Annotated in this window: 39 protein-coding genes, 1 tRNA gene and 1 pseudogene (1 of these 41 running past the window's edge); 21 read left to right on the top strand and 20 right to left on the bottom strand. The window is 41.5% G+C overall.

Annotation, left to right across the window (positions count from 1 at the left end; all coding sequences use genetic code 11):
- The 3 genes from KDU71_RS15530 to KDU71_RS15520 form a co-directional block, all read right to left on the bottom strand.
- Positions 1-431 carry the beginning of a RagB/SusD family nutrient uptake outer membrane protein gene (locus KDU71_RS15530; RefSeq protein ID WP_212192011.1) on the bottom strand. The gene continues 1,066 nt to the left of window position 1, outside the view, so 431 of the gene's 1,497 nt are visible here — the first part of the coding sequence; the start codon lies at positions 429-431; its stop codon lies beyond the left edge, outside the window.
- Between the two features lie 18 nt (positions 432-449).
- Positions 450-3,416, bottom strand: a complete 2,967-nt coding sequence (locus KDU71_RS15525) for a SusC/RagA family TonB-linked outer membrane protein (protein ID WP_212192010.1) — start codon at positions 3,414-3,416, stop codon at positions 450-452.
- A 256-nt stretch (positions 3,417-3,672) separates the two neighbouring features.
- Positions 3,673-5,322, bottom strand: coding sequence for a DUF6377 domain-containing protein (locus KDU71_RS15520; protein WP_212192009.1), 1,650 nt, complete (start codon positions 5,320-5,322; stop codon positions 3,673-3,675).
- Positions 5,323-5,501: 179 nt separating this feature from the next.
- On the opposite strand from KDU71_RS15520, the gene KDU71_RS15515 reads away from it, so the two are divergent.
- The 15 genes from KDU71_RS15515 (at position 5,502) to KDU71_RS15445 (ending at position 32,125) form a co-directional block, all read left to right on the top strand.
- Positions 5,502-6,500: a GRP family sugar transporter gene (locus KDU71_RS15515; protein WP_212192008.1), complete on the top strand. Its 999-nt coding sequence runs from the start codon at positions 5,502-5,504 to the stop codon at positions 6,498-6,500.
- 5 nt (positions 6,501-6,505) lie between these two features.
- Positions 6,506-7,420: a ribokinase gene (rbsK, locus tag KDU71_RS15510; RefSeq protein ID WP_212192007.1), complete on the top strand. Its 915-nt coding sequence runs from the start codon at positions 6,506-6,508 to the stop codon at positions 7,418-7,420.
- Positions 7,417-9,345, top strand: a complete 1,929-nt coding sequence (locus tag KDU71_RS15505; protein WP_212192006.1) for an ADP-ribosylglycohydrolase family protein — start codon at positions 7,417-7,419, stop codon at positions 9,343-9,345. Before rbsK ends, KDU71_RS15505 begins: the two co-directional genes overlap by 4 nt.
- Positions 9,346-9,390: 45 nt before the next feature.
- The gene (locus tag KDU71_RS15500) at positions 9,391-12,279 is read left to right on the top strand and encodes a helix-turn-helix and ligand-binding sensor domain-containing protein (RefSeq protein WP_212192005.1); all 2,889 of its coding nucleotides are present in this window, start codon (positions 9,391-9,393) and stop codon (positions 12,277-12,279) included.
- A gap of 501 nt (positions 12,280-12,780) precedes the next feature.
- A complete protein-coding gene (locus KDU71_RS15495) occupies positions 12,781-16,008 on the top strand; it encodes a SusC/RagA family TonB-linked outer membrane protein (protein ID WP_212192004.1) in 3,228 nt (1,075 codons plus the stop codon).
- Between the two features lie 122 nt (positions 16,009-16,130).
- Positions 16,131-17,867 (top strand): RagB/SusD family nutrient uptake outer membrane protein, encoded by a 1,737-nt coding sequence (locus KDU71_RS15490; RefSeq protein ID WP_212192003.1) that lies wholly within the window; start codon positions 16,131-16,133, stop codon positions 17,865-17,867.
- A 29-nt stretch (positions 17,868-17,896) separates the two neighbouring features.
- Positions 17,897-18,718, top strand: a complete 822-nt coding sequence (locus KDU71_RS15485) for a hypothetical protein (RefSeq protein ID WP_212192002.1) — start codon at positions 17,897-17,899, stop codon at positions 18,716-18,718.
- A 66-nt stretch (positions 18,719-18,784) separates the two neighbouring features.
- Positions 18,785-20,605 (top strand): cellulase family glycosylhydrolase, encoded by a 1,821-nt coding sequence (locus KDU71_RS15480; RefSeq protein ID WP_212192001.1) that lies wholly within the window; start codon positions 18,785-18,787, stop codon positions 20,603-20,605.
- Between the two features lie 44 nt (positions 20,606-20,649).
- Complete coding sequence (locus KDU71_RS15475) at positions 20,650-21,993, top strand: family 16 glycosylhydrolase (RefSeq protein ID WP_212192000.1); 1,344 nt, start codon at positions 20,650-20,652, stop codon at positions 21,991-21,993.
- A 216-nt stretch (positions 21,994-22,209) separates the two neighbouring features.
- Positions 22,210-23,004 carry a glycoside hydrolase family 16 protein gene (locus tag KDU71_RS15470; protein WP_212191999.1) on the top strand — a complete coding sequence of 265 codons (795 nt, stop codon included), beginning with the start codon at positions 22,210-22,212 and terminating at the stop codon, positions 23,002-23,004.
- Positions 23,005-23,008: 4 nt separating this feature from the next.
- Positions 23,009-25,279, top strand: a complete 2,271-nt coding sequence (bglX, locus tag KDU71_RS15465) for a beta-glucosidase BglX (RefSeq protein ID WP_212191998.1) — start codon at positions 23,009-23,011, stop codon at positions 25,277-25,279.
- 144 nt (positions 25,280-25,423) lie between these two features.
- Complete coding sequence (locus KDU71_RS15460; protein ID WP_212191997.1) at positions 25,424-26,680, top strand: cellulase family glycosylhydrolase; 1,257 nt, start codon at positions 25,424-25,426, stop codon at positions 26,678-26,680.
- Positions 26,681-26,727: 47 nt separating this feature from the next.
- Complete coding sequence (locus KDU71_RS15455; RefSeq protein ID WP_212191996.1) at positions 26,728-28,911, top strand: beta-glucosidase; 2,184 nt, start codon at positions 26,728-26,730, stop codon at positions 28,909-28,911.
- Positions 28,912-28,993: 82 nt separating this feature from the next.
- A complete protein-coding gene (locus KDU71_RS15450; RefSeq protein WP_212191995.1) occupies positions 28,994-29,839 on the top strand; it encodes an endonuclease/exonuclease/phosphatase family protein in 846 nt (281 codons plus the stop codon).
- Between the two features lie 15 nt (positions 29,840-29,854).
- The gene (locus tag KDU71_RS15445; protein ID WP_212191994.1) at positions 29,855-32,125 is read left to right on the top strand and encodes a glycoside hydrolase family 31 protein; all 2,271 of its coding nucleotides are present in this window, start codon (positions 29,855-29,857) and stop codon (positions 32,123-32,125) included.
- Positions 32,126-32,769: 644 nt separating this feature from the next.
- Here the strand turns inward: KDU71_RS15445 and KDU71_RS15440 are convergent.
- Positions 32,770-32,853, bottom strand: a tRNA-Leu gene (locus KDU71_RS15440).
- A gap of 249 nt (positions 32,854-33,102) precedes the next feature.
- On the opposite strand from KDU71_RS15440, the gene KDU71_RS15435 reads away from it, so the two are divergent.
- Together KDU71_RS15435 and KDU71_RS15430 are read left to right on the top strand one after the other, a co-directional pair.
- The gene (locus KDU71_RS15435; RefSeq protein WP_317195171.1) at positions 33,103-33,687 is read left to right on the top strand and encodes an FKBP-type peptidyl-prolyl cis-trans isomerase; all 585 of its coding nucleotides are present in this window, start codon (positions 33,103-33,105) and stop codon (positions 33,685-33,687) included.
- A 118-nt stretch (positions 33,688-33,805) separates the two neighbouring features.
- On the top strand, positions 33,806-34,630 hold the full coding sequence (locus KDU71_RS15430; protein ID WP_212191992.1) for an FKBP-type peptidyl-prolyl cis-trans isomerase: 825 nt from the start codon (positions 33,806-33,808) through the stop codon (positions 34,628-34,630).
- A 99-nt stretch (positions 34,631-34,729) separates the two neighbouring features.
- Here KDU71_RS15430 and KDU71_RS15425 read toward each other — a convergent pair whose 3' ends face one another.
- From KDU71_RS15425 to rho, 16 genes are all read right to left on the bottom strand, one after another.
- Positions 34,730-36,364 carry a dipeptidase gene (locus KDU71_RS15425; protein WP_212191991.1) on the bottom strand — a complete coding sequence of 545 codons (1,635 nt, stop codon included), beginning with the start codon at positions 36,362-36,364 and terminating at the stop codon, positions 34,730-34,732.
- Positions 36,365-36,393: 29 nt separating this feature from the next.
- Entirely contained in the window at positions 36,394-37,434 is a 1,041-nt protein-coding gene (locus tag KDU71_RS15420) for a proline racemase family protein (RefSeq protein ID WP_212191990.1), read from the bottom strand.
- Between the two features lie 190 nt (positions 37,435-37,624).
- Positions 37,625-38,587 carry an ornithine cyclodeaminase family protein gene (locus tag KDU71_RS15415; RefSeq protein WP_212191989.1) on the bottom strand — a complete coding sequence of 321 codons (963 nt, stop codon included), beginning with the start codon at positions 38,585-38,587 and terminating at the stop codon, positions 37,625-37,627.
- A gap of 9 nt (positions 38,588-38,596) precedes the next feature.
- A complete protein-coding gene (locus KDU71_RS15410; protein ID WP_212191988.1) occupies positions 38,597-39,988 on the bottom strand; it encodes an aminopeptidase P family protein in 1,392 nt (463 codons plus the stop codon).
- 12 nt (positions 39,989-40,000) lie between these two features.
- On the bottom strand, positions 40,001-42,265 hold the full coding sequence (locus KDU71_RS15405; RefSeq protein WP_212191987.1) for a S9 family peptidase: 2,265 nt from the start codon (positions 42,263-42,265) through the stop codon (positions 40,001-40,003).
- 124 nt (positions 42,266-42,389) lie between these two features.
- Entirely contained in the window at positions 42,390-42,539 is a 150-nt protein-coding gene (locus KDU71_RS15400; RefSeq protein ID WP_212191986.1) for a hypothetical protein, read from the bottom strand.
- Between the two features lie 105 nt (positions 42,540-42,644).
- Positions 42,645-43,208 carry a TlpA family protein disulfide reductase gene (locus KDU71_RS15395; protein ID WP_212191985.1) on the bottom strand — a complete coding sequence of 188 codons (564 nt, stop codon included), beginning with the start codon at positions 43,206-43,208 and terminating at the stop codon, positions 42,645-42,647.
- 13 nt (positions 43,209-43,221) lie between these two features.
- Positions 43,222-43,947 (bottom strand): hypothetical protein, encoded by a 726-nt coding sequence (locus KDU71_RS15390; RefSeq protein WP_212191984.1) that lies wholly within the window; start codon positions 43,945-43,947, stop codon positions 43,222-43,224.
- A 1-nt stretch (position 43,948) separates the two neighbouring features.
- Positions 43,949-44,653 carry an ATP-binding cassette domain-containing protein gene (locus KDU71_RS15385; protein WP_212191983.1) on the bottom strand — a complete coding sequence of 235 codons (705 nt, stop codon included), beginning with the start codon at positions 44,651-44,653 and terminating at the stop codon, positions 43,949-43,951.
- Entirely contained in the window at positions 44,640-46,211 is a 1,572-nt protein-coding gene (locus tag KDU71_RS15380) for a carboxypeptidase-like regulatory domain-containing protein (RefSeq protein WP_212191982.1), read from the bottom strand. Before KDU71_RS15380 ends, KDU71_RS15385 begins: the two co-directional genes overlap by 14 nt.
- The gene (locus tag KDU71_RS15375) at positions 46,208-47,152 is read right to left on the bottom strand and encodes a FecR family protein (RefSeq protein WP_212191981.1); all 945 of its coding nucleotides are present in this window, start codon (positions 47,150-47,152) and stop codon (positions 46,208-46,210) included. The genes KDU71_RS15380 and KDU71_RS15375 overlap by 4 nt, the downstream gene beginning before the upstream one ends.
- Positions 47,153-47,191: 39 nt before the next feature.
- Positions 47,192-47,794 (bottom strand): RNA polymerase sigma factor, encoded by a 603-nt coding sequence (locus KDU71_RS15370; RefSeq protein WP_212191980.1) that lies wholly within the window; start codon positions 47,792-47,794, stop codon positions 47,192-47,194.
- Between the two features lie 96 nt (positions 47,795-47,890).
- Positions 47,891-48,376: a hypothetical protein gene (locus tag KDU71_RS15365; protein WP_212191979.1), complete on the bottom strand. Its 486-nt coding sequence runs from the start codon at positions 48,374-48,376 to the stop codon at positions 47,891-47,893.
- Between the two features lie 31 nt (positions 48,377-48,407).
- Positions 48,408-51,623 carry a sensor histidine kinase gene (locus KDU71_RS15360; RefSeq protein WP_212191978.1) on the bottom strand — a complete coding sequence of 1,072 codons (3,216 nt, stop codon included), beginning with the start codon at positions 51,621-51,623 and terminating at the stop codon, positions 48,408-48,410.
- A gap of 193 nt (positions 51,624-51,816) precedes the next feature.
- Positions 51,817-52,365 (bottom strand): DJ-1 family glyoxalase III, encoded by a 549-nt coding sequence (locus tag KDU71_RS15355; protein WP_212191977.1) that lies wholly within the window; start codon positions 52,363-52,365, stop codon positions 51,817-51,819.
- A gap of 150 nt (positions 52,366-52,515) precedes the next feature.
- Complete coding sequence (gene rho / locus KDU71_RS15350) at positions 52,516-54,252, bottom strand: transcription termination factor Rho (RefSeq protein ID WP_212191976.1); 1,737 nt, start codon at positions 54,250-54,252, stop codon at positions 52,516-52,518.
- A gap of 293 nt (positions 54,253-54,545) precedes the next feature.
- Between rho and KDU71_RS15345 the strand changes: the two genes are divergently transcribed.
- From KDU71_RS15345 to KDU71_RS15330, 4 genes and pseudogenes are all read left to right on the top strand, one after another.
- Positions 54,546-55,412, top strand: coding sequence for a sigma-70 family RNA polymerase sigma factor (locus tag KDU71_RS15345; protein ID WP_212191975.1), 867 nt, complete (start codon positions 54,546-54,548; stop codon positions 55,410-55,412).
- Positions 55,413-55,497: 85 nt separating this feature from the next.
- A complete protein-coding gene (gene rpe, locus KDU71_RS15340) occupies positions 55,498-56,154 on the top strand; it encodes a ribulose-phosphate 3-epimerase (protein ID WP_212191974.1) in 657 nt (218 codons plus the stop codon).
- Between the two features lie 94 nt (positions 56,155-56,248).
- Positions 56,249-56,983, top strand: a complete 735-nt coding sequence (locus KDU71_RS15335) for a class I SAM-dependent methyltransferase (protein WP_212191973.1) — start codon at positions 56,249-56,251, stop codon at positions 56,981-56,983.
- Positions 56,984-57,119: 136 nt separating this feature from the next.
- A pseudogene (locus KDU71_RS15330) lies at positions 57,120-57,671 on the top strand (hypothetical protein); the annotation flags it as partial.

Genomic DNA, 57,671 nt, shown 5'->3' with positions numbered 1-57,671 from the left:
GCTCTTAAGAACAAGGCTTCGCCAATGATTTCCTTTTTGCGCTTCTCCGTTAATAATGGATCCGTAACATCATCAACTCGTTCCAGAACAATATTCGCTTTTAATATGGCATTATAGATATTGCCCCAGCTTTGATTGACTTTGTCATTGGTAGCAGAAATATCCAGATAATCTATTTCGTAAAAGGATGGATTATCTCCACCTGCATAATGGTTATCAGAGCGTACATCCTGAAATTGTACATTGTTCCATACATAGGCATCTGACTGGAAAGATTCATAGGCACCTGTTAAGGCGGCTTCAATTTGGCTCAGTTTTGTATATGCAGTCGCTGTGGTCTCTTCTGACAAGGGCTTAAGTTCCAGGAAATCATCGCACGACCAGGCAGATAATACGATTAGGCCCCCTATTATATATGTTTTAAAATTCATGATGTTTCGGTTTAAGAATTAAAAAGTAACGTTCAATCCGAAAATGATATTTCGTGTTTGCGGATAGGTGCCATAATCAATGCCCTGCATGGTGTTGGAACCGCCAAATGCATTGACTTCCGGATCAAAGCCCGAATAATCGGTAAAAGTTAGCAGGTTTTCTCCGGTTGCATACAAACGTACATTGGACAAGTTGACTTTAGACAAAATACTTTGGGGTATGTCGTAACTTAGGGTAACAGTTTTAAGACGCAGATACGAACCATCTTCGATAAAGCGTGTTGATATGAGCGAGTTGTCGGTATTGGCCCAGCTTGCTCTTGGGGTATCCGTTACATCACCAGGCTGCCTCCAACGGTTATTAACGGTTAACAGCTGATTCTTTGGATCAGTCATGCCTTCTGAGTCAATGCGAGTAGCATTCAGCATATCATTGCCATAAGCACCTTCTAAAAATACAGTTAAGCCAATGCCTTTATAGCTAACTGTGTTATTCAATCCATAGAAAAAATCAGGACTAGCATTACCAATAATTTGGCGGTCATCAGCCGTTGGGGTAAAAGTACTTTCTCCGTTGGCATCGATGTAATAGGCATTACCCGTAGCCGGATCAACACCACCCCAAACATATCCATATAAAGTCCCCAGCGACTGGCCTTCCTCTAAAAGAATGGCTTCGCCACGTCCGGCAATATTACCCATTGGCAAACTTTCAACAACCAGGTTGGTTACTTCATTTTGGTTAAATGAGATATTGAAAGTACTGCTCCACTTCACTTCTTTATCGATATTAACTGTATTAAGGCTAAATTCCAGACCTTTATTTTCGAGATTACCAATATTTTGTAACGCAGCCTGGTAGCCTGTACTTATTGGAAGTGGGGCATCCAGCAACAAATCACGTGTTTTGCGATGATAAGCATCTGCCGTTAACTGAATCCGTCCATTTAATACACTAATATCTAATCCAATATTGGTTTGTTCTGATTCTTCCCATTTCAGACTATTGTTATCCATTGCATTGGGATAAGTGCCAGGCATTAGAGTGCCGCCAATTGGGTAATTATTTGAACCAACGGTTCCATAATAGGCATAGTTTCGAATCTGATCATTACCTACAATACCCCATCCAGCGCGTACTTTCAAATCATTAAGGAAGTCAAAATCGTTCATAAAACCTTCGTGCGAGATACGCCAGCCGGCAGAAAATGATGGGAAATATCCCCAACGATTATCGGCTCCAAAGACACTTGATGCATCGGCCCGGAAGTTGGCGGTTAATAAGTACTTATCATCAAATACATAGTTTAAACGACTAATGTATGAGACATTCGATTTCTCGGCCTTTGTATTACCAGCCGATGCAATGATAGAGCCTCCATTAGTTGTTTTTACTCCATCACTGGCAAAATTCTCTGTAGTTATATAAGCATTCTCCCACAAATACTTTTGTACCACGTTACCTGCCAGAGCTTCAATGGAATGCTTGCCTGTTTTTTTATTGTATGAAAGGATATTTTCTGCCATCCAGTAGCTTGAGCGATCAGTGTTATTTGTACCAATGCCTTTTTTTGCCTGACCATAACTGGTTCTGTAAGGATCGAGAAAGTAATCATAGATACCATTGCTGTAATCAACACCAAAATTTGATTTAATGCTAAAATCCTTCAGAAATTTGATTTTCAGATACAAATTGCCAAGGAAACGCTCCTGGCGATATTCGCGATCGGAACCATCGGTGCTAGCAACCGGGTTTTCCCAGTTTTGAAATGGATTGCTAGTGAAGGTTCCATCTTCATTGTAAATCCCTATGACCGATGGTGTGTTGATAACACCTGTGATAACACCGCCTTGGTTAATCGCATTATTGTCATTGACATCAACATCGCGGTACCTGGTATAGGCAATGCGTGTACCAATGCTTAACCAGTCATTAACTTCCTGATCCAGATTAATTTTAAAGTTGGCACGATCCATTTCTGAACTGCGCACTGCACCTACCTGTTGCACCCAACCGCCAGAAACATAGTAGGTAGTTTGCTCGCTCTTACCTGATAATGACAACTGGTAGTTTTGAGAGATGCCCCTCTGAAAGATCTCTTTTTGCCAGTCAGTATTTTTGTTGTAGCGGTTCCAATCAGTTGATTGCCCCATCTCTGTCATCAAGTCTCTGTATTGTTCGCCATTCAGTACACTCAGGGTATTCCAAACTTCAGAAAAACCTGTATAAGCATCCAGGGTTACTTTAGGCTTACCCGACGTTCCCTGTTTAGTGGTGATAAGCACTACCCCATTTGCTCCTTGCGCCCCATAAATAGCAGCGGATGAAGCATCCTTCAATACAGTCATTGTTTCAACATCTGCAGGATTGATTGAACGGGTGTCACTTGTAGGTATGCCATCAACCACATATAGAGGTTCGCTGCCTGCAGTAATTGAATTGGTGCCACGCACACGTATACTTAAACCTTGCGAAGGCTTACCAGAACTGGATGCTACCCGCACACCCGCAGCACGTCCCTGGATTAATGACCCCAACTGAGTATTAGGTCGAGACTCCAGTTCATCCGCTCCGACCAAAGCAACAGAACCAGTAATATCCTTCTTCTCCTGTGTACCATACCCTACAACGACTACTTCTGTCAGACCATGCACATCATCTTGCATGGTTACATCAATAGTTGCTTGATTACCAACTAAAACCTCTTGTGTCTTCATTCCAACAAAACTATAGACTAAGATACTTTCAGGAGAAAGCTCTCCGGTTAAACTATAGTTTCCATCTATGTCACTGATTGTCCCAATAGTGGTTGTTTTAATCACAATGGATGCACCCGGAATTGGTTGGCCTGATGAATCTGTTACCTTCCCGGTAATGGTGAGGTTTTGAGCATGAATTGTTAGTATAGAAAATATGCATAACAGTATAAGCATCGGTATTCTATACAAAGCTCTTTGGATAGATTTGTAAAGATGTTTCTTCATTAAACTTGAATTTGTGTTATTACTCGATTTACAAATCCGATTTATTTGATATTCAAACGCCGGATTTTAACTGAGAGTAAAAAGACAAGTTTGAGAAATGAATAACGAAAGTGGGTAGTAAAAAAGTAGATGTATTAAAATATCAATAGCCTGATTATGTGTGCTATGATAATTTACGTCATCCTTAAAAAAGTGGATGTTCTTTGGTGATAAATGAAGCTATTTTTCCACTTTTGAGTTATAAGAATAGTAAGAATTATGATTTGACAGCATCAATTCTCATAATGTTCTGTTCAAATTCATCCCGATTGCCTTTGGCCTTATTTTTAATTTTTACCCTGTAATTGTAAATCGTGTTGACCGAGTAACGTAATAATTTAGCAATGCGAGAACTGTCATTAATACCTAATCGAATAAGTGCAAATACGCGAAGTTCAGTATTGAGTGTTTCGTTCTTTTTAAGCATGATCTCTTCACCTTCTTGTAATAAGTTATTTACTTCCTCTACAAAGTGCGGATAGATATGTAGGAAGATATCATCAAAATTCTGATAGAACTCTTTCAATTCCTGGTCCATCAACTTTCGCGATTTACTTTGTTTGAATAAGTCCTCAACCTTGCCAGCATTAATTTGCTTACCAATGCCTTTATTCAACCTATCTAGTTTATCGATGTAGTTAGAACAGATACTAAGGAAATTGGCAATATAATGTTCCTTCACAAGGTTTGATTCGGACAACTCCTCATTTAGAACATTAAGCGTTTGGTTTTTCTCTTTGAGGCTGTTATTCAATCTCTTCAGCTGCTCATTAGCATTAACCAATTCGGACTGTGCCCGGTTAAGTGTTTTCAGTTGTCTGTAAATGAAATATATTGCAATAAGTAAAAAACCTGACAGGCAACTAATAATAAATAGAAAAGAGCGTAACTTCTTCTTCTGTTTTTCAACCCTTATTTGGTAAGCCTCATTGATAACCGGCAGAATATTTGAGATAAGAGTAAAGCGTAGCCTCGAGTTATAAAAAGACGCATCTTCGTATGCAAATTTAATAAAGCGATAGGCTCTATTGATATCTCCTTCTTTATGCAGTATTAAGGCCAAGGTTGTTAAAGATGCATTATCTTTTACTGCTGATTGAATGTCGGAAATGGCTGATAAAATCAGATATTTTTTTCGCTCACTAACATTTCCTTTTAATTCATATATTAACGAACGCTCGAAAGTAACTAGAGAGTATTGTCTGCTTCCTGGAGTTGTCAATGCTAATCGTTGATCGTTAATTCGTTTACTTTCGTTGAATAATCGTTTATCTCTGAATCTTTTCTCTTCAATTGCAAGATACTCTTCTGTGCCCTCTTTTAATAGGACAGATAAGCTATCAGTATATGATTGTGCTATGCCTGAATATTTTCTGTATGTTTCGTGAATTGGACTGTAAATGGCCAGATCGGTATATATTTTAATTAAATTACTATAATAGTTCTTTAAATCTGATTGTGATAATGAGTTGTATTCTAACTCATTTAAATATTCTATTGCTTCAAAATAGCGTCCTGAACTAGCTAATATCTTGGCCATTTTTAAGGAGATAGAGTTTGTTAGGGCTAAGCTTTTTAGCTCATGAGTAAGCTGCTTGTTGAGATTTAAATAATGTTGAGTGGAATCGAAGTTGAAAGGCTCATATTCTTCAATAAGTAATTGCTGAAGATAGAACTTGCGTTCTGCTGTCATATTCCCTTTACTCAGATTTCTTTTAAGATCTTCTATTCTTGTTAAGCGCACTTTATCGTAACTGCTTCTTTGGGTAATCGTAGTTTCAAGTATAGATAATAAGGAATCTATTTGCTGGCAGTACCCTTGTAAAGGCAGAATTAAGAAAACAAGAAGAAATATAAAATGGCGCATGATTGAGATTTATTTGATTCAAATATAAAATAAATCGTCTGAATAGTCATTGAACCTAAAGGTGATAAAAAAACTCTAAAAGTGAGGTAAAAATGAGGTGCAATAGAGCCACATGTACTGGTTCAAACCATCTATTTATAGTATTCTTGCAATAGTTCGCTAACAGAAATTCAGTAATTATGTATGTGGTAGAAAATTACCTGACAGCAGTGCTTTTTTGCATTCTAACAATGGTGTGCTGGGGCTCATGGGCCAACACGCAAAAGCTTGCATCCAAATCCTGGAGTTTTACACTTTTTTATTGGGACTATTCTTTGGGGATAATAATCCTGAGTTTACTCTTTGGTCTGTCCTTTGGTTCATCAGGCGCAACAGGGCAAAGCTTTATAGAAAACTTATCACAGAGTACTCCCAGGATACTCGCGCTGGCTTTATTGGGAGGTGTCCTTTTTAATCTCGCTAATTTACTACTGGTCGTAGCCATAGATTTGGCTGGGATGGCTGTAGCGTTCCCCATAGGCATTGGTCTTGCCCTGGTTTTAGGGGTGTTTGTCAATTTTATTCCCCATCCCGAGGCTTATAACTCCTTTGTGTTATTTGCTGGTGTAGGCCTGGTTGTGATGGCTATAATCATTAATGCTTTGGCATATAAAAAGATGCGTCAGGATGTAAGGTCCAATAAAGGGATATTTATTTCATTGGTCGCAGGCCTTTTAATGTCGTTTTTCTATCGGTTTGTGGCCGAATCAATGTCGCCTTCTTTTAAAAATATTGAATCAGGTACATTAACGCCCTATACGGCAGTTTTTGTTTTTTCAATAGGGGTGTTTATATCTAGCTTTTTATTTAATACTATTTTAATGAAACGACCAGTGAGTGGACCTGTTATTACTTTTTCCAATTACTTCAAAAATGGCTCAATCAAACTGCATGCTATTGGCATACTTGGTGGGGTTATTTGGTGTATGGGGATGTTGCTAAGTATCATGTCGGGCGAGAAAGCGGGCTATGCCATTTCCTATGGTTTAGGTCAAGGAGCCACTTTGGTGGCGGCTATCTGGGGAGTATTTGTTTGGAAGGAATTTAAGAATAGCCCCAAAGGCACCAATGGATTATTGACGGTAATGTTTTTATCCTTTTTACTTGGTCTTTCGCTAATTATCATTGCAAAACAGTAGTTGCCATGGAAAAAGTTGTAGTTATAGGAAGTAGCAATACAGATATGGTAGTGACAACTGCCACAATGCCTAAGCCGGGCGAAACAGTCTTTGGAACAGTCTTTATTGTTCATCAGGGTGGAAAAGGTGCTAACCAGGCTGTAGCCGCTGCCAGAGCAGGAGCTCAGGTTACATTTATTGCCAAGGTGGGCAACGATGAATTTGGACAAAATGCCATCAGTGCCTATCAGGAGGATGGCATAGATACGAGTCATGTCTTGGTTGATGACCAATTATCAACTGGTGTGGCAATGATCACCGTGGATCAGACTACTGGCGAAAATTCAATTATAGTAGTGAGTGGCGCAAACGCGGCTCTGCTGCCTGATGAGGTAAAAGGCCTGGAAGATGTCATTCGATCAGCAGATGTATTGTTAGTCCAATTGGAAATTCAATTAGAAACAGTAAAAACGGCTCTGGCTCTGGCTAAAAAATACGGTGTAAAAACCATTCTTAATCCAGCACCGGCTGGCATATTAAGTCATGATTTACTTAAGCTGGTTGATATTCTAATACCCAATGAAACTGAAGCAGAGCAGTTGTCTGGTCGTCAGCTTCTCGATATGGAGAGTAAAAAACGTGTTGTTTCAGAGTTACTGGTTCATGTGGATGAGGCAGTTATATTGACAATGGGAGCACAAGGGGTACTGCAAAAAATGAAAAATGAGAATGAACAAATTATAACAGCTCAAAAGGTTAAGGCCATAGATACAACAGCTGCCGGAGATGTTTTCTGTGGCTACCTGGCGAGTTGTTTATCCGATAATGTTGCAATCACTGAAGCGATTGAAGTGGCGAAGAATGCTGCGGCCATCGCAGTTACCCGGAGAGGCGCACAACCTTCGATTCCATTTATTAATGAATTATCAAAATCAAAATGAAGAAGCTAATACCAATACTCTGTTTTATAGTCGTTTGCTTTTCGTGTCACGATAGAAGTGAAGGGACATATTACCAATACCTTTTAGTAGAGGATTATAACGATGCCGTTTATGCATCCTGGATTGGGCAGATAATCGGCAATACTTACGGACTGGGTTATGAGTTTAAGTACATTGATGAGGCAGGGCCCGATAGTTTTCCTTATGGATATGATTTTACTTTAGAAGATTTGCGCAGGCACGATGGCGCTTTCTCCGATGATGATACGGATATTGAATACATGTACCTGACACAGATGGAGAAACATGGTATTGAACCTTCCTATTATCAGTTGACTGAAGCCTGGAAAGGACATGTTAAGGAACGTATATGGTTTGCCAATCGCATGGCTGTTACTTTGATGCATGCGGGCCATTATCCGCCAGTGACGGGAGATAAGAGTTTTAATAGTGAATGGTTTCAGATTGATCCACAGCTGGTGAATGAAATTTGGGCTATTACGGCACCCGGAATGATTGATTATGCAGTTGCTAAATCGGAATATGCCGCCCGCATAACCAGCGATGATTTTGGTTTGGAGCCAACCCTTCATTATGCGGCCATGTTCAGTGCAGCCTTCTTTGAAAAAAACATTAATGAACTCATTAAAATTGGAAACAAGGCCTTGACACCTGACAGCCGTTTTGCCCATGCTGTTGAGTATGTCAGGCAGCAGCATGCGTTGTATCCCGACAATTGGCAGCTGGCCAGACAAAATGTGTGTGATAAGTATTACGTGGTTGAAGATTATAATCGTCACTCTTGGGCGGCAGTAGATGCTACGCTCAATGGTGCCCTGGGAATTATGGCTTTATTATATGGCCAGGGCGATTTTCAGCAAACATTGGATTATGCTTGTGCTTTTGGAATGGATGCAGACAACCAGGCTGCTACTATGTGTGGGTTGTTGGGGGTGGTAAATGGATTTGAAAGTATTCCCAAGGAGCTAATGTACCCATTGAATGAAGTTAATTGGGAACAACCATTCAATGATTCTTATAAAATGATAACCCGTGAGGGCCTGACAGATGCGAAAATATCAGAGCTGGCTGCGCGCACAGTCCGACAAGGAGAAAGGATTATATTGGCGCAGGGAGGTGAGAAAGTTGAAATCGGGGGTAAATTATACTATAAAATTCCATTGGAAGCCAATTTTGTAGCGCCATTTGAGCTTAATCCAATTCCTCAGATGAGTGCAAGGATTGGACAACCATTTGCGTACCCTATTCATACAGGCCGGGGAGAAGAGGTAGCTTTATCGGTAGAAGGCGAACTGCCATTGGGCATCAGTCTAACGAAAGGACAATTGTCAGGTACACCTGAAATAGAGGGACTTTATCACTTTAAGATTGTAGCTAGGCATCCCGAAGAAGAAAAAAGTATTGATGTAACTATTCGCGTGTTCAGTAATAATAAAGCACATACTGCTAATGAAATCATCTCAAATTCTATCTTCAATGTTGATGATATGGAACAAATGCGTGATGGTAATCCTAAAACTTCACTAATGGGTAGGAGACAGTCAGAGCAGAAATCCCCTGATTACTATGGGTATAAATGGGATGAACTACAGACCGTTTCATCGTTGATATATAATAATGGTAAGCCCAGCGAGTTTTATGGATGGTTTACTTCATTTGATGTGCAGTTCTGGGCGGTTGATCATTGGGAAAATGTTAATGGTTTATCCATTGCCCCAAAGATGAATTTAGATAATACTCAATGGCTAAAGCCCGTTTATCAATCTTATACAATTGATTTTAATCCGATTGAAACGACTGCTATTAGAGTTATAGGTATACCTGGAGGAATTGAGAAAGATGCTAATAATGCACATTTAGGCCTTGAGTTTGCAACGAGTATAGGGGAGTTGGAAGTTTATTAATAGTCGAAAATTTATATCTTAGGCTTAGCCAAAGAAACCAAGTACATGAATCGAGCTTTATTTCTTGTTTTAACATTATTAGTGAGTGTCACTATTCAGGGGCAAACGTTTGGTATACCTGAAGTTGAGTATTTTAACAGGCGGCAGTATGATGGTGCCACTCAAAACTGGCAGGTGTCGCAAAGTGATAATGACCTGATATATGTCGCCAATAATAAAGGATTGTTAGAGTTTGATGGAAATCGCTGGCAACGTTATGGAAAGTTTATAACAGGTGCTGTTCGGAGTGTTAAGTGTATTGGCAAAAGGGTTTATGCAGGTGCTCATAACGATTTTGGTTACTTCGAATATGATTCTTTGCAACAGTTTCGCTTTGTTTCGCTGGCTACCAATGATAGCCTTCGTAGTCTTGGTGATGTGTGGAATATATATCTATGGAATGAGCGAATAGTGTTACACACCGAAAAGGCTTTAGTAATTATAAAGGATGATTACGTTGTTAGTGTCGTTCCTAACTTGTCGCGCTTTGTGTCCTGTTTTCTTGCAAATGAGATGTTACTTGTATATGATGAGCAAAATGGCTTGATGGAATTGCGTGGTAACGAAGTTTTTCCTTTGGTAAATGGGGATTTCTTTGCAGATAAGTACATTACTTCTATCATCCCCTTATCAAAGAGTAAACTACTAATTACGACTATGAATAATGGGGCCTTTACCTGGGATATGACTGCCATAGAGAAATGGAAAGGTTCGGTGAATTCATTATTGGCAGAGGCGAATGTGTTTTGTGCAGTACGTTACAATGATGAAACCATGCTGTTTGGAACTATCCAAAAAGGCCTGCTGGTAACCAATATGTCAGGTGAATTATTATTACATATTGGAAAAGATAAAGGGTTGAAGAATAATACGGTTCTCGGGCTTTTTGTTGACAATCAGGGAGCTGTATGGTGTGGTTTAGATAATGGCATTGCCCGAATCAGCCTTAATAGCAGTATTTCCTTTTTAGCAGGCTATTATAATATTGGAACGGGGTATGTTCAGCAAAAATATGAGGGTGATTGGTATTTTGGAACTAATCAGGGCCTCTATAAAATTGATCAAAAACGTTTTGAAGATCCGCTGAAAGAACGAACTCATTTTATTAAAATTAGTGGTACAGAAGGACAGGTTTGGAGTTTATACCACGATGATGAAAATATACTGTGTGGTCATAACTTAGGTGTTTACGAAGTTATAGGTGAAAAAAGTCGTTCAATAACGCCGCCATCAGTCAACGGAGTGTGGAAGTTTTTGCCTATACCGGGTCATTCTGATAAACTTATTTGTGGCACATATGAAGGACTGATTATACTTAGTAAGGAAAATGGGCGATGGAAATTCAAAACAAAGCTGGAGGGATTTGATAAACCTTCACGTTTTATGGACTGGGATGAACAGGGGCGTTTATGGGTAGCCGATGGTTATGACACTGCATATCGGCTAAGTTTTTCCAGTGATTACCAAAGTTTACTGAAAACAGCAGTCTATGGACCCACGCATTTTAAGCAAAGCGTTTCTGTTAAGGTGACAAAAATTGCTCAAAAGATTGTGATTGTAGGTGATAAAGGACTGTTTTGTTTAAATGAAATAGGCGTTATAGAGCCTTATAAAAAGCTGGATGCTTTCTTTAAAGCATCGTTGTATCCTTCGCAAATTATTGAGGATGGGCTAAAGAACTTATGGTTGTTTTACCCAGAACATGTCGAGTTGCTTCAATATACAGATGCTGATAATTACAAAAACATCATACTTCCTTTTATTCCATTAAAAAATAAACTGGTGAGTAGCTTTGAATCAGTTTGTGTTCCGGATTCATCTCATGTGTTTTTTGGTATAGAGGATGGATTTGCACATTATTATTTACATAGTTACATAAATTTCAGGAAGCCATTCAAGGTACACATTCGAAGTTTTAAAGGTAGGGGTGATAGTTTGGCCTATACTTATTTCCAGAATGGTAGTTCAGAGGCTGATGCTTCTAATGATTTGGTATATAAGTATAAGAATAACCTGTTTGAAGTTGAATATGCAGCAGCCTTCTTTGGAGATGACAACATTGAATATGCTACTTTCTTGTCATCTTTGGATGAGACGTATACAGAATGGACACCAGAGAATAAGCGTCAGTTCAGTAAACTGCGTGAAGGTGAGTATTTGTTTGCAGTTAAAGCGCGCAATAGTTATGGAATAGAGTCGATACCACATACAATTTCATTTAGAGTGCTGCCCCCCTGGTACCGAACCTTCTATGCAAAGCTAGCTTACGTCCTCTTATGTTTGATCGTCTTACTTGGTACCGTGGGCATCATAAACAAGCGTATAGAAATAAACCGACAGAAAGAAAAGCTGAAGGCTAAAGATTTCTACAAGAAAAAAGAAGAGCAGCTGACCAATGAGGCGCTCAAAGCAGAGCAGGAAGTTATTAAGATGCGGAATGAGAAGTTGCGCAGTGAAATGCAGTTTAAAGAACAGGAGCTGGCAAGCCTAACGGTACATATTGTGCAAAAAAATGACTTACTATCTGAATTGCAAGGTCAATTAAAACGTATTAAACGCATCAAAGGTCAGGATGAATCAGAAAGGAAAATAGAAAGTTTGATACAAAAGATTGGTAAGGATATTGATAATGAAAGTAACTGGCAGTTATTTGAAAGACAATTCGAACAAGTACATCAAACCTTTATCAATAAACTAGTTGAGCGTCATATGGAACTGACCGATAAAGAGAAAAAGTTATGTGCTTATATCAAAATGGGGATGGCTTCTAAAGAAATTGCTTCACTAATGAATATTAGTACACGCTCAGTTGAAAACAACCGCTATAAACTGCGTCAGAAGTTAGGGCTTAAAACCGGCGATGACCTTTCAGAATATATTGCATCTATTGGCTAAAGCTTTATTACAGCAGAGCTTCAATATATCCAGTTTTTAGTGCCTTTGTAGCTTTCTAAAAATCTCTTTAATGCAGCAAGGATTTGTGATGTTTCCGTTCTGACGCTGCTTACCTATTTTCTACTAGTTCTCATCCAAATTGCATTGGTTCTTGAAATCTCTTAAGATTATTATGTCTCTTATTACGGATATTCATCAATCCTATAGGTACGCTTCCGTTCTTTCAGCTTGTACCGTGGTGGTTTAAAGTAGTAAGTGTTAAAAAATGTATACTAATAAGGCTGTAAGTGTAAAAGATACACCAATGAGGCGATTGTATGCTATTTTAAGAATTTAAAAATGCCTAAGTGTCAGTATATGAGTTGTTAGGTAGTTGTTAAATGAGGATAAAATGAGGTCGTTGGAGAGGTGGAGTGAGGGCTTTATGAGGTATGTGTATTAGCACTTGTTAACAAATGACGTTTATGTTTGTGCCATCGAATAATTTAAAATCCATTTATTATGAAACATGTATTGGGGATTTTTCTCTTTTTACTGGCTTTAACCAGCCAGGCTCAAAACCTAACTGTAACGGGTACTGTTACAGGTGCTGCCGATGGAGCACCAATACCCGGGGTTAGTGTTGTTTTAAAAGGTACTACATCGGGTACTATCACTAATGTTGACGGGTTTTATCAACTGATGGCCAACGAAGGCGATATGTTAGTGTACTCTTTTGTAGGTATGAAAGCACAAGAAGTGATGGTGACTTCTCCAACTATCAATGTGCAGTTAGAAGAAGATGCCACGGACCTGGATGAGGTTGTGGTAGTAGGTTATGGCGTGCAAAAGAAAGCCTTGGTAACAGGAGCCAATGCTAATGTGAAAGGGGAGGCATTAGCAGAATTAAACACTGCCAGTGCAATGGAAGCTTTACAGGGCTTAGCTCCGGGTGTGAATATTACCCGTAGTAATGGTGCACCTGGTGCAGGTACGCGTGTTACGATTCGTGGTGCCGGTACCATTGAAAATGCATCACCCTTGTACATTGTTGATGGGGTTGCTGTAGGTGGTGGCATTGATTACTTAAACCCATCGGATATTGAATCCATTGATGTGCTCAAAGATGCGGCTTCAGCTGCTATTTATGGTTCACGTGCAGCTAATGGAGTTATTCTGGTGACTACAAAAAAAGGTAAAAAAGGGGCCAAACCTCAAATTACTTACGATGGCTACTATGGTGTTCAAAATGTCTATAAGACTTTACCTGTTTTAAATGCACAGGAGTATATGTTCATCATGGATGAGGCCCGTTCCAATGAGCGTCTTGAGCCATTTGATTGGCAGGATATGATTGTGAATGGCAATACTTATATGAATGAAACATTTCCTGGAAATCTTGGGACTGAATATGGACAAGATGTATGGGATCAACTACAAAGTGGCTGGAAAGGTACTAATTGGGTGGATGAAATGACAAATGATAATGCTGCTATGCAGAGCCACTCAATTAATGTAACCGGCGCCAGTGAGGGCGTTGTGTATTCAGCCGGTTTCTCTTATTTCGATCAGGAAGGTATTATTGGCGGTCATATCACCGATGCCGGTTACAAACGTATTACAGGACGTTTAAATACCGAGTTTACCGTGCTTAAACTAAACGACAGAGAATTATTGAAATTAGGTGAGAACTTTACTTATACCAACACCGAGAATCGTGCTGTTGCAACCGGTAATATCTATTACAATGATTTACATAACGCTTTGGTTACAAATCCACTGATGCCGGTTTATTGGTCAAACGAAGATATTGATCACCGTACAGGCGGATATGCTCCGACATTAGAGGGTATTGCTATGGGACAGCACAATCCAATTGCTACCATGTATTACCGTCACAACTACAACTGGGGTAAAGGCAATAATATTGTGGGTAATGTATACGCCATTTTAGAGCCTGTTAAGAACCTAAAGGTTCGATCTTCATTTGGTTTGGATGCCTGGTTTGGACACAGCCGCTCATGGTCGCCAACTTATGAGTTGGGCACTCAATACCAGAATACCGTTGATGGTGCACAACAGGATATGTACCAGGGAACCCGCTATACATGGACAAATACCGCTACCTACGACTTTAATGTCAACAATCACCGTTTTAGTGCTTTAGCTGGTACCGAGATGGTGAAAGATATTTTGAATGTAAATGTAGGTGGTCAAAAGCGTAATACATTGTTTGCAGACCCTAAGTATGCCTACATTGACAATACAAAAAACCCTGAAAAAGTTACACAAATTGGGACTTGGGGAAAAGACTGGGCCGCTCAGGGGGGCGGATTAATGTCCTATATGGGACGTTTATCCTATAATTTCAATGAGAAATACATGGCAGACTTTACCATGCGTGCCGATGGTTCATCCAATTTTGCAGAAGGTAATCGTTGGGGGTACTTCCCATCAGTATCCGCAGGATGGAACTTCAGTGAAGAATCATTTATACGTGGGCTTGATATTTTCAGCTATGGTAAGTTGCGTGCCAGCTGGGGACAGAACGGAAACCAGGACATTCGTAATTTTGTTTACAGCTCTAATATTGCTTATCGGGCTCAAGGCTATTATTTTGGTCCTAACAAAGATGTTCCTCAGCAAGCTGCAGTACCTGCTAATGTGCCTAATCCTGATGTGACCTGGGAAACATCAGAACAGATAAACATTGGTTTGGATACACGTTTCTTTAGTTCGCGTTTGGGCTTTACATTTGACTGGTATAAAAAGACAACCAAGGATTGGTTAGTAGATGCGCCAATATTGGGAACTTTTGGAGCAGGTGCACCATTTATTAATGGTGGTGATATCGAAAACAAGGGTTTTGAAGTGATGTTGAACTGGAATGACAACATCTCAGACTTCAAATATGGAGTCACTGTTTCAGGTGCATACAATAAAAATAAGGTAACCAAACTGGCCAATGCAGAAGGTATAATATATGGTACCAGTCATGTATTATCTCAGGGAACTTCTGATATCGCCAGGGTTCAGGTAGGCAATCCAATTGGCTTCTTTTATGGTTACAAAACCGATGGTATTCTTCAAAATCAGACGGACGTTGATAATTATGTAACAGCTGATGGTACACCCATTATGATTGAAACAGAACCAGGCCAACCTCGTCAGCCGGGAGATGTTCGCTTTGTTGACCAAAATGGAGATGGTGTCATCAATGATGATGATCGTGTTATGCTCGGAAAACCATTACCAGACTTCGAATTAGGGATACAACTGAATGCTGAGTATAAAGGTGTTTATGTGAATACTACAATGGCAGGTAAATTTGGTCACCAGGTGATGCAATCGTATCGTTCTTTTGCTGACCGTTTAACTCAAAACTATACGACCCAGATATTTGATCGCTGGCATGGAGAAGGTACATCCAACCGCTTGCCTCGTCTGACCTATAACAGTAATGCCAATACCCAGCTGATTTCTGATATTTACATGCACGATGCCGATTATCTCCGCATCAATAACCTGACGGTAGGATACAAATTTGATCGCTTGCTAAGAGATGTTGATTGGATGAGTGCAGCAAAAGTGTATGTGTCTGTTAACAACCTGTACACCTTTACCAAATATGATGGTATGGATCCTGAAGTAGGGTATGGTCCCGATACTGATCCATGGTCATCGGGTATTGATTTGGGATTATATCCGTTGCCACGCACGGTGATGTTTGGAGTGAATGTGACATTCTAAAGCTATTCCAATTGTTTTAGTTGATTATAAATGAATCATGAAATGAGCCATGGTTAATTTAAACCGAAGAGTAACTATTCAATCATGGTAAGTTCCATACGACAATAGAAAAGAAAAAACGTATGAAAAAGATAATATATACAGTGGTTATTGGTTTAGTGGCCATCATAAGCAGTTGTGATGATCATCTCGATACTGATAATCTATATGAAAAAAGCTTAGATACTTTCTATCGGACACCAACCGATATCGAGGAAGCAATGAATGGAGTGTATAACGCTTTATTTGTTGGAGGAGTGCACAGTAACGAGCATGTGGCAGCCAACCTGATGAGTGATGTGATGCTGGGCGGTGGTGGCCCAGATGATAAATCAGCAAAAGATGTGGATAATTTTCTGGATCCGGCTGAAGATACTTATCGTGATTTATGGAAAGAAACCTATAATGGGGTTAGTCGTGCCAATGCGGTGATAGAGGCTGTTCAGCTAAATGATTTCAAGCGCTTTTTCGAAACCGCAGCCGAAGCAGAAACTTTCAAAAACAACACATTGGGAGAAGCCTATTTTATGCGTGGCTTCTTAATGTATCGTGCTGCCCGATTCTTCGGAGGTATGCCTTTGATACTAACAACAGATGCAGACCGCAAAGCACCCCGTGCCTCAATGGAAGAAACCTGGGGTGTTATTGCCTCAGATTTCAAAGCTGCGGCCGAACTGTTACCTAAGAGGAAAGCAGCTGATTTTCCATTGGCAACTTATGGACATGCCAATGTATGGGTGGCCAAAGCTTACATAGCCAGGGCTTATCTATACTATACCGGTTATATGACCAATGTGGAGAAGCAGGCTGCTGATGCTTTACCATTGTACGATGGAGGCAGTATTTCCAAAGCCGACGTAATTGCTCATTTGGAAGACGTACGCGACAATAGTGGCTATAAATTAGCATCTGACTTCAGAAATCTGTGGCCTTATTCGTACGTCAATCAAAATGCACGCGATTATGATCCGGAGGGAACACATCCGGTATTGCCATGGGCAGAGAATGAAGGTTTGGAATGGGTTGGTCAGGATGGTCCTAACTCAAGCATTGGTACTGGTAACCACGAAGTAATGTTTGCCCTACGTTATGGTTTGGCTGATTGGAGCTTTGGACAGCAGTATAACAACCGTGTGTGTTTATTCTTTGGTATCCGCGATCATTCGATGGTGCCATTCGGCCAGGGCTGGGGCTGGGGTACTGTGCACAATGCCTTTTATAACAGCTGGTCTGATGATGATCCGCGTAAGCAGGGTTCTGTTATTGATTTAAATTCGAAAGACCCGGATATGGGAGTTGATGGCTGGAACATTGGAAAAGGCGATCACAACACAGGCTTGACGAATAAAAAGTACACCACCATTCAGCACAATGGCCCGGATGGTGTAAAAGGGATGTTCTACTACTTGCTTAACATGGTGCATGGTGACCCAATGCAGTTATGGGCTGCTCAGGATTTTTATTACCTGCGTTTTGCTGATATTCTGTTAATGCATTCTGAATTAACTCAAACAGCAGATGGCATCAATGCTGTGCGAGCCAGAGCAGGATTGGAACCTGTAGCCTATACGATTGAGAATTTGAAAGAGGAGCGTCTGCACGAATTTGCTTTCGAAGGGTTACGGTGGTTTGACCTGGTGCGCTGGGGTGATGCCGAGAGCGGCAATAACTACTTCGGTGTGGAAGCTGCTGTTAATAACTCAGGAACAGAGGGAAGTTATAAAGTGTCTTACCGACCTGAGACGAAGGGCTTAGTACCGGTGCCAGAAGGTGAAATTCGCTTATCTAACGGTGTGTATGAGCAAAATCCAGGCTGGTAATCAATTGTTAACTTGAAAAACAGAAAAGTATGAAATTAAATAAACTATTTGGTTTGTTAGCAGGCGCTTCGCTTTTAGCATTTTCTGCTTGTGAGCCAATCGAAGACAGAGATGTATTAAAGAATAGTTTTGATGCGGATAATATTGAGTTGGCCGTCGTTCAGGCAACTAATGGAGGTAACAAATTATCCATTCAAATGAATACACCTGGTGTAACAGGTTACTGGGACTATATACTGGATACAAAATCAACTGATCGTGTGGAGGTTGTATTCCCGTTTACAGGAACGCACGAGTTTACCTACTATGCTACCACTCCTTATATGACCAATGATACACCAGACACTAAGGAGTACATTCAGAAGTCTGTAACGGTTGAGGTCACTCAACTTGACGAACCTTTACCAGAAGCTTACTATGCACTGGTGGGTGATGATTTGGGCGGTAAAACCTGGGTGTTTGATAAGGATTATCAATGGTCTGATGGGCAAAATTTATTCTGGGCCATGGTGGCACCCTACAACTGGCAGGAGTTGTGGTGGAATGCTGGTTCAACATGTTGCCCTCCGGGTGATGCAGACGGTAAGATGGTGTTTGACTTAGCAGGAGCACCGAATTACACCTATTTTACAAGTCCGGATGATGCAGGTAGTTTAGGTAGCTTTGCTTTCAACGGTGATTTTACAAGTATTACATTTAACGAGCAATCAATTTTGGGATATGATCCAGCCAGGGTTAATCCTGATTCAAAATACGAGATTATTGAACTAAGCAGTGATCGCATGATTTTGTACACAGCGTCAAATGCCGGTGGTACCGGATGGCTCTGGGTATTCAAACCTGCCGAATAAACTTAATTATTCAACATCTGAAAAGGGGTTTTACACCTGTTGTAAGCCCCTTTTTTTTCATTGACAATGAACCGATTTTCGACATTAATAATATTACTTAGCCACCTGCTAGTTTGCCATAGTCAGGGATTTCTGCGTGTTGAAGGTATCAATATCATCAATGATGAGGGACCTTTTATTATTCGCAGTATTGGCACAGGCAACTGGATGATTCAGGAAGGGTATATGATGCAATCAACTGGTGCAGGTATCAATACACATACCCAGTTCCGTAACAAGCTACATGAAACAATGGGCGTTGACCGCACCAATAAATTCTATGCTCATTGGTTAGAGCATCATTTTACTAAAACTGATTTAGACTCTTTGAAAGCATGGGGATTCAATACCATACGTCCTGCTTTGCATTATAAATGGTTTACGCTGCCAATAGAGGAGGAAGAAAGGAATTCTATTGGCACTATACAAAACACTTGGCTCAATAAGGGTTTTGACATGCTGGATAAGCTGGTGGCATGGTGCGGAGAAAACCAGATGTATGTGATTTTTGATATGCACGGCGCGCCCGGTGGTCAGGGAAAAGATGCCAATATATCTGACTACGATCCTGCATACCTATCACTGTGGGAGAGTGCCGATAATCAGGAGAAATTAATAGCGCTGTGGGTAAAAATAGCCGAACGTTATAAAAACAATCCCTGGGTAGGCGGATACGACATTATCAATGAGCCTAACTGGGATGTAGATGGCAATAGCAAAAATGAAAACGGATGCGAATGCCAAAACAATGCGGCATTATGGAGTTTGCACCAACGCATAACAAATGCCATTAGAAGCGTTGATAAAACGCATATCATCTTTATATCAGGTAACTGCTGGGGGAATAACTACAAAGGTTTTGAGAACCATGCTTTAAATGGCTATGATGATAACACCGTATTGACGTTTCATAAATATTGGAATAGTAATGCCCAAAACGCTATACAGTGGGCAATTGATATGCGCCAGCAATACCAGATGCCTTTATGGATGAGCGAATCAGGAGAAAACTCAAATCACTGGTTTGCGGAAGCAATAGAGCTTTTCGAAAAAAATAACATTGGTTGGTCATGGTGGCCGGTAAAAAAGAGCCGCCTGAACAATGTATTAAAAGTGACTACCAATGAAGATTATTATAAATTAGTAAATTCATGGAAAGACGGGAGTAAACCACTTTCAGCAGAAGAAACTTACAACGCCGTAATGGCTTATGCTGATGCCCATAAAATTGAAAACTGCACGATTGCTCCAGATGTCATTTTTTCTTTAAATAGTGGGAGCCACGTAAGGGCAACAAAGCCTTATATGCATCACAAGACAGAGGAATGGATACAATGTGTTCATTACGATTTGGGCAATGATGGTGATGCCTACCACGATGCATTATCAGAAGATATTCATGATAGTTCAAGTAAATGGGCTAAGTGGAATGTTGGAAATCATTTTCGAAACGATGGTGTAGATATTGGTAAAGATGGAGATGGTTATTATGTAGGATGGACTGAGCCTGGTGAGTGGTTACAATACACCATTAATGCAGTTCAGTCGGGTTATTATAAGTTGGATATAATGAGTGCTGCAGCCACCGCAGGAGGTCAAATTAGTTTCTTGGTAAATGGTGCTGCACAAGCATCAAATATTCGATTACCACTCACAGAAAGTGGAGAGGAATGGAACAGCACGCAAATAAAAAAGATATACCTGCCAGCAGGAGAAGTGAAGGTCAGAATCAGGATTGAATCTGGAGGTTCTAACCTTAAAGCATTTAAACTAACCCTGTATTCAGAATCATCTGTCAAAGAAGGAAGAAAACTTGCCTCAAGTCGTTTAGTAGACTCAGGTCAGTAACTACAGAATTCAATGAGTATGCATTTTAAACAAAGTTATTAGTTATGGGGATACGTATCATATTAATAGGTTTAACGCTCTTAAGTAGTTTATTTATTGCTTGTGGTGACGAATCGCCTCAAAACACTTATGTGCCAGATTTTGAAATCAATCCACATCCATCTGATGCGAATGTTTTTGTCTTTAGAAACACAACACAGAGTGAGCATTACTATTGGCGATGGGATTTCGGTAATGGAGAGCGAACAAACCGAGTGCCGGTGGAAACGACAGAAATGCAAGGTTTCTATCCAGAGAAAGGAACCTATACTGTTACTTTAACCATTTGGGGAAGTCAGTCAGACTGGTCGGATAATAAGCAGGTCAGCAAACAGATTGTGGTTGAGAACGATGTCTATACACCCGCTTTTGAGGTAACGCCTGTTGATGGTAAAACAAATACTTACCGACTGACTAATACCAGTAGCGGAGAATATGATAAAGTATCCTGGCTGGTAAATGACAAGGTATTGGATAAGACAGAGCAGAATGTGGAAGTCTATTTTCCTTTTGAAGGTGAAAACAAGATAAGTATTAGCCTATCTCATGGTGAATTTGAAAAGACCATGTCCGAAATATTAAGCATAACAGAGGATGATCCCGACTTTCGTTCCCATTATCAATTGGTTTGGAATGATGACTTTGATGACGGCATAATTGATAAGGAAAAATGGCTGTTTGAAACAGGTCAGCATGGCTGGGGTAATGCTGAATGGCAGAACTATACCGATGGACAGAATATTGCCATTTCTGACGGTACACTCAAGATAATTGCTCGAAAAAGCGGCGAGGGACAGCAAGTGGGCGATTACACCTCTGCCAGAATTAATTCAAAACCATCATTTACCTATGGCATATTCGAAATATGCGCTAAAATGCCAGACTATCAGGGGCCGGGTGTTTGGCCAGCCATCTGGATGCTCGGACAATCCATTCGTGAAGGTACAAACTGGCCATTGTGTGGTGAAATGGATATTATGGAATACGTTAGCTGGGATCCTGATAAAACATCATCTGCTATTCATATCGAAAGTAATAACCATGCCATAGGAAACGCCATTGGTTCGGGACATGTGCCATTAGAAACTGCTGAGGAGGCTTTTCATATTTACGGTTTAATATGGACGGATACAGAACTGCGGTTTTATCGGGATGATTGTAGCAATATCCTATTAACATATAAGAAGCCAGCTAATGCCAACATGGACAACTGGCCTTTCGACCAGCCCTTTTATTTTCTTCTGAATATGGCTGTTGGTGGAAATTATGGAGGGGTTCAAGGTGTCGATGATGATATATTTCCGGCAACAATGGAAGTGGATTATGTGCATGTATATCAAATGAAATAATGGAATGCGCTTTTCAATTCAGAGATTCATACTCTGCTATGAGCCAAAGATTCTTTGATTAGCTAGGTTAAACGATAGGTGACAGCTTGTATTAACGAATGCTGGCTGTCACCAGAAAGGCGCATTCTTAAAGCTAATGTTTTCATCTTGATCGATAAGACGAAGAATCTTTGGCGCTTTTTAAAGTCAATCAGCAAAGCAATTAAATCAGGTAAAATGAAACTTATCTTTTTTTTAATCCTTGTTAGTTCCTTATCCGGCTGTCAGAGAGGGAATGACTATCAATTGGTGTGGGCCGATGAGTTCAACTACAATGGCTTACCCGATTCCACCAAATGGAGCTTTGATACCGATGGGAATAGCTGGCAATGGGGTAATAATGAACTACAATATTACACAGCTGACCGGGAAGAGAATGCAACGGTTCGCGATGGAGTTCTTCATATAATTGCCCGAAAAGAAGATGGCTTTAACCAGCCATATACATCAGCTCGTTTAATTACTAAAGGTAAGGGCGATTGGTTGTATGGGCGAATGGAAGTAAAAGCCAAATTGTGTGGAGGTAAGGGTGCGTGGCCAGCCATTTGGATGCTTCCTACGGATTTGGAGTATGGCGCATGGCCAGCCAGCGGAGAGTTGGACATTATGGAGCATGTGGGCTACGAGCCCGATTCGGTGTATTTCACCATTCACACAGAAAACTATAACCACACAAAAGGCACACAGCAGGGGAATGCTGTATTCTTGCCTGACGCTGAAGAAGCTTTTCATTGTTATGCAATAGAATGGACACCTGAGTCATGCACATTTTTATTGGATAAAGAAGAGGTTTTTCAATTTGAAAAAGCCAAACAGGCTGGTTCAGGAGAATGGCCGTTCGATAAACGATTCCATCTGTTGCTAAATGTGGCTGTGGGCGGCAATTGGGGCGGTAAACATGGCGTAGATGAAAGTATGTTTCCATGCACCTTGCAGGTGGATTATGTAAGAGTATATCAAAAAACTAAATGATAAGATGAGGATTTTCAAGAGAGATAGACAAGTGTATATGGCGCTAATGGCCATTTTTTTAGTACTGAATGGGTGTTCAGTTAAATCCGTACCAACAGATGCTATTGATAAACAGGTGGAGGATTTATTGGCTCAAATGACATTGGAAGAGAAAGTGGGGCAGATGAATCAGTACAATGGGTTTTATGATGTCACAGGTCCGGCACCTTCAGAGGGGGATGCCAAAGCTAAATATGAGCACATTAAAAACGGATGGGTTGGTTCCATGCTTAATGTGAGAGGCGCCAAAGAAGTACGCCGAATGCAGTCGCTGGCGGTTGATAGTTCGCGGCTGGGAATTCCCATGATATTTGGGTTTGATGTTATTCATGGACATAAAACGATGTTTCCTATTCCGTTGGCCGAGGCAGCCAGTTGGGACTTGAAAGCTATTGAGCAATCGGCAAGGATTGGTGCCATCGAAGCTTCAGCAGAGGGGCTTAACTGGACCTTTGCTCCCATGGTGGATGTTTCTCGTGATGCGCGATGGGGACGTGTCATGGAAGGGGCCGGTGAAGATACTTACCTGGGTAGCAAAATTGGCGTGGCTCGTGTAAAGGGATTTCAGGGCGATGATTTAAGTGCCAATAATACCATAGCTGCCTGCGCTAAACACTTTGCCGGATATGGTTTTGCCGAAGCAGGTATGGATTACAATACAGTGGATATGGGTACTGTCACCTACTACAATGTGATCTTTCCACCTTTTAAAGCGGCTATTGATGAGGCTGATGTAAAAACATTTATGAATTCATTTAACATTGTGAATGGCGTGCCGTCAACAGCAAATAAGTATTTGCAACGAGATATTCTTAAAGGTGAATGGGGATTTAAAGGTTTTGTTATATCCGATTGGAGCAGTGGTCGTGAAATGATTGAGCATGGCTATGCGAGCTCGCTGGAACATGCGGCAGAACTAACGGTTAAGGCTGGTTCGGATATGGATATGGAATCCTATGCATATGTGAAGCACCTGGTTGATTTGGTAAAAGCTGGTAGAGTAGATGAGAGCATGGTGGATGATGCGGTGCGTCGTATTCTTCGCGTTAAGTTCGAATTGGGCTTATTTGATGATCCTTACAAGTATTGTAATGAGAAACGGGAGAAAGAGATGATTTATCATCCTGAGCACATAGCTGCCGCCTTGGATATGGCCAAAAAATCAATTGTTTTGTTGAAGAATGAGGAAGCTACATTGCCTCTGAAGAAGTCACATAAAATTGCAGTTATTGGAGACCTGGCGGATGATAAAGATAGCCCTCTGGGAAATTGGCGCATGGCGGCTGATGATAATACGGCTGTGTCGGTGCTCGAGGGATTGGATGCTTATGGAGTTAACTATACTTATACCGAAGGAGCAAAGCTGGTTACTGGTCCAACAGCTTTTTCTCAGGAGCTGACTGTCAATACAACTGATCGTTCAGGCTTTAAGCACGCACTTAAGGCAGCTAGAGAGGCTGAAGTTGTGGTGATGGTGTTGGGTGAGCATGGTTTGCACAGTGGAGAGGCGCGTTCAAGGGCGAAATTAGGCTTGCCAGGAGTACAACAGGAACTGCTTGAGGCTGTGTACAAGGTGAATACCAACATTGTGTTAGTATTGATGAATGGTCGCCCTTTAACCATAACATGGGCCGATGAACATGTACCTGCTATTGTTGAAGCCTGGCAGTTAGGAAGCCAGACAGGACATGCCGTGGCACAAGTGTTGTTTGGAGATTATAATCCATCCGGGAAACTGCCCATGACTTTCCCTAGACATGTTGGACAGGTGCCCATTTATTATAACCAGTTTAGAACCGGGCGCCCCGGGCCTCGCAATGAGGTGTTCTGGCCGCATTACATGGATGAAAGTGAAAAACCGCTTTACCCGTTTGGTTATGGATTGAGTTACACACAGTTTCAATACACTGATTTGGAGGTGGCTGTTAAAAGTAAGCATCAGGTGGAGGTAGCGGTTAAAGTAACAAATATAGGCGACAGAGCCGGAGAGGAAGTGGTTCAGTTGTATTTACATGACAAGGTTGCCAGTGTGGTGCGGCCTGTGAAGGAACTTAAAGGTTTTGAGAAAATTAAACTGGAGCCTGAGCAAACAATTAAAGTTGTCTTTAAGCTGACAGAAAAAGAAATGGGCTTTTACAATGGAATGGGAGACTACCTGATGGAGCCGGGAGAATTTGAGGTGATGGTAGGATGCAATTCTGAGGAAGGTCTAAGAGATGTGTTTGTGATAGAATAATTTTAGGTTTTCGGAATGGTTCACTATTGGTTCGATTCTACACTTTTTATAAATCAATTAGTTTTTGAAATAATCGCAGATTTCATGACCATTCCGAATCCTTTTTCAATTTAATACGAGAATTTCCAGATGAAAATCTTAGGTATGAAATATTGGTTATTAATCGTTCTGATATTTAATTACTTGCTTTTAGCCTGCAGTGGTGGTTTAAAGGATGAAATTGAGCCCAACGTTCTTTCATCTTCCACCGAACTATCATTGTTTAGTTTAGAATATAAGCAATCTGTTTTCAATACTTCCATTGATGGAAATACAGTTAGGATTGATCGCCCTATTCCATGGGGAGTTGAGGAGTTATATGTGAGTGCTCTGATTCTTTCAAAAGGAGCAAAGACATCGGTTAAATTTGGAGATGCTCTCCGTTTGGAGGATTCGTCTATTGAAATAGAGGTGACAGCAGAAGATGGTGTTGCAACCCAAACTTATTCTTTGACATTTGAGCGGCACGATTACCAATCAATTGTTGAAAAGCATGGTCGCTTACAGGTGGAAGGAAATAAAATTGTTGGTAAACATGGTCAGGCTGTTAGCCTGGCCGGGAACAGCTTTTTCTGGAGTAATGAAGGATGGGGAGGCAATCGTTTTTATAACGCTTCGGTCGTATCCTGGTTGAAGCTCGATTGGGGAGCCACCATAGTACGTGCCGCAATGGGGGTTGACGAATGGGGTGGATATTTGGAGAAACAAGCAGCAAATAAAACCAATGTCAAGAAACTGGTTGATGCAGCTATTGAGGAGGGATTATATGTCATTATTGACTGGCATTCACACCATGCTGAAGATTACCCGGATGATGCAGTGGCTTTTTTTAAAGAGATGGCACAGGCCTATGGCGATTATGACAATATTATATACGAGATATATAACGAACCATTGGATGTATCGTGGGACGATGTGATTAAACCTTATGCCGAGAAAGTGATAGCTGCCATACGAGAATTTGATAAAGATAATCTGATTGTCGTAGGCACTCCTGAATGGTCACAGCGTGTTGATTTAGCTGCACAAAATCCTATTACTTCTGATAGCAATGTGGCCTATGTAATGCATTTTTATTCGGTGCATCACACCCAATGGTTGCGTGACAGAACCACAGCAGCTGGTTTACCAATTATTGTAACAGAATGGGGCTGTTTGGGTTATACACAAAATGATCCGGAAACTATGAAATGGATGGAATGGTGTAAAGAAAATCAGATAATCCATTGCAACTGGGCTGTCAATGATAAAGAGGAAGAATGGTCAATTGTGAAGCAGGGAGCACCAGTCAATGGGGCCTGGAGCGACCAGGTACTAACCGAATCCGGTAAGCTGGCACGTTCCATTATTCGAACGTGGTAGCTCTTAAGTAATAGTTAAATAGTTCAAAATATTATAAAACAGTGCATATGAAGAAGGTAATAGTTATACACTTGATGTTGCTCGTGGTTGGTTCTTTTCAACTACTGGCTCAACAGCAGCAGAAAGATGTTGAGAAAAGAATTGATGAGATAATTAGTCAACTCACCCTTGAGGAAAAAGTAAAGATGTGTCATGCCCAGTCGAAATTTAGTTCACCGGGAGTGGAGCGCCTGGGGATACCGGAGATATGGATGTCGGACGGTCCACATGGTGTGAGGGCAGAGATAGAATGGGATAGTTGGAACTACGCAGGGTGGACCAACGACTCATGCACAGCATTTCCGGCCTTAACCTGTCTGGCTTCCACCTTTAATCCTGAGCTGGCCTATAAGTATGGTGTGGCCATTGGTGAAGAAGCCCGCTATCGTAAGAAAGATATACTGTTGGGACCTGGGGTTAACATTTATCGCACACCTCTTAATGGACGTAATTTTGAATACATGGGCGAAGACCCATATCTGGCATCAGTGATGTGTGTGCCTTATATTCAGGGTGTTCAAACCAATAGCGTGGCAGCTTGTGTGAAGCATTATGCCCTCAATAACCAGGAAGTATGGCGCGGACACATTAACGTAAAGGTGAGCGATCGTGCGTTGCATGAGATTTATCTGCCTGCTTTTAAAGCTGCGGTGAAGGACGGTGAAGTTTGGTCTGTAATGGGAGCCTATAATCAATACAATGGTCAGCATACCAGCCATCATGAGGTGTTAATTAATGACATCCTTAAAGGCGATTGGGCATTTGATGGTGTGGTGGTGACTGACTGGGGAAGTGCGCATGATACAAAGGAAGCTGCTTTGAATGGACTGGATATTGAAATGGGGACCGGCACCGATGGTTTAACATCGTCCACTGAAAATGCATACGACTATTATTACCTGGCTAAGCCATTTTTGGAGATGCTTAAAAGTGGTGAGATTGATGAAAGCGTTGTGGATGATAAAGTGCGCCGAATCCTGCGATTAATGTTTCGAACAAATATGAGTAAGGCACGGCCTTTGGGGCGTAAGGCTAATCAGGAGCATTTTGATGTGGCACGCGAGGTAGCACAGGAAGGTATTGTCTTGTTAAAGAATCATAAGAGCTTTTTACCATTAGACCCGGAAACAACCCAAACTATTGCTGTTATAGGCGAGAATGCTACGCGGATGATGACTATTGGAGGAGGTTCGTCAGAGTTAAAAACGGTGCATGAAATTTCACCTTTAGAAGGCATTCAGAAACGATTTACAAAGGCCAATATTATTCATTCCATGGGATATGCATCAGGACCTTCGGCATACGGTCGAGTGATACCTTCTCACCTGGATGCTGACTCACTGAAACAAGCGGCCATTCAGGTAGCAAAAGAAGCTGACCTCGTGTTGTTTGTGGGTGGTTTAAATAAAAATCACGAACAGGATTGTGAAAACGGTGATAGAAAAAGCTTGAACCTGCCTTTCGGACAGGATGAGTTGTTAAGTGAAATCATGGCTGTAAATAACCATGTTGGGGTGGTATTAGTGAGCGGTAATGCCGTTGCCATGCCTTGGCAAGCGCAGGCTAAAGCCATAGTGCAGGCCTGGTACCTGGGCAGCGAAACAGGGCATGCTTTAGCAGATGTGCTTTCAGGTGATGTCAATCCTTCAGGTAAGTTACCTTTTACATTTCCGGTAAAATTGAAAGATAACGGAGCACATGCCTTTGATGCTTTATCTTATCCTGGCAATGGGGTTGATCAGGTATACAAAGAAGATATTTTGGTAGGCTATCGCTGGCACGACACTAAGCAGATAAAGCCATTATATGCTTTTGGACATGGATTATCTTACACTTCTTTTAAGATACATGCCGCTGAGGTGCAATCAGCGCAATATCAGGCTGGTGATTTTGTTAAACTTTCTGTGAATATCAGTAATACAGGCAAACAGGCAGGTGCAGAAGTGTTGCAGGTATATGTCCACGATAGTAAAGCCGCCGTAATGCGGCCGCTTAAAGAACTGAAAGCTTTCAAGAAAGTGAAGCTGACACCCGGTGAAAGTAAATTGGTGGAATTCAGTATTCCGGTTGATTCTTTTGCGTATTACGACGAAGATAAAGAAGAGTGGCAACTTGAAGCCGGACAGTTTAAGTTAATGGTGGGTACGTCCTCTCAGGACATCAGGAAAACATTAACCATTGAAGTTAAATAAAACAGGAAGGCAGTTACTTTGTCATTGGAATAACCAAGAATGAAGTAGCTGCTTTTTATAATATCATATGTGGCATTTTAGTATGAAGTCAGCACTTAATTTTATATTGGGGTATATCTTTATAATGCTTTGTTTTGAGCTACCAGCCCAGGAGCTAAAGGTTATGACCTACAATATCAAAAATGATTATCAGCAAGAGGGGCTGGACACCTGGGAGCTGCGCAAAGAGGAAATGGCCCGGTTACTTAACGATGAATTACCTGCGATTATTGGTGTTCAGGAGGCCTTGCATAATCAGTTAAGCGATCTGCAGGCTCATTTAGCTGACTATAGCTATATAGGCGTAGGAAGAGATGATGGGAAAACAGCAGGTGAGTACTGCGCCATCTTTTATGATACCACACAATTAAAGGTTATTCAGGAGGGTACTTTTTGGCTTTCGGACACACCGGACTCAATAGGCATAGGTTGGGATGCCGCTTATCCAAGGATTTGTACCTACGGCTTATTTCACCATCACTCGTCCGGCAAAAAAATGTGGGTGTTTAATACCCACTTCGATCATATCGGATTAAAAGCAAGAGAAGCATCGGCCAGACTGATTCTATCGAAGATGAATCAATTAGCGAGCCATCAGGAAGCGGTTTGTGTAATGGGGGATTTCAATGCAGAAGAGCAGGAGTTATGCATACAAATACTTAAAGATCAGCTTTGCGATACCCGTGATATAGCCCTTCATCCCGGGAAAGGCCCGGTAGGCACTTTTAATGGTTTTGTTGATTCGTCTATATCCAGGCGGATAGATTATGTTTTTGTGAAGCATTTCAATGTAGAACAGCATACACATATTGATCGGCGAAAAGCTAATGGGAGGTATGTTTCTGACCATCTGCCGGTAACAGCCATCATTGAGTTCAATATAGACTAACAATTCAGGATAATAATGGTAAAACTCTATAAATTACAGTTACTCGTTTTGAGTGTGTTTGTACTTTTATTAACAAGTTGCGATAAGTACACTATCAATAGCAATAAAGTGACTTATGATGGTTATGAATTTCAAGTGCTTTCACCTGGTTTAATAGCCGTGCAAAAAGAAGGTGTGCATATCGCCACTGTAAATGATGAATTTCCAAGTTGCGATTTTCAGGTGGTGCAGAATGGCCAGCAGTTGGAGGTGCACACCTCAAAATGTAGTTTGGTTTATACTCCAGGTGAAGAGACACTAGCAGAGCGGATTCAAGTTATCTATGAGGGCATCTCAGGGCAGGTGCAAGCAGAAATCAGTCAAGTTGATAAGCAAAATTTGGGTGGTGTTATTAAGTCGGTTGACCGTTGCGATGGGCGACTCGAATACAGTGAATACGACTATACATCTGCCGCAAAGCCTTTGCAAATACCCAATGGATTGTTGAGTCAGCGGGGTTTTACAGTTCTTAAATCGGTTGAAGGCACTTTGAAACATAGTGACACGGATGGCATGGCGGATGCTTTATTTATCTTTTGTTATGGTTCTGATTACAAGAGTGCATTAAAAGATTTTACACAATTGAACGGACAAGTGCCCTTATTACCCAAATGGACATTGGGCACCTGGTTTAGTCGTTACCAGCCATTATCAGCCAATGATTATAAAAACATCGTTAATCGTTTTAGGAAAGAACAAATTCCAATTGACGTAATTGTTCCGGACATGAACTGGCACATTGATGGTTGGTTTGGCACCCGTTATGACCTGGAGAAGTTTCCGGATATGAAAGGTTTTTTTGAATGGACACACAAGAATGGTATTCATGTGGGCTTTAATCACCACCCTGGAGCTGTGATTAGAGATGATATACGTGCAAAAATGTTTTGTCAGCAAGCCGGGCTGGATTATGATTCACTTTTGCAGGCAACCATTAAGCAATATGAAGAATCGGGATGGGAATTTATTGAAAATGCCTTGTTTTACGGCGAAGGCAACCCCGATCATATTAAACCGTTCTTTGATGTTTTTCTGTCGCCAATCATGGATGAAGGATTGGATTTCCACTGGGTCGATGGTACGCCATCTACTAAAAACCTGGAGCAATATTACAAACTGACGGAGGCTCATAACCAACAAAGAGCCATTGTTTTAACACGACAGGTAGCAGGCAGTTTTGATCATCATCGCTATCCAATTGGTTTCTCTGCCGATAGTTATATAAGTTGGGAAAGCCTGAAATTCAATACTGAGCTTACCGTGATGGGAGCTAATAATGGGGTGTATTGGTCGCACGATATTGGAGGTCATATGGAATGCTTTGGAGAAATAGATTACAGCGAGCTTTTTACACGCTGGGTGCAAGCAGGTGCCATGTCACCTTTCTGTCGCCTGCACGCTACCGGCGGCGTTGAATGGGATAAGCGTTTGGTACATTGCCGTCAACCCTGGAAGTGGGGCGATAAAGTGTTAGATGCGACTAGGAAAATTTTGCAGTTAAAATATAAATTAATGCCATATACTTACTCATTGAATCGCCAGGCACATGATGATGGTTTGTTGATTTGTCATGGGATGTATATGGATTATCCCAGCGATGCACAGGCTTATCAGTACAGTCAATCGCAGTATATGTTTGGCCCGTCTGTATTGGTGGCCCCTATTATCACACCAGCCGAGGACCAAAAAGGAACAGATGGTAAGGCAAAACACAATGTTTGGATACCTGAAGGGACCTGGTACGATTATTTCAGTGGTGAAGCTATTAACGGACCTGTTGAAACCCTGGTGGCTAAACCCATAGATGAAATGCCTTTATATATTAAAGAAGGAGCCATTATTCCTATGATGGATTACATGGACTACACAGATCAGAAACCTTTGGATAATGTGACAATTGAGTTTTATCAAGCTACCAACTCCATGGCAACGTCTTTTGATTTATATGAAGATGATGGTGTCTCACTAGCTTACCAAAATGGTAAGTCTCAGTGGACCACTATTGAATACGCGTATAAACAAGGGCAGGGAACTAAGGTTGTCATTCATCCAGTCAAAGGGCAGTATGAAGGTGGTGTTAAAGTACGTAATTACAATCTGGTGTTTAAATACATTAAGCAGCAGCCTTCAAGAGTGCTGCTAAACGGCAAGTCAATGAATGAAGATGCAATAAGTTTTGAAGGAGATAGACTATCTATAATGGTTAAAGATTATGATGTAAATGAACCATTAACCATTGAACTGTAGTTGTGAGTGTGGCCCTGTTGATACATTTTATTTAAGTGTATTAATGGGGCTGTTTAGGCCTTATATTACATATAGATCACCTTGACGGTTTTTTAACCAGAATCAGCATATTATTTCAACTGAAAAACATATCAGTTAGCTAGAGGACTAATTCAGTTTTTTTAAAGCCACTGCCTTTGATATCGCAACCGCAAAGGTATGGCGGGCGGTGTGATTAGCACAAGCGACGCCTGATTGCTCAATGGATGAGCATGATTTCCTAAGCAGGCGGGTGAAACACAGCTGTATTTCAGATTGTCTATAAGCCATTTGATTATTCTTCGAAGTTTATGGAAATACAGCCAAGTTTCCCACCTTTAGAGGGCATGCCCATCCATTAATTCCGCTGCCAGTCGCTTCCTTTTGCAAATGACACCACCCCTTTTTAATGAGTGGCTTACGCGATATCAAAAGCCCCAATCCATATCAGAATATATAGATATAACCAAGTTTAGGGAGGTAGAATTGGGTTTTGTTGTTGCGCTGCTGTTTGTTATATGCGATTATGAAGAAAACAGCTACACCATACTTCTTGATCAATGCACTATCAATGCAGGCTGCCCAAAAAAAAAGCTCCCGGCTGAATAATCAACCGGGAGCTTTTGTGCCCAGAACAGGACTCGAACCTGCACGTCATTGCTGACACTGGTCCCTGAAACCAGCGCGTCTACCAATTTCGCCATCTGGGCTTGCGGCTGCAAATGTAGAACCAAAAACTAAATTCACAAAATGTTTTTGAATAGGAAAGAAAAAAAAAGCGGATTTAGCTGCGGTGTTTTGTTTCAATGGCTTACTAATCAGTATAGCTACACCTATGCATTTTTTTATGAAAAAAACCGTGTCATCTGCACAGCAATGGACATAAGGTTTTTCTAATTGCCATTAATAATGTACTTTCGCACACGATTTCCATGAATTATATTTTAAAGAATAGTTATATGAACAAAATTAGTTATGCCCTTGGTATGAACCTGGCGCAAAATCTGAAAGCATCAGGTATTGAGACGATCGAATACGCAGAATTTACAAAAGGGCTGGAAGCTGCTTTTGAAGGTAAAGAAACTCAAATGTCAGCCGACGAAGCTAATCAAACATTACAACAGTTTTTTGGTGAGCTGCAGGCTAAGCAGGCAGAGGCGGCTATTCAGGCCGGTAAAGACTTTTTAGCTGAGAATACTAAAAAAGAAGGTGTGGTAACTTTAGAAAGTGGTCTTCAGTATGAGGTGATTACAGAAGGTGACGGAGCTAAGCCAAGTGCAGCTGATCAGGTAGAGTGTCACTACCATGGTACTTTAATCGACGGAACTGTATTCGACAGCTCAGTACAGCGTGGCGAGCCTGCTACATTCCCGGTAAGTGGTGTTATCCAGGGATGGGTTGAAGCGCTTCAGTTAATGCCTGTGGGAAGTAAGTGGCGCTTATATATTCCATCTAATCTGGCTTATGGTGAGCGTGGTGCCGGTCAGCACATCGGACCTCACACAACACTGGTATTTGAAGTTGAGCTATTAGCTATTAAATAAGCATAAATTGTAATTTTCTAACTTAATCAGGTGTGATGAATGGCATTTGCTTCAGCTTCGTTTGAAAGCCGGCATGCGATGAGTGGCACCTGGCCAATGTAAACTAAATAATTAACAGATGAAAGTAACAAATCTACTAGCTGCCTTTACTTTAATCATTATGGTATTGGCTTCGTGTACAAAAGTTCCGAACACAGGAAAAATGGATTTTGCAGACCAGACAGATAGTGTGAGCTATGCACTGGGTTATCTTCAGGCTGCTAATTTAAAGAAGCAATTTGATCGTTGGCCATTAGAGGTTGATTCTGTTGCCATGAGGGATTTTGCGAAGGTGATGGCCAAGCAGGAAATCAATAAGGCTAACCTTGAGCACCTGAAAGGGATGTTCAATGACATTAGTGAAGATGCCTTTATGAGAGGTTTCCTTAATGAATTCGTCTACAACAAAAATCCTTATTTTACCGAGATGACAGCTGATGTTTATCTGCGTAAGGTGATGGAGGAAATCCGTAAGGTGAAAGATGCTGAACGAGCCGAGAAGGCGGCAGCTAACTTAACTGAAGGACAGAAGTTTTTGGAAGAAAATGGCAAGCGTCCTGAAGTAAAGACAACCGAATCGGGTTTACAGTACGAAGTGCTGGAAGAAGGTAATGGAACGGTGGCTACTACCAGCGATCGTGTGAAGTGTCAGTACCACGGAACATTGTTGGACGGTACCGTATTCGATAGTTCAGTAGAGCGTAAGGATACAGCTCAGTTTGCTGTAACAGGTGTTATCAAAGGCTGGACTGAGGCTTTGCAATTGATGCCTGAAGGAAGTAAGTGGCGTTTATACATTCCGGCTGACCTGGCTTATGGTGAGCGTGGTTCGGGTGCTAAAATAGGTCCTAATGCAACGCTTATCTTCGACCTTGATTTGATTGAAGTAGTGAAGAAGAAATAATATTACACTTCGTGTAAAAAATAAAAATAGGCTTTGAGCATTGCTCAAAGCCTATTTTTATTTTAGCTATCAGCCATTAGCTAACAGCTATTAGCTCTTTTAAATTCCTTGCTTATTATTGGTAAACTCCGAAATCAGGTCCAGCTTCAGCTCCTTAAAGAGTTGATGTACTTCATTCATCCGGTCAATGGTTAACTGGGTCAGGTAGGCTTGTGCTTTTTTAGGACTCTTTGTCAGTAACTCCTGCGCTTTTGCATCTACATCTGCCTGTTCGGCAAAGAAACGGGCTTCCATTGGATCGCGCTTCTCCAGCACCTTTTTGTGGGCATCCTGCCAGCGCAGGTACATCAGGTTATCCACAAAGTCCACAGCCCAACGTATGCTGTTCTCCTGATAGTAGGCCGGGTTATATACCTTGTAACACTCGGCCACATCGGTAGCACCCGTATAAATGGGTACATAAGCACTGGTGTAGGCATTATCCACATAAAACCAATAGATACCACCCACTTCATCGGGCAGCCAGCCACGTAACTGGGCCACCATGCCGTATTCGCCACGGGCGCGCGCCACATTACGTCGGCTGTTAATGTTCATGACACGACGCATTTCCAGGGTTGGGAAAGGCGTGGCAAAGGCACTTTTTGTCAGTTGTCCTTCTTCGTTGGGGTAATACCAGGCCTGGGCATTCTCTTTGTCGTAGATGGTGCCTTCGAAGGTGGAGCGCTGAAAGGCCATCACGTCCTGCACCGATAGTTTTTTCTCTGGTTTAACCGAGAAAGGGTAGATGGAAAGCGGCTCAACATACTGCGTGTACTGGTTTTCGCCTTCCCATACCGAGTTGGTAAAGCGGTCGGGCCACTCGGTATAGTTAGGTGCAAAGGTGGCATAAAACAGCCAGAAGCGTGAGGTTGACCATTCTCGTGGAATGGGTGAGTAGGCCTCCTGCCAGATAAACGGACGGCCTGATGCCGGGTTGTACCAGCCACGGTCAATGGCCTCCTGCATGTAGTTGGATGAAGCGCGGAAATTAGCTGTATCCTCCAGGTCAATTTGCTTGATGATGCTCCAATTTGGGATGATCATAGCATGGTCGTCGGGTACGCGCTGGGCTGCCCAGATACAGCCAGGCTTACCGCTGTCTTTCTTCCAATCATTTCCCACACTAAATACCTCCAGTACCCAAATCTCTTCGGTATCGGCAATCACCAACGATTCACTCTCGTCCACACACGATGGCAGAAAACCATAGGTTTCCAACAGGCCGGTAATGAGTTGTAAAGCGTCCTGTGCAGTGGTGCAGCGTTGCAGGGCAAAGGCCTGTGCCTGTTCAATGGTCATTATTTGTTCGCATATGGAACGGTCCACCATCAGCTCGGGGCGTTGGCTCAGTGTACTCTCACCAATGGCCAGCTGCCTGGAATTAATTTGCGGGTAGGCCGTTTGAAAATAGGTGTGTGTTTGCTCCACCTGTGGAATGTGGCCTATCACCTCACCATAGTCGCCCAACGGACGACCCGACTCAACCATGCCCCAATAAACAGGAGCTTTCTCTCCAGCCTTAAATTGTTGGCCAGGCACCAGGTGCAGACGGCAATCCGGGCCGGCATCGGTATGAGATACAATAACCGAACCATCGGCCGATGCTTTTTTACCAATGGCAATAACGGTGCAGGCATACAAATGGCTATACCCGGCAATGAATACTAATAAGATAGATATAAGATGCTTCATGATTATATTTTTAACTGTTTATCACTTGTTTAGCGGAAGATAAAGCCTTCCTTCAATGGGTCGTTTGGATCAAACCAAAATTCATTTTTGCCGGTCAGGTGAGCGGTGCCGCTAACCTCGGGTATAACAGCCTGGTGGGGGCCGTAGGTCGTTGTTTCGGTTACCATCACATCCATGGTTGTGCCCAATATGCTTTCGATGGTAATACGTTCACCTGTTTTTAATTCGCCTTTGGCATGATGAAATGCTGCACGTGCACTTACCCCCGAACCGGTGGATGAACGGTCTACCTCGCCCTCGGCAAAGATGCAGACATTACGGCTGTGATGCCTGGGGTTATTGGGTTTGCCGGTAAAGATGGTTCCATATAAAAAACTGAGATCCTCTTCAAAGGGATGTTTAATGGCGTAGTGTTCCATCACTGCATATTTGATACGTCGTCCCCAGTCAATAAGCTGGTTATAATCACTCTCCTTCATGCCAATGCCCAGCTTATCGGCATCCACAAAGGCATAAAAAGCACCGCCATAGGCCACATCAAAGGTGACATCACCAATTCCTTCCACATGTATCGTCTCGTCTTTCATGAGCAGGAAGGAGGGGACATTCAGGAACGAAACTTTTTCAACCCAGCCATTGTTCCGATAAGCTTTAGCGCGGATTAATCCCGGAGGGGCATCAATCACCAGCTCTGGTTCATGGCCTTCTTTTTCGATCATACCCGTATCAAACACCAGTTTGGTAAGGGCGATGATGGCATGGCCACACATGGTACTGTAGCCCTCGTTGTGCAGAAAGAATGTGCCGAAATCGGCATTGGGTGTGATGGGTTCGGTGATTATGGCCCCATACATATCGGCATGGCCGCGTGGCTCAAATAGGGTGCCCGTGCGGATATAGTCCAGTTCATCTCTGAAATAGCGCCGTTTCTCCAGTATGTTTTGACCGTTTATTGGAGGTAAGCCTCCGTAAAGTACGCGCAGGGGTTCGCCACCTGTATGTAAATCAACGGATTGTATGCGGAGCCAATCTTTGGGCGGATGCCAGCTCCAGTTAGTAAGGTTGATCATTTGTTTTTTATTAGTTGGTTAGCTATTAGGCAGAGGGCAGAAGGCAGAAGGCAGAAGGTAGAAGGTAGAAGTTAGTGCCTGGTGCTTGGTGCACTGTGCACCAGACACTGAATAATTTATACCATGTAGCCGAACTGTTATCTGCATTTTCTGCGCACCATGCACCTCGCACCGTGCACTATATCATCTGCTATAAAGACACTTCTTCACCCAAATCACCCTCGCGTACTTTTTCGTACACCAGTTTGGCTGCAAATAAATCGAAGGTACCTTCACCTACGGTTTTAAAAAGGCGCGTCTCTCTGAAACCCAATGCTCCCGGTTCGTTTAAGAGTAGTGAGATGTGTTTAATCTGCTCGGGGCTAACCAGGTGGTTGCTGAGCGGAAAGAGCAAATCACCACTTTCTGTTTTACCGTGTTCGGCATCAATCCATACACTATCGATTAATCGGAAGATGGACTCTGGTATCTCCCTCATATCAGGCTTATAGGAACCAACACAAATAAAACACTTGCCAACTATCAAATCTTCCAGGTTGGGTATCACCGGTTCCGGGGAAGTGGTAGCTGTTACCACTACCTCGCTGTTAACGACTACCTGTTGGGCATCTTCACACAGTGCCACATCTACATTGGGGCATTTTTCGGTCATAAAACTGATAAAGTCACCAATCACCTGCGGGGAACGATCATATACATACACCCGCTCAAAGTCGCGCGCGTGACAGGCCATCCAGGCAATGTGGCGGCCTTGTGCACCGCCACCGATAATGCCCAGTGTAGTTGCCAGTGGATCGGATAAATGACGAATACCTACACAGGCTACAGCTGCAGTGCGCATGGCGGTAAGCTTGGCACCATTAAACAGTGCCAGTGCTTCGCCGGTAGCACCATCGTTGAGCAAAACTGTGCCGTTAATCACTGCTTTTCCATGATGGCTGTTGCCCGGAAAAACAGATACCAGCTTGGTGGCAAACATATCAGGCCCCACAGCAGGCATCAGCAATAGTGTGTTGTCATTGATGTCAACATGCATGCGGTTGGGGGTGAAATAATCCTGGTCGGCCGCTGCTTTTAAGGCCAGTTCCATGATGTCTGTCCACAAAGTAGGGGTGGCAGCCTGCTCAATAACCTGTGAAGATAAAATTCGCATAAATCGGATTTAAAAAGCTTTTAATCGCTCTTGTTCAACATCTTCGATGGTTTTTGGCAGGGGCTTACCTAACAATCGGTATCCTTGTCCGGTTATCAGAAAATCCTCCTCATTGCGGCAACCACCAAAATCTTTGTATTCTTCAAGTTTATCGAAATTTAAGAACTCTGTCAAATGTTTTTCCGATTTCCATTTGTCAATTAACTGTGGGATAAAGTAAATACCCGGTTCGATGGTGAGTACAAAACCTGGCTCTAGCTTGCGTCCAAGACGCAGTGATTTCATACCAAACTGTGTGCTTTTTGCCTCATTGTGGTAGCCAACATATTGTTCGCCCAAATCCTCCATGTCGTGCACATCCAGTCCCATCATATGCCCAAGCCCGCAGGGGAAGAACATGGCATGAGCGCCACACATAACGGCATCGTCAATATTACCTTTGGCAAAGCCCAGGTCTTTCATGCCTTGCATCACCACACGTGCCGACTCCAGGTAAATCTCTTTAAAGGCCACTCCGGGCTTAAGCATCGATATGGCTTTTTCATGCGAGTTTAAAGCTACCTGGTAAATGTCTTTCTGGCGTGGTGTAAAGGTTTTGGATACCGGGAAGGTGCTTGACATATCACCGGCATAGCCCATGGAGGTTTCGGCTCCGGCATCCAGTAAAAATAATTGGCCTTCCTTCAGGGTGTTGCCGTGGTAATGGTTGTGCAATGTTTGTCCGTTGATGGTGGCAATAACCGGGAAAGAGATACCGCCATCTTCAGCCAGAGCAATACGTTCCACTTCAGCAGCAATCTGCGCCTCAGTAATACCCGGACGAGCCATGCGCATGGCAGCCAGGTGCATATCTACTGTGGTGTTCACCGCTTTTTCTATTTCAACAATTTCTTCGGCTGATTTGTAGTTGCGCTGTTTAATAACGGCCAGGACCAGCTCCAGCGAAGCTTTTTCTTTTACTTCTGAGGGCTGAATACTCAACCATTCCAGTAGCTTAATCTTACTTTCGCCACGGTAAACGGGCAAAAAATGGATGGGGCGTTCGGCCGCTTTGGCTTTTTCCAGTGTTTTTAACAGTTCTGCTGTGGTGCCGGTTTGTTGCACGCCACATGTGGTAGCGCGTTGGGCAATGGTAGGCTGGTTGCCCATCCACACAATGTGATCAATGGTGTAGTCATCACCATAAATGGCTGATTCTCCATACTCAGCATCTACCACCCCAACTAAATCGGGGTGATTCAATCCGAAGAAATAGAGGAAGTTGCTGTCCTGACGAAAGCGGTAGGTGTTGTCGGCATAGTTCATCGGACTTTCGGTGTTGCCAATAAACAGGAGCAGTCCTTTGTCAACATCCTGGGCCAATTGCTGGCGGCGTTTGATATAGGTGTTTTTACTAAACATATGGTATTGGTGTTATTTTATTTGATAATTTTTAGGTGGTTGGATGCCGTGCAGGTGCTTCACAAAGAAATCCCAACGTTTTCGAATCAGGTACTTATCGTAATACACCTGGCTGTGGTCTTTATTAGGGATAAGCAACAATTCAAAATCTTTATTGGCTTTAATCAACTCAGCTGCCAGTCGCATAGATGCGGTTGGATTCACGTTCTGATCCTGGTCGCCATGCACCAGCAGCAAGTTTCCTTGCAGTTTTTTGGCGTGAGTGTAATTGCTCTGCTCGTCGTAGTTTTTACCTGCCGGATAGCCCATGTATAATTCGGGCCACCATGCCTTGGCAGAGCGATGATCATGATTGCCGGCAGTTGCTACACCCACCTTATAAAACTCAGGATAGGCCAGCAGGGCACGTGCTGCATCATAACCCCCTGCCGAGTGCCCGAAAATACCAACGCGGGTAGAATCTATCCATGGATATTGACCGGCCAGTGTTTTAATGGCTATCATTTTATCTGGTCCTCCAATGTCGCCCAGGTTTTTATACGATACATCATGAAAGGCTTTGGAACGAAAGGCGGAACCCATGCCATCGATATTGACCATTACAAAACCAAGCTGGGTCATGGGTGTATCATCGTTAGACAAACCGCGGTAAAATGTTTTGGGGGCACGTATGGTTTGCGGGCCGCTGTAGGTGCCTTCAATCAACGGATATTTTTGATTGGGATTAAAATTATTGGGCTTGAATAATACACCGTAAATATCAGTCTTGCCATCGCGCCCTTTTACTTTAAATGGTTCTGGTTTTTGCCAGCCCATGGCAATTATCTCGGAGATATCACCCTGCTCAAGCTGTGCCATCACGCGGCCATCTTTACTGCGTCTTAGTACAGCTATGTTAGGCTCTTCAACGGTTGAGTAGTTGTCAACAAAATAGTCTCCCTTTGTGCTGAAGAAAACCGAGTGGTGCGCAGCTTCATGCGTTAGTTGTGTAAGGCCTGTTCCATCAAACCGGATAGAGTAGAGCAGGGGATAGTAAGGATCGATGTCAGGCTCTATACCACCTGCCGTGAAATAGATGCGTTGTGATTTCTCATCAATGTGTTCGATGCCTCGCACTACATATGTGCCTTTTGTTACTTGATTGATGACCTGGCCTGTTTGCTGATTGATGCGGTAAATATGCTGCCAGCCATCGCGCTCCGATAGCCACAGCAGTTCGTTGGATGCATCAAGTACTCTAAGGTCATTGGTGTTGGGGTCAACATAAGTGGCAGCACTTTCTGTAAAAACGGTACGCACCTGGCTGCTGGCAGCTGTTACTTCGTATATATCCACCGATTGGTAACCTCTGACAAAGCTGACCTGGTAGGCTCTGCTGCCATCCTTTGTCCAGTTGAAGCCATAGGCCAAAAAAGTAGCTTTAGCTGGTATATCGATTAGCTGGTAGCTGTTTTTTTCAACGTCTATAAGAATATATTCAACGGTTGGTACAATGCTGTCGCCGGCAATGGGTCGCTCATATTCACGTACTTCGGCACGATGACCTTCATCTGGTAATACTTTGTACAGGTACAAGTTGCGTGCTTCTCTTCTGTCGTATTTACCAGCAATAATGTATTTACTGTCGGGGCTCCAGCTGATGTTTAGCTCTAAAGGGTGGTCGCTTTCCAACTCAATATTTTTAGTGGAATACCACGATGGAGAAACACCGTAGCCATATGCTCGTGAGCCGTCTTGGGTCACTTGTACCGAATCGTTTCCTGTTTTAAGCCAGATATTATAATCATGCACAACAGCTGTTTTTGCTTTATCCGGAGAAGTCGATGCCAGTTGCAGAGTTTTTTTACTATCAATCTTTTGCAACGTATTCTGCTTAATCTGGTAGCTGTATTTTTGCGTTTCTACTTTAAATGTAAGTGTGTTGCCGGTTTTATCCACTTTTATGGAGGCAATGGGCAGTTTATAGGGCTCTACTGTCTTATCAAGCTCGGTAGCCAATAGCTTAGCCAGCTTTTGTTGATCGAAAAGCGCTGATTTCGATCCGTTTTTCATCTGGCATTTGATGTATTCAGTACCATTCTTGGTGTTAATGGAATACCAGAAGAATTGGGCATCCTTCACCCATTGCGGATTGACCCATGAGCGGTAATACTTTTTGGTAATGTTGGACGAGATAAAAGCTTCAGCTCGCTGATAATCTGTTGTGTCGATGCTAACCTGGCCTATTGCCGAGGCCAGATTGCATGCAACACATAAAAGAAAAAGAATCTTCTTCATTGGTTTTGATTTACTTATAAACAGTTTAGTTTGTTATAGACCATTGCATGTACCAATCCAGGCACATGTTTATTGGGAGATGGCGTATACCATCAAATCATCAGAAGTACTTAAATCAGGGATATCAAAAAATCCAGCATTCAAACAGGCCCATGCCGAAACGGCCGTACAGGCTAATTAATGCGATGGATGAGATAGTAAAATGCAATGTAAAGTGCCCCTTAAGTGCCAGGCGCTTTGTGGTAACAGTTTTATATGCTGTCAGTTGATTCATTGCATCTTTGTCTTTGAGAATCGCAATGTAATAAATTCAAATTATTTCGGCGCATCAGGTACCGAAAAAAATACGAAAACTGATATATAACATGAAAATGAAAGCTTACGGATGTGTCATCAAACATTTCTTCAAAGCATGCTCCAGCTCAACAAGTGCTTCATCGCTATAGCCTGCGTTAAAAAAAGTAAGCTCACCATTGCTAATGATAATATTTGTTGGCAGGTGTTGAGGCTTTTGTCCGGTTTTGTGCGTTTCATTTGGATTCAGCTCAAAAAGGTAGTTCATTAGCTGCTTTTGGTTGTGCAGGTGAAAGTAGATAAAATCATTCTTCTGGTAATCCATCCACTCCACTACATCTTTTTCTTTTTCACCATTGATGGCTAAAAACAGGACTCCATCCTCCTCGTACTTATCAACCAGTTGGTTGAGGTGGGGAATTTCTTTCATGCAGGGTGGGCACCAGGTGGCCCACAGGTTAATTACATAGATGCGATTGTTGGATTCATCAGCCAGGAATTCATCTTGTTCCAGGATGCATCGAAGTGGTTCATCAATTGTTTCATATTGACGGAAGATGGCTGATTGCTGCCATCGGGCAATGACATTGCTTGTGATTAGCAGGATGCTGAAAATGGCGGAAATGGACAAGGGCAGTAGTCTGTTCATGATGAGGTGAGTATCAGAATGATTTTTTTAGTATGGATTGGTGAAGAATAAGGAGCGTACTGCAAACATAGAAGGAAATGATAATTAGGCTTGTAGTACTTAGGATAGTATCGCCAATTATTAGTTTTAATCCGGCTAAGGGGGTGTAACTGAAAAGTGTAGTGTCCATTCCCTTGTTGGCATAACCTACCAGCCACGATTCGATTAACCAATAAAAGAGAAAAGGCAGGACCATGATGTTACCAGGTCTGAAGAAGCCAATCAACAGGCCAATATTTCCAAGAGCAAACAGGAACAGACAATGTGCTGTGAAGCTATTGAAATTTAGGTGAAGGACCAATTGCCATGGTCGGATATCGAAGAATATGCCAGCTATTGAAGCTGCAATGTAGTTGATAAAAAGAATAAGTAGCAGGTAAAAAGTAATTTGAAACTGGCAATGCAAAAAGAGCTTTGGACGTGACAGACCAAAACTCAGCAGACTCCTGTAATAACCTGAATTAGTTAAGTGGCTAACCATTTGTATGATAAACAGGGTAAAAAACAGGCCCGTTAAGGTGGAGGTCATGGCCCGTTTACCAATGTGCTGAGCCAGGGTGCTATCCGATAGGTGATCATTACTTCCGCTCCATAATTGCAATAGTGACAAAAAGAGGAATAAAATGAATAAAATGATAAAATTGATAGCTGTTCTCCAGGTTGTAAGTAGATGTAATTCAAAGGTGAAGTAGTTTCTCATGTTATTCAGGTATGTGATTAGGCGTTGGTTTTTCGAGCCACGATATGATGCTCGAAGTACTATTTATCTCCTTATTTGGAGGTGTGAGTATCTTTTTAATTTCACCCATTTCCATAATAATTACTTGTTCAACAGTATTGGAGAGTTCCGCTAATATGTGTGTCGACAGAAGAATGAGTTTATTCTGTGATAACAGTGTTGTGATGAGCTGTTTCAATTTTTGAATGCCCAGTGGGTCGAGGCCATTAAAAGGTTCATCCCATATATAAACGGATGGATTACCCAATAGGGAGGTAATTAATGATAAGCGCTTAATCATACCAACAGATAGTGCACCAAAAGGCTTATCGATGGCTTCGTGAAGGTCCCAGAATTTAAGCCAATAATAGACATCTTCTTCTGTGGTTTCTTTAATTCGCCGGGCAATGTCCAATATTTGCCTGACACAAATTTGTGGGGCGTTGGTAAACGGTTCTATTGAACAGCCAATTAGTGAGCGATATACCTCAATATTGTTAGTGTTATTGATAAAAATGCTTCCTTGCTGAATAGGGTATAAGCCGCAGATAATATTAAACAAGGTTGATTTTCCACAACCATTGGCACCGGCAAATACATACAATCCCGATGGTTTGGTGGTTAACGATAGGTCACGTATAATTGGCTGTTTGCTGATTGTGTGGCTAAGTTGGTCAATCTTTAACATAGCTGGTACTGTTTTCAATGAATTGCAATTCCAGAGATTTTTCCCATTCCAGGTCTTCAATGGCTTTACCGGGTAATGGCTTTTGTTTTATCATGCTGTAGTTCTCCCAAAAATCCGGGTTGTACGGGTAATTGGTTTCATAAGAGTTTTCATGGTGATCCAACATGCTTTTGTTAGAGATACGTTGACGCTCCTGGCGTTCTGTCACAACATTGGTAATCACTAGCAGGGTTTCAGCCCATTGGCGGTGTTTGATGACTTTGTCCTTATCGTCAGCATCCGGGTTTTCGAAAATAAAATTCTTGGCGTTGGTTGGGGCAATATCGCTAATGTATTTGAGATAATACTTGCCCTCTATTTTTTGATAGCTTATTACGGATTGATCAATAATGCCGTTTTTTATCCCATATTTGGCATTATTATGCTTAGGAATTAATCTAAAGAGGTATTCCATCTTATGAATGCCGTAATCGTTGGCATCAATATAAATATAGCCTCCATGAAACGATTGCTTATTTTCTGAAGCCCTTTTGCCATTGGGATATAAGGCATCATATTCAAATTGGACCTTGTAAACCTTGATGGTATCCAGCCACATCGCTCCTTCAAATTCATATCGGAAAGTTTCATAGTCTGTCAGTGGTTGATACCACCATTCATTTTTATAGGCTCTCACAGGATTATTATATGCCATGTAAAACATATTGCGATGACCACCATGTATCATTTTCTCCATCTTCTCATAGGCCCATTTGTACTTGGCAGACATGGGTACTAAGTAGTTCTGACTTTTTCTGACTTCTATAACTTTTATTTTGGTAGTAGATGTTGGCATGTCAATGCCTTTGTCTTCAACAAGCAAGGCGGCTTCAATAAGTTGCACAAAGGTTGAGTCACGGAATCCGGTTCGTCGATAGAAGGCATCCATTTGAGCTTTTTTGCGATGAAAATTCCGTTTGATACGTTTAGAAGCGATACGCACCAGGTCTTCGGCAGTGTTACCGTTAGGTAGCACTAAGACCTCATTTAAATTATAGGGTTTCGGACGTATGGGTATAATTAAATTAAGGGAATCTGTTTTGGGAATAAAGATGCTTGTATCGGCATAGCCCAGGCTTGAGAAATCGAGTTTGAAGCCTGCTAAGAGCGATGGGATGTTTAACTCAAATTCACCCTCAGAATTGGTAATCGAGCCGGTTCCCCAGTCTTGTTGCGAAATATGGGCGAAAGGTTGTGGTTCGCCTGAAAACAGGTCAATAAGTGTTCCACTTATTTTAATGGTTTGTGCTCTTGGGTTGGTAACTATCAGGCATTGACCTTTTTGCTGTATGTTGAGGTGGTATTTTAAAGCCAGCATTTCAATGTAGTCATCAAAGGCCATTGAATCACTTGTTGGATAGATTGTTTTTTGCAGGTTGACCAAATCTTCGCTGTAGGTGAGTTGGAGGTTATTCAGTCGTGCTATACTATCCAGATAGAAATGGGTTGTTTTTTGTGCATTTGATGTGAACGCAAAAGCGCATATCAAAACGCAGATTGTTAATTGCTTTATTTTCATAATGAAAGGGAAAAGGAGGTTGATTCTTTAATGAGTTTTAGGTTTAGTGTAAGGGCAATAATCTCAAGTGCAGTTAGTGGCTCTGTTTCATTTATCTGTCCACTGAAGCGTAGTTTGGCTATTTGTTTTTGTTTCAATGATATGTGAATATTGTAATAGGCCTCAAGTTCTTTGGTTACTTCATTGAGTGGCGTATTTTTGAAAATTAAAGTTTTGGTGGCCCAGCTTGAGGCATTCAGGTTTGGTTGCAGACTGATGGTGTATTCGTCGTTTACCATACTTATCATTTCACCAGGGGCTAAATGTAATGGCTGACTAAACCATTGCTTTGCTTTAAATACCACCTTGCCTTCGTCAAGGAACAGTTGAAGTGCGTGTGTCGGTTCATCACAGAGTGTAAATTTAGTGCCTAAAACAGTGGTTGCTCCATGCTGTGTTTCAACAGTAAATGGCTGTGAAGTATTGTGATGGACATTAAACCAGGCTTTTCCAATAAGTTTAATTGTTCTTTTGGTTGAACTGAATTCCGGCGGATACACTACCGTACTTCCTTTAGCCAATATAACGGTTGTGCTATCAGGTAAGGTGATTGATTGCTGCTGTTGAGCAGTTAATTGAATAGTTTGTGTTTGACTGCTTAATAGTTTATAAGCAATGCCGCTCAAGAGGATGCAAATGATTAACGCTGCCACAGAACTAACCTGTCTGATAAGCCTGCGACGAGTAATTCTCTTGTGCACAGCTATCAGAGCCTCATCTGTTCTGACTGTAAAAAGGTTGTGCCTGCTGCCTGTATTTTGCCAAATGAATTTAAATGCTTTGACAAATGATTTGTTTTCGGGTGCTTGGGCTTGCCATTGTTCAAGTGTGCTTTTCTCGTCTTTAGAAATGGAGGCGTCAAGTTCGGCAATAATACTATCAATTGGAGGCTGCTTCTGCATTCTGTTTTTCTTATAAGAGAAGCGCCAGTAGTAAAACCCCTAAAGATTATCAATAAAAAATAAAATAATAAGCTGTTTTATGTGTGGTTTAAGCTGTATGCGCAATCTGTTTATGGCTATTGTGAGTTGATTTTCAACTGTTTTTACTGAAATGCTCAGGTAATCTGCAATTTCACTATTAGTGAGTCCTTCATATCGGCGCATCAGAAATATTTGGCGGCATTTTTCAGGTAATTGGTTGACCGCAGATTGAATTACAGGCCGAAAGGCCTCCCAATTCTCTGCTTCTTCAATCGGTATGTCGGAAGGCATATTAATGGCGTATTCACTTTCATGTAACACTCGGGTACGCCTGTTTTTAAGCTGCAGTATGCACTGGTTATAAGTTGCTTTAAAAAGGTATGATTTTACATTGCTGACTGTTGTACTATGCTTTTTCTTTTCCCATAGTCTAACAAATACATCTTGTACCGACTCTTCGGCATCGGATTCTTCGCGTGTAATGGTTAGTGCAAATCTGCAAAGTATTGGATAATATAAGTTGAAGAGTTTGTCAAATGCAGATATGTCTCCATTAACTAGTGCATTGAATAATTGAATATCGTTAGGATTAGAGGTCATGATTTTTGTTGTGTCAATCAAAAATACATTATTTTTTTAGTATTGAGACCGCTTCCTTAAATGTAAAAAGGCTCCTGCATTAGCAAGAGCCTTCATCTATTTTTTTACTTGGACACTTTAAAACGTGTACCGAAGACTCAATGATAGTCCCATGCTGAAATGTTGATTAGTTGATCCAAACCCGAAAAGTGGCATCGAGTCAATACTCATATTTAGAGGCACTTCAACAAAATTGTATTCAATACCAATTTGTCCTCCCAATCCAAGGTAGGCACCTGAGTCACCACTTCCGTCGTATTTACTGTTATAACTCCACGAACCCAATGACGCAGCAGGGCCAGCGTACCAGTTAAAGCCATTTTCTATGGCCCATACCCACTGGTAGGCACCAGCCAGAATAAAACCATTACCATCGTTATTGGAGTGGAATCCAAGGTCTGCTTCAATGCGGTTGTAGTTCGACAGACCATATTGATACGTTACCTGCGAACCGAAGGTATTACCACCACCCAGCCTAGCCCCAAGAGCATGCTGATTTTTTACTTGTCCAAAAGCTGTCATCCCTAGCAGGCAAACAGCCAGTAAAATAAAACACTTCTTCATTTCTAAAATTAAGGTTAATAAACTACTTCACTTAGGATTTGGCTTTTTGCTGCGGTATTTCCATGTTGAAAAGGGCTCCTTGTCCAACATCAGATTCAACCCATATTTTACCATTGTGCTCATTAATAGCCATCTTGCAAAAGCTTAATCCTAATCCATTAGAGTTGGCCTGGCCCGATTTCTTGGTGTCAATCTGCTGATAAAGGTCAAATATACTTTCCTGAAACTTTTTTGATATACCTGGACCTTCATCCTGCACCGACAAAAGTAGTGTTTTTTCTGATGCATCAGGTTTCAATTGGCCCCTGAGTATGATTTTACCATTTACCTGGCTGTATTTGATGGCATTGGTCAGCAGGTTAATGTACACACGTCTTAGTATGTCTTTATCTACCTGTACTATAATTGAGTTAGTCAGGTTGATTATCTCTATTTGATTGTCTTTCAGTAAGAATCGAACTTCGTCAATGGCTTCGTTAGCCAGCTGTCGTATATCGCATTGTTGGTAAAACAGTTGAAGCGAGTGTGTTTCGTATCTGCGTACATCCAGTATATTCTCTACCAGGCAAAGCATCTGTCGGCTGGCACTATTAATAGGCTCAAAGTACTCCGCTTCATTCAGCGATGACAGACCTATTATTCCGTTTAATGGATTTTTAAGGTCGTGTACAATCATATTGATAATATTTTCCTTGAATGATTCCAACTTTTTGTTTTTAGCCAATATTTCCTGCAGTTCTGTCTTTTGTCGTTCAAGCCGTTCTTTTTGACTTAAGAGCGTGGCTGTTCTTTCGGTCACTTTCTCCTGCAGAAGCCTTTGGGTTTTTTTGTATTCTCTTACACGCATCAGGTGTAGTGCTAAAATGATGCCGGTGATTATTACAAAAAGTGCGATATAGATCCAGACAGAGTGCCACCAGGGCGACATCTTCTGTATTAGCAGATGTTTTGCAGAACTTTCAATAAGCTGATTATTGACGCCGCTTATAGGGTAAATGCTTAACTTATATCTGCCGGGTTTCATATTCAGAAAAGCAATTTCACCATCAGTATAAAACAGTTTACTGTCTTTTTTACCGTTTTTAAGGGTATAGGCTACTTTCTTATTATCTGCAGATTTGTAATCAATTGTTGTTGCAGTAACACTGAAAAGATCAATGTGAGATGGAATGGTAAGCTTTGAGATATAATTAACTTGCTGTTGCAGTGGTTCCTCGCCATTGTAGGTATCGCCTGGTTTAACAGACCTGTTATAAACTTTAAATTCACTAATGAATAGTGATGTATTGGCGATGTTTGACTTGTATTGTTGTGGCGAAACAGCATTAAAACCGTTGGTTCCTCCAAATAAAAAATTGTCGTTGGAGAGTTTGAAAAAGGAGCCAGGTAAAAATTCTCTATCCTGAATATTTATGCTAGTGACTTTTTCAAGCGTCTTACTCTGTCTGTAATAACGGTAAAGCCCTGTTGAGCTGCTTAACCACAACGCATGTTCATCGTCTTCAATTATGCCGTAAACATCCATGTTACTTAGGTCATCGCTGATTGGAATAAAATCCTGAATATCATTAGAATATTCAAATACACCTTTATTGGTGGCTAAAAAGATAGTAGAGTCGTTGGTCAGACAGCTACTATAGCATATGGTAGATATAACAGCGTTGAACATCTGTCCAGTACCAGATGATGTATTAATGCGGATGACACCTTTTCCAGTACTTGATAGCCAAATGTTTTGACTATCAATTATTTCTATGTGCAGAAAGTCAAGTAGCTCATATTTATCCTGGTAAACGACCTTGATTTTCTCAAAGTTAGTGCCATCAAACTTATAAACACCTCCATCAACCGTGGCAACATAGTTAATAGTATCATTGTACGTTTTTAGATCGCGAACAAAATTGCTTTCAAGTGCACTGTTGGTCTTGTTGTAATTAATGATCTTATTCTTTTTTAGATCGATGCTGTACAGTCCATTATTATAGGTGCCCGCATATACTATTGATAATTCAGTGTTGGTTGATAAAGAGGTAATCGGGTAGTCTTTAAGCAAGCGAAGTGCTTTTCGGTATACCTGAGATTGTGTGATGCTGGTAAGATTTGCATCAAGAATTGCCAGTCCGTTTTCAGTTCCAACCCAAATGTATTGATTGAAGTCTTTGGCAAAACAGTTAACGTTTTTATTGGGGATTAGTTGGTCTTTATCATTGGGCGATATATGACGGATGCCATCGTCTTTTAAATAGGTTTTACTAAATCCATCTTTGTAGTAACCAATCCACAAAATCCCATCTTCATCCAGGTATAAACTCTCTGTTTGATTACTGAATAGAGCATCATTATTTTTTGATGCTTTTATTACTTGTGTATCCAGGTTATCTGGATTGATAATAATGAGGCCACCACCATCAGAACTAATAAATATGCCAAATTCGTGGTTGTAAATAATATCAGAAATGCTGGCGCTGGTTAATGCTTTTTTCAGTTGATTAGGTATTGGTATGGGCTGAAAGTGCTCGTCAAGTATGAATAATCCCAAATAGGCTGTCCCAATCCAATAGCGCCCTAAATGGTCTTTGGTTACTTTTGTTATGTTTTTGAGAGGTACATTTATTTCTGCCACCTTCTTGTACGCACCGCTTTGCGTGTTAAGCTCAATAATTTCACCATTATCAGTAAATGCCAATAGCAAATGTTCATATTTCTGGATGACAGCTCTTATGTCGGCCGAGTTTCTTGATAGAACTTCTGTAAATGTGTAATGGAAGAAATGACCATTGCCGCTGGTTTGGCAGAGTCCGAAATTGGTCCCTACCCATAAATAGTCGTCAAATACTTCCAGGCAATTGATGTAATTATCACTAATGGTTGTGTTGGATAATTCTTCAGCACCCCGGTAATGTGTGTATTCTCCATTCTCAATATTAACACTAAAAAGTCCATCACCCCATGTGCCGGCCCACAGGGTATTATCTTTAAATTCAGTTATAGCAGTGATACTCGTATTGGTAGCACCCGCAGAGTCGGTGAAGAAGTGGCTTAAAGGAATAAACTCATGACCGGTAAATAAATCAACGCCTTTTGCCGTGCCTATCCAAACTAAATGATTATCACTCTTATAAAAGCAGGATACGGTGCTGCTTGATAATCCATCATCAAGGTGGTAGCTCCTGAACTTTTTAGTAACACCGGCTACCTGAATGCTGAATAATAACAGTAAGATTATAAAGTAGGCTTGTGGGCGCATTTTGAGTTGCTTTAATAAATCGAATAGAGCATTAGATTCAGCTTAACAAATCAATAGCCAATTTAACTATTGATAACTATTTTGGGTAATTGTTTGGCACGCTAATTGGAATATTCTTGTCAGATTTTTTTTCATAGATTTGGGTTAGGTTATTGAATAGGACATGAGCAACGGCTTTATGTCCTATTCTTTTTTATTGAACTAACATTTTTTGTCCCAATCTGTTCGCTGTATCTTTATCAATCAATTCTTCTACAAGAACTAAAGAGAATTTCATAGCACTGCCTATCCCGCTGGCAGTAATGTATCTCCCGTCTTTAACGACTGGTTGTTTAGTGTAAATGGCTTCTTTCAGATGTTTCTCAAATCCTGGATAGCAAACCGCTTTTTTACCGGCTAATAACCCCAGTTCACCAAGAATCATTGGGGCTGCACAAATGGCACCAATCAGTTTTTTATGAGCGTTAAAATCTAAGATTACCTTTTTTAGGCCATCATGAGTCATCAGATTAGAAGTACCAGGCATACCTCCAGGTAGCAGCAGCGCGTCAAAGTTCGAATAGCTGATTTCATCAAATAAAAAATCTGCACTTACGGTGATGGCATGTGCTCCTTCAACCTGCTTGCTTTGGCAGATTGATACGGTTGTTACCTCTATGTTGGCTCTTCGGAGAACGTCTACCGGGGTTAGTGCTTCAACTTCCTCAAAGCCTTCGGCCAAAAACAAAACTACTTTTTTCATTGGGGATATGTGTTTATATCAAGTCAATACAAAATTAAGCAAAGCAAGGGAAGAAAGGAAGCTTTTATAAAAATGCAGTTAGGATTGTGCAAAAAGAAAGCGGGATTTCAATCGAAATCCCGCTTAATGCTATTATAGAAAATAGAAGGTCTAATTATCATTCATTGATATCAGGAACTCTTCATTTGATTTTGTTTTTTTCATCCTGTCGTGCAGGAACTCCATAGCTTCAACTGCTGTCATATCCGACAGGTAGTTACGCAGAATCCAGATGCGGTTCATCATGTCTGGCTCGATCAACAGATCTTCACGACGCGTGCTTGACAGATTGACATCCACAGCAGGGAATATACGCTTGTTCGACAGGCGACGGTCTAGTTGTAATTCCATGTTACCCGTTCCCTTAAATTCTTCGAATATCACTTCATCCATCTTAGAACCTGTTTCGGTAAGTGCAGTAGCAATGATAGTTAATGAACCACCATTTTCGATGTTACGCGCGGCACCAAAGAATCGTTTAGGACGGTGTAATGCATTGGCATCAACACCACCAGATAATACTTTACCTGAGGCAGGTGATACAGTATTGTAGGCGCGTGCCAGACGCGTAATAGAATCAAGTAAAACAACCACATCGTGGCCACACTCAACCATGCGCTTAGCTTTCTCCAATACAATGTTAGCAACCTTTACATGGCGTTCGGCCGGTTCGTCAAAAGTAGATGATACTACCTCGGCATTAACGCTACGTGCCATGTCAGTTACCTCTTCAGGACGCTCGTCAATCAGCAGGATAATCATATACACTTCAGGGTGATTGGCTGCAATGGCATTGGCCACGTCCTTCAATAGTACCGTTTTACCTGTTTTAGGCTGCGCAACAATTAGTCCGCGCTGTCCTTTACCAATAGGTGAGAACATGTCAACAACACGTGAAGAAAGGTTGGCTTTCGGTCCTGTTGTTAAATCGAATTTCTCATCAGGGAAGATAGGTGTCAAATGATCAAATGGCACACGATCGCGCACAAATGCAGGCTGACGACCATTGATTTGCTCAACCTTGATAAGTGGGAAGTATTTCTCTCCCTCTTTAGGTGGGCGAATGGTTCCTAAAACACTATCACCGGTTTTCAAACCGAATAATTTGATTTGCGATTGCGACACGTAAATGTCATCTGGCGAGTTTAGGTAGTTGTAATCCGACGAGCGCAGAAAACCATATCCATCCGGCATAATCTCTAATACACCTGAAGCTGAAATAATACCTTCAAACTCATATTGCTTGTCATCTTTGCGCTCTTGCTGACGGCGGTTGTCGCGCCCTTTATCATTTTGAAAGCGACGTTTGTTGCTGTCATCCTGCTGACGGTTATCGCGCTGGCGATTATCCTTATCATCACGACGCTTAAACTCACGTGGTGCTTCTTCTTTTTCTTCTGCAGGAGCTGCCGTTTCTGCTTTTACAACTTTTTCTTCTTCCACTTTTGGTGCAGCAGCTTTTGGTTTAGCTTCTCTTTTTACCTCTTTAGCTTGCTGCTCCTTTTTGGTCTCTTTAGGCTGTTCTTTTTCTGCTGGTTTAGCTTCTTTCGCAGGTTTCTCTTCCTTTTCGGCTATAGCATTGGCTGCTTCTGCCACTTTTGATTGCACCGATGAGGCAATTGGGCCATCGTTACGTTGAGTGCGCGGGCGTTTGGTGCGTGCTTTCTTATCTGCAGGTTTATCCTTTTTAGGTTTTTTATCACTTGATACCTGAATAGCTTGTTCATCAAGGATTTTATATACCAAGTCCTGCTTTTTAAATGACTCAACGCGTTTTACGTTAAGTTCTTTCGCTATTTGACGCAATTCGGTCAAAAGCTTCTTATTAAGTTCTAGTATATCATACATAAGTAATGTAACTTATTTAGGAAAATCTTCTGAATTAGATTTTGTAATTGAATTTTACTTGAAAGTTAAATTAGGATTGACCACCTGACAGGCGTCAACTTATTGATGCAAATCTAGGGAAAGTTTGTTGACGTGCAAAAAAAAATCATCAAATTAATGAGAATGTTGTATTAATTTAATTGTCAATCACTTTGTCAGTCACAAAAAAAAATGCATTTTTAAAGTAACAAAAACAATTAAACCGAAATCTGCGTTGTTCTAAAATAGGTATACTTAAATATAACTGATTCGATATGAGACAACTCAAAATTACCAAACAGGTTACCAATCGGGAAACGCCTTCTTTAGACAAATACCTTCATGAAATAGGGAAGGTGAAGCTACTTAACGCAGATGAAGAAGTTGTTTTGGCAAAAAAAATAAGGCAAGGTGATAACAAGGCCCTTGAGCGACTTATTAATGCTAACCTTCGTTTTGTGGTATCTGTCTCCAAGCAATATCAGAATCAGGGACTGAGTTTACCCGATTTAATCAATGAAGGTAACCTTGGGCTTATAAAAGCAGCCCAACGTTTTGATGAAACGCGAGGATTTAAGTTTATCAGTTATGCTGTGTGGTGGATACGCCAATCAATACTACAAGCTTTGGCAGAACAGGCTCGGATAGTGCGCCTGCCTCTCAATAAAATAGGTTCCATCAATAAGGTTAGTAATGCTTTCTCTCGGTTAGAGCAGGATTTTCAGCGTGAGCCAACTGCTGACGAAATTGCTAAGGTATTGGAAATTGCACCCAAAGAGGTGAAGGAAGCATTAAAGGTGTCGTCGCGACATGTATCCATGGATGCGCCTTTGAAAAAGGATGAGGATAACACCTTGTATGATGTGCTTTTATCCAACGACTCCTTAAGTCCGGATACTCATTTGCTCGATGACTCCCTCAGGCAGGAGATTGAACGATCTTTGGCTACACTTTCAACACGAGAGTCAGATATTATTAAACTGTATTATGGATTAAGTGGTGAGCCACCCTATTCTCTGGAGGAAATTGGTAAATTATTTAACCTGACCAGAGAGCGGGTGCGTCAAATAAAAGAGAAAGCCATTAAGCGACTTAAGAATACCTACAGAAGTAAAATACTACGCTCTTTCCTGGGGCAATAGATAAAAGTGTTAATTATCATATCAGTATAAAGGAATGTGTTGTATTTTTGCAACACATTTTTTATTGATTAGAGAACTGTTTACAATGAAACATTTAATTGCTCCATCCTTATTAGCTGCAGATTTTAGTAATCTTAAGAAAGATGTTGAAATGCTCAACAGAAGTGAAGCTGACTGGTTTCACCTGGATATAATGGATGGTGTTTTTGTGCCTAATATCTCCTTTGGTATTCCAATTTTAGAAGCTATTAAGCCTTTGGCTGAAAAGCCTTTTGATGTGCACTTGATGATTGTGCAACCCGAAAGGTATATTGAGACGTTTAAAAAGGCAGGAGCTGACCTGTTTAATGTGCACTACGAGGCAAGTACGCATTTACACAGAACGGTTCAAACCATTCATGCCAATGACATGAAAGCAGGTGTAACTCTGAACCCTCATACTCCCGTTAGTGTTCTTGAAGACATTGTGAGTGAGCTGGATTTGGTGCTCCTTATGTCAGTAAATCCCGGATTTGGAGGACAAAAGTATATTGAAAACACATACAACAAGGTCGAGCAGCTTAAAGAGCTCGTTCTACGTAAAAATAGTCGGGCGCTTATTCAGGTTGATGGTGGTGTTGATAATACCAATGCAGCACAATTGGTGGAGAAAGGAGCTGATGTGTTAGTGGCAGGAAGTTATGTTTTTAAATCTGCGAATCCTGAGCAGACCATTGCTGGATTAAAGAATTTATCGTTTTAGCGATTCATTATAATATACAAGAAAAGGTGGATGGTTTTAAGTCCGCCTTTTTTGGGCTTGTAAGGGCTGTATTGAATTATTACTTTTGTGCCTTATGGAAAGCAGTACAACAGATTCGAACTATAATGACCCGCTTGGTGAGGCAGCACTTGCCTATCTGGCAGGGAAAAGAAATCTCAAGATTAAAGTGCAATCGAATATCGTAGAAGACGACGTTATTCCCGTGGATTACCTGTTCAGGCAATTCAATGAAATGCCTGTTTTGGAGCAACAAGCTATCCTTCATTGTCGGGGAAGTGTGCTGGATATTGGTGGTGGCGTTGGTTCGCATGCCCTGGAGTTGCAAAAGAAAGGATTGAATGTCACCATGCTTGATGTTTCGCATGGATGTTGTCTGGCAGCTAAGCAAAGAGGGGTGAAAAACATAATAAATGATGACTTCTATTCATTGACATCTGAACAGGGATATGATACATTGTTGCTGATGATGAACGGAATAGGATTAGCCGCAGCTATTGAGCATTTGCCGGTTTTCTTCGAACAGATAAAAAAGTTGTTAAATCCGGGCGGCCAGGTTATCCTTGATAGTTCAGATCTGCGCTACTTATACATGGACGAGGATAGTTACTGCGATTTGCCTGATGAGCAATATTATGGCGAGGTGATGTACACTATGACTTTCAGGCAGCATAAAACGATACCATTTGAGTGGCTGTTTATTGACTCAGCTTTGTTGGCAGCAAAAGCTAAAGAAAATGGGTTTAGTTTTGAGAAGATGGCGGATGGTCATCATTATGATTATCTGGCACGCTTGCAACTTATCACATGAAATTAACCGATAATAACCCTAAATGAAGTTTTTGTCAAAGAATCTGGCTGAAAGGGTTATTGAACAGAAGTTGTTAATGTTAATACGATGGATTTTAGTATCTTTCGAATTGTTCGTCTATGAAAAATAATAGGTTATGAGATATTGTTACACGCTATTGAACTTACTCATTTTGCTGTCAATATTTGCATTTGCAAATGGGCAGAGTTATACAAGTGGTTATCCTAACATTACGGATGTTACTTCTTCAGGAGGTAGAGCTGTTACTAATACCACATCAAATGATTACGATACTTACTATATTATACAATCAGATGGCGTTGCGGCCCCTACTATAAGACAGGTTAAAAGAGGAGAAGATGGAACTGGAACTGCAGCTGTCGTTAGTGGTAGTTTCTGGGGATCGGCATCAGGGACTGAGTTTTTTGAAAACTTTACAGGGCTCAACTCCTCAACGAACTATGATGCATATTTTGTAACTTATGATTGGAATACTGCAACGGATATTGAAACGACCACTCCTACCTTAGTGTCATTTATAACCGCATCTGCACCTCCTGCTATAACGAGTTATTTACCATTGCAGGATGCCGTTGATGTAGCACTCGATGATGCGCTGACGCTGACTTTCGATAAGGATATTCAATTTGGAGCAGGTCCACAGGTAATTCGTATACGCAGGGTGTCT

It is taken from the genome of Carboxylicivirga sediminis, assembly GCF_018156225.1.
In the GTDB taxonomy this organism is placed as follows: domain Bacteria; phylum Bacteroidota; class Bacteroidia; order Bacteroidales; family Marinilabiliaceae; genus Carboxylicivirga; species Carboxylicivirga sediminis.
Note: the sequence above shows the minus strand (reverse complement) of the source record. Positions and strands in the feature narration are given on the sequence as shown.

What these genes read in the sequence shown, in the direction of transcription:
- KDU71_RS15525 (WP_212192010.1), bottom strand. Translation starts at nt 3,416, where the DNA reads ATGAAGAAACATCTTTACAAATCTATCCAAAGAGCTTTGTATAGAATA.
- KDU71_RS15520 (WP_212192009.1), bottom strand. Translation starts at nt 5,322, where the DNA reads ATGCGCCATTTTATATTTCTTCTTGTTTTCTTAATTCTGCCTTTACAA.
- KDU71_RS15515 (WP_212192008.1), top strand. Translation starts at nt 5,502, where the DNA reads ATGTATGTGGTAGAAAATTACCTGACAGCAGTGCTTTTTTGCATTCTA.
- rbsK (WP_212192007.1), top strand. Translation starts at nt 6,506, where the DNA reads ATGGAAAAAGTTGTAGTTATAGGAAGTAGCAATACAGATATGGTAGTG.
- KDU71_RS15505 (WP_212192006.1), top strand. Translation starts at nt 7,417, where the DNA reads ATGAAGAAGCTAATACCAATACTCTGTTTTATAGTCGTTTGCTTTTCG.
- KDU71_RS15500 (WP_212192005.1), top strand. Translation starts at nt 9,391, where the DNA reads ATGAATCGAGCTTTATTTCTTGTTTTAACATTATTAGTGAGTGTCACT.
- KDU71_RS15495 (WP_212192004.1), top strand. Translation starts at nt 12,781, where the DNA reads ATGAAACATGTATTGGGGATTTTTCTCTTTTTACTGGCTTTAACCAGC.
- KDU71_RS15490 (WP_212192003.1), top strand. Translation starts at nt 16,131, where the DNA reads ATGAAAAAGATAATATATACAGTGGTTATTGGTTTAGTGGCCATCATA.
- KDU71_RS15485 (WP_212192002.1), top strand. Translation starts at nt 17,897, where the DNA reads ATGAAATTAAATAAACTATTTGGTTTGTTAGCAGGCGCTTCGCTTTTA.
- KDU71_RS15480 (WP_212192001.1), top strand. Translation starts at nt 18,785, where the DNA reads ATGAACCGATTTTCGACATTAATAATATTACTTAGCCACCTGCTAGTT.
- KDU71_RS15475 (WP_212192000.1), top strand. Translation starts at nt 20,650, where the DNA reads ATGGGGATACGTATCATATTAATAGGTTTAACGCTCTTAAGTAGTTTA.
- KDU71_RS15470 (WP_212191999.1), top strand. Translation starts at nt 22,210, where the DNA reads ATGAAACTTATCTTTTTTTTAATCCTTGTTAGTTCCTTATCCGGCTGT.
- bglX (WP_212191998.1), top strand. Translation starts at nt 23,009, where the DNA reads ATGAGGATTTTCAAGAGAGATAGACAAGTGTATATGGCGCTAATGGCC.
- KDU71_RS15460 (WP_212191997.1), top strand. Translation starts at nt 25,424, where the DNA reads ATGAAATATTGGTTATTAATCGTTCTGATATTTAATTACTTGCTTTTA.
- KDU71_RS15455 (WP_212191996.1), top strand. Translation starts at nt 26,728, where the DNA reads ATGAAGAAGGTAATAGTTATACACTTGATGTTGCTCGTGGTTGGTTCT.
- KDU71_RS15450 (WP_212191995.1), top strand. Translation starts at nt 28,994, where the DNA reads ATGAAGTCAGCACTTAATTTTATATTGGGGTATATCTTTATAATGCTT.
- KDU71_RS15445 (WP_212191994.1), top strand. Translation starts at nt 29,855, where the DNA reads ATGGTAAAACTCTATAAATTACAGTTACTCGTTTTGAGTGTGTTTGTA.
- KDU71_RS15435 (WP_317195171.1), top strand. Translation starts at nt 33,103, where the DNA reads ATGAACAAAATTAGTTATGCCCTTGGTATGAACCTGGCGCAAAATCTG.
- KDU71_RS15430 (WP_212191992.1), top strand. Translation starts at nt 33,806, where the DNA reads ATGAAAGTAACAAATCTACTAGCTGCCTTTACTTTAATCATTATGGTA.
- KDU71_RS15425 (WP_212191991.1), bottom strand. Translation starts at nt 36,364, where the DNA reads ATGAAGCATCTTATATCTATCTTATTAGTATTCATTGCCGGGTATAGC.
- KDU71_RS15420 (WP_212191990.1), bottom strand. Translation starts at nt 37,434, where the DNA reads ATGATCAACCTTACTAACTGGAGCTGGCATCCGCCCAAAGATTGGCTC.
- KDU71_RS15415 (WP_212191989.1), bottom strand. Translation starts at nt 38,587, where the DNA reads ATGCGAATTTTATCTTCACAGGTTATTGAGCAGGCTGCCACCCCTACT.
- KDU71_RS15410 (WP_212191988.1), bottom strand. Translation starts at nt 39,988, where the DNA reads ATGTTTAGTAAAAACACCTATATCAAACGCCGCCAGCAATTGGCCCAG.
- KDU71_RS15405 (WP_212191987.1), bottom strand. Translation starts at nt 42,265, where the DNA reads ATGAAGAAGATTCTTTTTCTTTTATGTGTTGCATGCAATCTGGCCTCG.
- KDU71_RS15400 (WP_212191986.1), bottom strand. Translation starts at nt 42,539, where the DNA reads ATGAATCAACTGACAGCATATAAAACTGTTACCACAAAGCGCCTGGCA.
- KDU71_RS15395 (WP_212191985.1), bottom strand. Translation starts at nt 43,208, where the DNA reads ATGAACAGACTACTGCCCTTGTCCATTTCCGCCATTTTCAGCATCCTG.
- KDU71_RS15390 (WP_212191984.1), bottom strand. Translation starts at nt 43,947, where the DNA reads ATGAGAAACTACTTCACCTTTGAATTACATCTACTTACAACCTGGAGA.
- KDU71_RS15385 (WP_212191983.1), bottom strand. Translation starts at nt 44,653, where the DNA reads ATGTTAAAGATTGACCAACTTAGCCACACAATCAGCAAACAGCCAATT.
- KDU71_RS15380 (WP_212191982.1), bottom strand. Translation starts at nt 46,211, where the DNA reads ATGAAAATAAAGCAATTAACAATCTGCGTTTTGATATGCGCTTTTGCG.
- KDU71_RS15375 (WP_212191981.1), bottom strand. Translation starts at nt 47,152, where the DNA reads ATGCAGAAGCAGCCTCCAATTGATAGTATTATTGCCGAACTTGACGCC.
- KDU71_RS15365 (WP_212191979.1), bottom strand. Translation starts at nt 48,376, where the DNA reads ATGAAGAAGTGTTTTATTTTACTGGCTGTTTGCCTGCTAGGGATGACA.
- KDU71_RS15360 (WP_212191978.1), bottom strand. Translation starts at nt 51,623, where the DNA reads ATGCGCCCACAAGCCTACTTTATAATCTTACTGTTATTATTCAGCATT.
- KDU71_RS15355 (WP_212191977.1), bottom strand. Translation starts at nt 52,365, where the DNA reads ATGAAAAAAGTAGTTTTGTTTTTGGCCGAAGGCTTTGAGGAAGTTGAA.
- rho (WP_212191976.1), bottom strand. Translation starts at nt 54,252, where the DNA reads ATGTATGATATACTAGAACTTAATAAGAAGCTTTTGACCGAATTGCGT.
- KDU71_RS15345 (WP_212191975.1), top strand. Translation starts at nt 54,546, where the DNA reads ATGAGACAACTCAAAATTACCAAACAGGTTACCAATCGGGAAACGCCT.
- rpe (WP_212191974.1), top strand. Translation starts at nt 55,498, where the DNA reads ATGAAACATTTAATTGCTCCATCCTTATTAGCTGCAGATTTTAGTAAT.
- KDU71_RS15335 (WP_212191973.1), top strand. Translation starts at nt 56,249, where the DNA reads ATGGAAAGCAGTACAACAGATTCGAACTATAATGACCCGCTTGGTGAG.